At 69.2% G+C, this 43,124-nt stretch carries 34 protein-coding genes (1 of these 34 only partly in view); 17 read left to right on the forward strand and 17 right to left on the reverse strand.

What is annotated here, in order from left to right; genetic code table 11:
- Both VEW47_01525 and VEW47_01530 read right to left on the reverse strand, forming a co-directional pair.
- On the reverse strand, window positions 1–225 hold the 5' end (the start) of the coding sequence (locus tag VEW47_01525) for a M24 family metallopeptidase (GenBank protein HYS03847.1). 1,200 nt of this gene lie to the left of the window's left edge; only the first 225 of its 1,425 coding nucleotides appear in the window; the start codon lies at window positions 223–225; the stop codon falls past the left edge of the window.
- A 108-nt stretch (window positions 226–333) separates the two neighbouring features.
- Complete coding sequence (locus tag VEW47_01530; GenBank protein HYS03848.1) at window positions 334–1,569, reverse strand: P-loop NTPase; 1,236 nt, start codon at window positions 1,567–1,569, stop codon at window positions 334–336.
- A gap of 151 nt (window positions 1,570–1,720) precedes the next feature.
- On the opposite strand from VEW47_01530, the gene VEW47_01535 reads away from it, so the two are divergent.
- The 4 genes from VEW47_01535 to VEW47_01550 all read left to right on the forward strand — a co-directional run bounded on the left by VEW47_01535 (window position 1,721) and on the right by VEW47_01550 (window position 6,130).
- Window positions 1,721–2,539, forward strand: a complete 819-nt coding sequence (locus VEW47_01535; GenBank protein ID HYS03849.1) for a hypothetical protein — start codon at window positions 1,721–1,723, stop codon at window positions 2,537–2,539.
- A gap of 78 nt (window positions 2,540–2,617) precedes the next feature.
- Window positions 2,618–4,108 (forward strand): ATP-binding protein, encoded by a 1,491-nt coding sequence (locus tag VEW47_01540; GenBank protein HYS03850.1) that lies wholly within the window; start codon window positions 2,618–2,620, stop codon window positions 4,106–4,108.
- A 28-nt stretch (window positions 4,109–4,136) separates the two neighbouring features.
- On the forward strand, window positions 4,137–5,609 hold the full coding sequence (locus VEW47_01545; protein ID HYS03851.1) for a sigma-54 dependent transcriptional regulator: 1,473 nt from the start codon (window positions 4,137–4,139) through the stop codon (window positions 5,607–5,609).
- 152 nt (window positions 5,610–5,761) lie between these two features.
- Window positions 5,762–6,130 carry a hypothetical protein gene (locus VEW47_01550; GenBank protein ID HYS03852.1) on the forward strand — a complete coding sequence of 123 codons (369 nt, stop codon included), beginning with the start codon at window positions 5,762–5,764 and terminating at the stop codon, window positions 6,128–6,130.
- Between the two features lie 70 nt (window positions 6,131–6,200).
- Here the strand turns inward: VEW47_01550 and VEW47_01555 are convergent, their stop codons facing one another.
- Window positions 6,201–8,201, reverse strand: a complete 2,001-nt coding sequence (locus VEW47_01555; GenBank protein ID HYS03853.1) for a glycosyltransferase family 39 protein — start codon at window positions 8,199–8,201, stop codon at window positions 6,201–6,203.
- A gap of 36 nt (window positions 8,202–8,237) precedes the next feature.
- Here VEW47_01555 and mprF point away from each other — a divergent pair, with 36 nt between their 5' ends.
- Window positions 8,238–10,766 carry a bifunctional lysylphosphatidylglycerol flippase/synthetase MprF gene (gene mprF / locus VEW47_01560; GenBank protein ID HYS03854.1) on the forward strand — a complete coding sequence of 843 codons (2,529 nt, stop codon included), beginning with the start codon at window positions 8,238–8,240 and terminating at the stop codon, window positions 10,764–10,766.
- Window positions 10,763–12,265: an AcvB/VirJ family lysyl-phosphatidylglycerol hydrolase gene (locus VEW47_01565; protein HYS03855.1), complete on the forward strand. Its 1,503-nt coding sequence runs from the start codon at window positions 10,763–10,765 to the stop codon at window positions 12,263–12,265. The genes mprF and VEW47_01565 overlap by 4 nt, the downstream gene beginning before the upstream one ends.
- Here the strand turns inward: VEW47_01565 and VEW47_01570 are convergent.
- The 3 genes from VEW47_01570 to VEW47_01580 form a co-directional block, all read right to left on the reverse strand.
- On the reverse strand, window positions 12,255–14,813 hold the full coding sequence (locus VEW47_01570) for a CehA/McbA family metallohydrolase (protein HYS03856.1): 2,559 nt from the start codon (window positions 14,811–14,813) through the stop codon (window positions 12,255–12,257). The genes VEW47_01565 and VEW47_01570 overlap by 11 nt on opposite strands.
- Complete coding sequence (gene gap, locus VEW47_01575) at window positions 14,810–15,829, reverse strand: type I glyceraldehyde-3-phosphate dehydrogenase (protein ID HYS03857.1); 1,020 nt, start codon at window positions 15,827–15,829, stop codon at window positions 14,810–14,812. The genes VEW47_01570 and gap overlap by 4 nt, the downstream gene beginning before the upstream one ends.
- 78 nt (window positions 15,830–15,907) lie before the next feature.
- Window positions 15,908–17,704, reverse strand: coding sequence for a hypothetical protein (locus VEW47_01580; GenBank protein HYS03858.1), 1,797 nt, complete (start codon window positions 17,702–17,704; stop codon window positions 15,908–15,910).
- A 178-nt stretch (window positions 17,705–17,882) separates the two neighbouring features.
- Between VEW47_01580 and VEW47_01585 the strand changes: the two genes are divergently transcribed.
- Both VEW47_01585 and VEW47_01590 read left to right on the forward strand, forming a co-directional pair.
- Window positions 17,883–18,197: a ferredoxin family protein gene (locus tag VEW47_01585; protein ID HYS03859.1), complete on the forward strand. Its 315-nt coding sequence runs from the start codon at window positions 17,883–17,885 to the stop codon at window positions 18,195–18,197.
- Window positions 18,198–18,285: 88 nt separating this feature from the next.
- On the forward strand, window positions 18,286–19,092 hold the full coding sequence (locus tag VEW47_01590) for a 7-cyano-7-deazaguanine synthase (GenBank protein HYS03860.1): 807 nt from the start codon (window positions 18,286–18,288) through the stop codon (window positions 19,090–19,092).
- Here the strand turns inward: VEW47_01590 and VEW47_01595 are convergent.
- Genes VEW47_01595 through mutY form a run of 3 tightly spaced genes read right to left on the reverse strand, consistent with a single transcriptional unit; the run spans window position 18,975 to window position 21,352 of the window.
- The gene (locus VEW47_01595) at window positions 18,975–19,739 is read right to left on the reverse strand and encodes a hypothetical protein (GenBank protein ID HYS03861.1); all 765 of its coding nucleotides are present in this window, start codon (window positions 19,737–19,739) and stop codon (window positions 18,975–18,977) included. The genes VEW47_01590 and VEW47_01595 overlap by 118 nt on opposite strands.
- 19 nt (window positions 19,740–19,758) lie before the next feature.
- On the reverse strand, window positions 19,759–20,172 hold the full coding sequence (locus VEW47_01600) for a 6-carboxytetrahydropterin synthase (protein HYS03862.1): 414 nt from the start codon (window positions 20,170–20,172) through the stop codon (window positions 19,759–19,761).
- Window positions 20,173–20,185: 13 nt separating this feature from the next.
- Window positions 20,186–21,352: an A/G-specific adenine glycosylase gene (gene mutY, locus VEW47_01605; GenBank protein ID HYS03863.1), complete on the reverse strand. Its 1,167-nt coding sequence runs from the start codon at window positions 21,350–21,352 to the stop codon at window positions 20,186–20,188.
- A 21-nt stretch (window positions 21,353–21,373) separates the two neighbouring features.
- Between mutY and VEW47_01610 the strand changes: the two genes are divergently transcribed.
- Complete coding sequence (locus tag VEW47_01610) at window positions 21,374–22,249, forward strand: radical SAM protein (protein ID HYS03864.1); 876 nt, start codon at window positions 21,374–21,376, stop codon at window positions 22,247–22,249.
- A gap of 27 nt (window positions 22,250–22,276) precedes the next feature.
- Here VEW47_01610 and VEW47_01615 read toward each other — a convergent pair whose 3' ends face one another.
- Window positions 22,277–23,398 carry a metal-dependent hydrolase gene (locus VEW47_01615; protein HYS03865.1) on the reverse strand — a complete coding sequence of 374 codons (1,122 nt, stop codon included), beginning with the start codon at window positions 23,396–23,398 and terminating at the stop codon, window positions 22,277–22,279.
- A gap of 28 nt (window positions 23,399–23,426) precedes the next feature.
- Here VEW47_01615 and VEW47_01620 point away from each other — a divergent pair, with 28 nt between their 5' ends.
- Window positions 23,427–24,542 carry an alpha/beta hydrolase family protein gene (locus VEW47_01620; protein HYS03866.1) on the forward strand — a complete coding sequence of 372 codons (1,116 nt, stop codon included), beginning with the start codon at window positions 23,427–23,429 and terminating at the stop codon, window positions 24,540–24,542.
- Here VEW47_01620 and VEW47_01625 read toward each other — a convergent pair.
- Window positions 24,473–26,308 (reverse strand): carbon starvation protein A, encoded by a 1,836-nt coding sequence (locus VEW47_01625; GenBank protein HYS03867.1) that lies wholly within the window; start codon window positions 26,306–26,308, stop codon window positions 24,473–24,475. The two genes, VEW47_01620 and VEW47_01625, sit on opposite strands and share 70 nt — an antisense overlap.
- A gap of 204 nt (window positions 26,309–26,512) precedes the next feature.
- Between VEW47_01625 and boxC the strand changes: the two genes are divergently transcribed.
- The 3 genes from boxC to VEW47_01640 all read left to right on the forward strand — a co-directional run bounded on the left by boxC (window position 26,513) and on the right by VEW47_01640 (window position 32,115).
- Window positions 26,513–28,186, forward strand: coding sequence for a 2,3-epoxybenzoyl-CoA dihydrolase (gene boxC, locus VEW47_01630; protein ID HYS03868.1), 1,674 nt, complete (start codon window positions 26,513–26,515; stop codon window positions 28,184–28,186).
- Between the two features lies 1 nt (window position 28,187).
- On the forward strand, window positions 28,188–29,594 hold the full coding sequence (gene boxB, locus VEW47_01635; protein HYS03869.1) for a benzoyl-CoA 2,3-epoxidase subunit BoxB: 1,407 nt from the start codon (window positions 28,188–28,190) through the stop codon (window positions 29,592–29,594).
- Window positions 29,595–29,814: 220 nt separating this feature from the next.
- Complete coding sequence (locus VEW47_01640) at window positions 29,815–32,115, forward strand: TonB-dependent receptor (GenBank protein HYS03870.1); 2,301 nt, start codon at window positions 29,815–29,817, stop codon at window positions 32,113–32,115.
- Between the two features lie 12 nt (window positions 32,116–32,127).
- Here the strand turns inward: VEW47_01640 and VEW47_01645 are convergent, their stop codons facing one another.
- The 4 genes from VEW47_01645 to VEW47_01660 form a co-directional block, all read right to left on the reverse strand.
- A complete protein-coding gene (locus VEW47_01645; GenBank protein HYS03871.1) occupies window positions 32,128–33,228 on the reverse strand; it encodes a polymer-forming cytoskeletal protein in 1,101 nt (366 codons plus the stop codon).
- Window positions 33,225–33,755, reverse strand: coding sequence for a hypothetical protein (locus tag VEW47_01650; GenBank protein HYS03872.1), 531 nt, complete (start codon window positions 33,753–33,755; stop codon window positions 33,225–33,227). Before VEW47_01650 ends, VEW47_01645 begins: the two co-directional genes overlap by 4 nt.
- On the reverse strand, window positions 33,752–34,336 hold the full coding sequence (locus VEW47_01655; GenBank protein ID HYS03873.1) for a sigma-70 family RNA polymerase sigma factor: 585 nt from the start codon (window positions 34,334–34,336) through the stop codon (window positions 33,752–33,754). Before VEW47_01655 ends, VEW47_01650 begins: the two co-directional genes overlap by 4 nt.
- A gap of 170 nt (window positions 34,337–34,506) precedes the next feature.
- Window positions 34,507–35,934: an aldehyde dehydrogenase family protein gene (locus VEW47_01660; protein HYS03874.1), complete on the reverse strand. Its 1,428-nt coding sequence runs from the start codon at window positions 35,932–35,934 to the stop codon at window positions 34,507–34,509.
- A gap of 103 nt (window positions 35,935–36,037) precedes the next feature.
- Here VEW47_01660 and hpnC point away from each other — a divergent pair, with 103 nt between their 5' ends.
- The 4 genes from hpnC to VEW47_01680 are packed head-to-tail and all read left to right on the forward strand — an operon-like array spanning window position 36,038 to window position 39,729.
- The gene (gene hpnC / locus VEW47_01665; GenBank protein HYS03875.1) at window positions 36,038–36,943 is read left to right on the forward strand and encodes a squalene synthase HpnC; all 906 of its coding nucleotides are present in this window, start codon (window positions 36,038–36,040) and stop codon (window positions 36,941–36,943) included.
- Window positions 36,944–36,951: 8 nt separating this feature from the next.
- On the forward strand, window positions 36,952–37,830 hold the full coding sequence (gene hpnD / locus VEW47_01670; protein HYS03876.1) for a presqualene diphosphate synthase HpnD: 879 nt from the start codon (window positions 36,952–36,954) through the stop codon (window positions 37,828–37,830).
- Between the two features lie 7 nt (window positions 37,831–37,837).
- On the forward strand, window positions 37,838–39,235 hold the full coding sequence (gene hpnE, locus VEW47_01675; GenBank protein HYS03877.1) for a hydroxysqualene dehydroxylase HpnE: 1,398 nt from the start codon (window positions 37,838–37,840) through the stop codon (window positions 39,233–39,235).
- Window positions 39,232–39,729, forward strand: a complete 498-nt coding sequence (locus VEW47_01680; protein HYS03878.1) for a hypothetical protein — start codon at window positions 39,232–39,234, stop codon at window positions 39,727–39,729. Before hpnE ends, VEW47_01680 begins: the two co-directional genes overlap by 4 nt.
- 27 nt (window positions 39,730–39,756) lie before the next feature.
- Here VEW47_01680 and VEW47_01685 read toward each other — a convergent pair whose 3' ends face one another.
- Together VEW47_01685 and VEW47_01690 are read right to left on the reverse strand one after the other, a co-directional pair.
- Window positions 39,757–40,932: a M24 family metallopeptidase gene (locus VEW47_01685; protein HYS03879.1), complete on the reverse strand. Its 1,176-nt coding sequence runs from the start codon at window positions 40,930–40,932 to the stop codon at window positions 39,757–39,759.
- A 38-nt stretch (window positions 40,933–40,970) separates the two neighbouring features.
- Window positions 40,971–43,124 (reverse strand): putative metal-binding motif-containing protein (locus tag VEW47_01690; GenBank protein HYS03880.1); only part of this gene is annotated, 2,154 nt, incomplete at its 5' end.

The following is a 43,124-nucleotide window of genomic DNA, read 5'->3' on the forward strand; positions in this document are numbered from 1 at the left end:
ACGCCTGTGCCAGGTTTCGTCGAGGCGGTCGAAGGTGGCCGGCTGCGGGTGGTCGGGATCCGTCAGGATCAGGGCCGCCGATCCGGACATCGATGCCGGAGACGGCTTCTCCGGGCCGGTCGCGGGGGCGGCCGGCGGCGTCGCCGGCTTCACACCCGCTCCGACCATGCCGCCCGCGACCGCCGCCATGGATCCCACCACGAATTCCCGACGCGTCCTGCGCATGACCGCTCCCTGGCCCGATCGCATTCCGGGCGACACGTGCCTCGTTTTTCAGAAGTGAGGCGGATGATAGTCGAAGGGGCGGCGCGCTACAACGGGGAGGACGAACTCCTAGACGGTCGGGGAGACGCCGCCACGAAAACGGCGGATATGCGCGGGAAGATTCAGACCGCCCGGGCGCGGCGCCGTGGAGGACAGGTTGCGGGACAGCGTGCGGTAGGCGTTCTCGACTTCGGCCACGGTGGCGCGGCGTTCAGTCTCGCAATCGAGCGGGGCCAGCGCCGGCGAGTCGGAGCGCAGGGTGCGGCGCAACCGCATGTAGGAGCCGAGGATCTCGTCCTGCGGCGCGCCGGGACGGAGGTCGAGGGCACGGTAGGCCTCCGCCCCCGGGACCCAGGGGCCGGGGAAGGGGCGAACCGACGCCGCCCGACGGGCAAGGACCGACTCGGCGACGGCGCGCAGCATCTCGGCGGTGCGGGTACGCGGGTACTCCGCGAGGTACGCCTTCCGTCCCTTGACGCACTGCACCAGCGTCGTGTCGTACGGGATGGCGCCGGCGAAGCGCACCGGGATGCGGATGAACCTCTCCGACACCCACTCCATCGATTCCCCCAGGACCTCGTCCTCGTGGCTGCGCACCTGGTTCATCACGAGGTGCGGGACGAAGGCCTCGACGTGGCTCGAGAGGGCCTGAGCGGCCATCGAGTCCACGCGTGCGATCTCCTCGAGGATCTCGGACGGGCGGCCGTCGTCCGCCTGGTCCCGGTGCTCCAGGACCAGGTCGATGATCGACTGGTACCCCAGCGTGCGGCCGAGATGGTGGAGGCGCCTGAGGAACGCCGCCTTGAGGAAGCGATAGCAGTTTTCCACGGACGTCGGCTCGGGCAGGATGACGAGGAGACCTCGGTCGGCAAGGGAGAACAGGTCGAGCACGTTCAGCGACGTGCCGGCCCCCAGATCGAGCAGCACCACATCGGCGGGGAGGGACATCAGCACGCGCAGGAGACGGGTCTTCTGGAAGTGCTTCAGGCTCTCGATATCCAGGCTGTTGCGCGCGCCGCTGACGAGCGACAGGCGCGGCACGCCGGTCTCGGAGACGACCGTCTCGATCGACTCGAAGCGCCTCTTGACGAAGTCGCTCAGGGCCAGCGCGGGGGGGGCGAGGCCGAGCACGGTGTGCAGGTTCGGCGCCCCCAGGTCCCCGTCGACGAGGATCACCCGGCGTCCCATCTGGGACAGGTGGATGCCGAGGCTCGCCGCGACCAGGGACTTCCCCGTGCCGCCCTTGCCGCCGCCGACCGCCCAAATCTGGGGGCGGCGCTGATGTGTGCGCGAGAGAGTGTTCATTTTTCATTTCAAGTACGCCGAGTTCGGTCGTCGCGCAACTGACGGTATCGTGACGCTCCGTCAGGGGGGCGCCGCGAAGAGGGGCAGGGGCTTGCCAGGCATGCCCCGAGTGGGGTAGAAGCGCGTTTTCACCCGACCTCGGAGGCCCCGGATGCGCGATCACCGTTTCGTCATCATCCCCCTCCTTCTCCTCCTGCTGCCGATCGCCTCCGGGAGGGCGCTGGCCCAAGCCCCGCCCTACGCTGCGCCCGGCGCGCCGCCGAAGAGGGGCGTCGGCGACCGCAACGAGCGGCGGCTGTTCCAGCGCTTCGTGGAGGACGCGGCGGTCTCCACGGGCGGATGGGTCGAGATGCAGTACACCTACGACAACCTGGCCGACGGCAGCCGCCATTTCCTGGGACCCAACGTGGCCTTCAAGATCGTCAATGACGTCGAGGGGGGTGTGCGCTTCGGCTGGGTGGACGTCAATCCGGACACGGGGTCGAACCAGTCGGGTCTCTCCGACGTCGATCTCTACGCCAAGTACCGCTTCCCGGGCGGCCGGTCCCGGACGGCGGTGGGGGCGCTCGTGAAACTGCCATCGGCGGACGAGACCAAGGGGCTCGGCACGGGCCGGAAGGACGTCGAGATGTTCGCCGCCTGGCGGGCCGACCTGGAGGCCGTGTCGATCACCGCCAACGCCGGCATCCGCTTCAACGGAGATCCGCCGGCGCCGCTCCCGTCGACCGACAACTCCTTCCTGCTCGGCGGAGCGATCCTCCTGCCAGCCTCGCCCCGCCTGACCTTCGTGATCGAGGCCACCTTCGAGACCGAGAGGATCGAGGGGGCCTCCGACGACGCCCGCCTCACCCTGGGCTTCCAGGCGCGCAACCGCAAGGGGCACGGCGGTTTCCGCGGCGGGGTGGCCGTGCCCCTGTCCGACGGCGCCCCCGACTACCAGGTGATCGCCGGCGCCTTCCTGACATACTGAGACGGCCCGCCCGGCGGGCGGTCTGCGGCGAGCCCCTGTGCTAGGATCATGGGCCCGGCCGCGCTCCAGAGGACCGCCATGACCAACCCCCTGCAGAGACTGACGATCGGAACCAGGCTCCTCCTCATCGTCCTGGTGATGATGCTCCTGACCCTGACCAGCTCGTTCCTTCTCTACTCGCATTTCGAGGTGGCGCTCCTCGACGAGATCCAGGGGCAGACCGAGTCGCTCTCCAAGGCCCTGCAGATCAGCGTCCAGCAGCTCACGTCCAAGGGGATGAGCGACGACAAGCTGCTGAACGACTACGTGCAGCGCCTGTCGAGCAAGGGCGTCAAGGAGATCTCGATCCTGAGCAACGAGAAGCAGGTCGTGGCGTCGTCGAACCTGTCGAAGATCGGCAAGACTCTCGGTCCGGTGCGTCTCCCGCGCCACGGCGACAGCGTGATCATCACCGGCACGCTGGCGGACGACGATGCCGATTTCGAGGGGAAGAAACCGTATACCCTGGACATCCCGATCATCGTGGACAACGAGAAACGGGGGTACGTCCGCCTGCACCTCCTCCTGGACGACTTCCAGCAGATCATCCACGAGGCGCTCAGCCGGAGGCTGCTCGCGACGGCGCTGGTCTTCCTGCTCGGTCTGGCGGGGGTCGTGGCCCTGTCGTACGGCGTGACCCGCTCGCTCGACCAGCTGGCGAAGGCGGCGGGCCGCGTGGCGGAGGGAGACCTCTCGGGCCGCATCCAGTCGCGGCGGCAGGACGAGGTCGGGAGGCTGATCGCGACCTTCAACACGATGGTCGAGAAGCTCGGGGAGCAGCGCGCCCTCGAGGCGCGCCTGCGGCGCGCCGAGCGCGCCTCGGCCGTCGCCAAGCTGGCCGCCGCGGTGGCGCACGAGATCCGAAACCCGCTCAACCTCATCAGCCTGAGCGTCGACCACCTCGGGATCGAGTTCCCGCCGCCCGACCCGGGACGGGCGGAGGAGCACGCGCGGATCATCGCGTCGGTAAGGGACGAGCTCCTGCGCCTCAACCACATGGTCGGCGATTTCCTGAGCTACGGACGGCCGCCGCGGCTGGCGCTGCGCAGCTGCCGCGTCGACGAGACGCTGGACGAGGTGCTGTCGCTGGTGCAGGCGAAGGCGCGCGACCAGAGGATCGAAATCGTCAGGCGCGTCCCGGCCGACCTCCCCGCGCTGCAGGCGGACCCGGAGGGCCTGCGGACCTGCTTTCTCAACGTGGTGATCAACGCCCTGCAGGCGACCCCTCCGGGGGGGTGCCTGACGACCGAGGCGAAGGCCTCGCAGAACGGTTCGGGTGGGGGAATCGTCTCGATCGCGTTCAGCGACACAGGCTGCGGCATCACCCAGCCGGATCTCGAGCGCATCTTCGAGCCGTACTTCTCGACGCGCGAGGCCGGGGTGGGGCTGGGACTCGCGATCACCCAGAGGATCGTCCAGGACCACGGCGGCGAGATCCGGGTGGACAGCGCCCCGGGCAGGGGGACGACCTTCCGGATCGACCTGCCGTTGCGCGGACCCGACGAGGCGGCCTCATGGGATGCCGCCTGATGGCGGGCGAAGGCGTGAGGATCTCCCTGTGATCGACACGCGGCGGGTCCTCGTGGTCGACGACGAGCGCAAGCAGCTCGACATCCTGAAGGCGATTCTCGGCCGCGAGGGGTTCGATGTCGACACCGCGGCGACCGCGGAGGCCGCCGTGGCGATCCTGCACGACGCGCCCCCGGCGGTCATCCTCACCGATCTCAAGCTCCCCGGGATGGACGGCATCGGTCTGCTCGAGGAGACTCTGCGGATGTCTCCGCAGACCGTCGTCATCATCGTGACGGCGCACGGGACCATCGACACGGCCGTGCGGGCGATGAAGAACGGGGCCTTCGACTACCTGACGAAGCCATTGGCCAGGGACGCGGTGGTCCTGGCGGTGCGCCGGGCCCTGGAGAAGGCCCGCCTGCTCAGCGAGAACCTGGCGCTCGTCGAGCAGCTCGTCGATCGCTTCTCGCTCCCCAACATCATCGGCGACCACGGCAAGATGCAGGACGTCTTCCGCATGGTCCGGAAGGTGGCGCCGAGCGCGTCGACCGTGCTCATCTACGGAGAGTCGGGCACCGGCAAGGAGCTGATCGCCCGCGCCATTCACTACAACTCCCCGCGCGCGGCGCGCCCCTTTCTCGCGATCAACTGTGCCGCCATCCCGGAACCGCTCCTGGAGAGCGAGCTGTTCGGCCACGAACGGGGGGCGTTCACGGGGGCCGTCGCGCGCAAGATCGGTCTGTTCGAGGAGGCCTCGTCGAGCACGCTGTTCCTCGACGAGGTCGGCGATCTCGGCATGACCATGCAGGCCAAGATCCTGCGCGCCCTGCAGGAAAAGGAGATCCGGCGCGTGGGCGGCAATGCCTCCATCCCCGTCGACGTGCGCATCGTGGCGGCCACCAACAAGAACCTCACACGCATGCTGCAGGAGGGGAAGTTCCGGGAGGATCTCTACTACCGTCTCAATGTCCTGACCATCCTGTTGCCACCCTTGAGGGAGCGCACCACCGACATCCCGCGGCTGGTCGACCATTTCATCGCCCGTCACGCAGGCAGTGCCGCCAAGACGATCCGGGGGATCGACGACCAGGCCCTGAACGTCCTGATGCAGTACCACTGGCCGGGAAACGTAAGGCAGCTCGAGTCGGCGATCGAGAGGGCGGTGCTCCTCTGCGAGAGGCCGGCGATCGGTCCGGAGGACCTGCCCCAGGAGATCCGTCACAGGCGCGACGAGGGGTCGCTCGGGATCGAGATTCCCGACGCGGGAATCTCCTTCGAGGTCCTCGAGAAGGAGCTCCTGGAGCAGGCGCTGCGGAAGGGACGCAGCGTCTCGGCGGCGGCACGCCTTCTCGGTCTCACGCGGCGCACGCTGCAGTACAGGCTCAAGAAATTCGGTCTCGCCTTCGGGTCGGCGGGGGACGAGCGCGAGCCGGAAGACGACGAGTCCCCGCGGCCGGCGTCCCCGGACTCTCCAGGGGTGCCTGCACCAAATGGTGCAGCCGCCGCACCGGAACGTTAAGAAATCCGCCCGCTCTGCTTCACGAATCGCTCCCGGCGGCATCCCCCTCGATCGCCACAACTGCTTGAACGAGAGCGACTTGGGCAATCAGCACGGCCGTCAGGTCGATCGTGGCACCGAGGTTGCTTAGGACCTGTGAGGAGGTGTGACAAATGAAGAAACTGTTCGTACTGGCCCTGGCGGCGGTGTGCGTGCTCGGACTCGCGTCGCTGTCCATGGCGGCCGAGAAGGCGGTCTCGAAGAACGCGTCGCACAGGATGCTGGGCGAGGTCGTGAGCGTGGACGCGGCCGGCCATTCCTTCACGATCAAGGAAACTGTGAAGGGTGGTGAGGCGAAGGAGGTCACTTTCAACTTCGACGAGAAGGGGAAGGTGATGGTCGCGGGCAAGGCGGCCAAGCTGGAGGATCTGAAGGCCGGCGACTCGGTGACGGTCCGCTACACCGAGAAGGATGGCAACAAGATCGCCCAGGAGCTGCACGTCGCGAAGCCGGCGGCCGCGAAGACCTCGAAATCGAAGTAACGCCTCTCGAACAACCGACCCACCGAACGCGGCCTCCGGGCCGCGTTCTTTTTTTTTGGCCCGGGGTCGGCTATCCGCCTGCGGCGTCGCGGATCAGGCGCGGGACCAGGTCCGCATCCTCCGGGGGAGGGGCCAGCCTGAGAAGGTGATCCTCGCGGCCCGACTCCTCATCGGCCGGGTTGTCCTCGGAGACGGCGATCGGGCCCGGCCGGTCCATCGGGATGCCGATTTCGAAATGCGAGCCGCCGCGGGACGCGCGCACGGTGCAGGTCGGGGCCCCGCCGACGCGCTCGATCTCGATCATCTCCAGGGTCGCGCCCGGGACGCTCCGGGCGGCGCTCGCCAGGGCGGCGTCGAGATCGAAGCCGGTCCGATTCAGGAGCGCCGCGAGATCCCGCGAGCGCTCCGCGCCGAGTCTGTTGCTGACCAGGTCGTTGGACTGGGAGCGCGCCAGGATGTACAGCGGGCGCGCCGCGAGCTTCTGCAGAGCCTGGAGATCGTCGCGTCGCACGACGACGAACGTGCGGCGGTCGCCCGAGACCTCTCCCAGGAACGACGCCTCGTCCGGGAATGTGTCCGGGTCGTGGCCGTACAGCCGGCCGAACCTCAGATCGTCGCTGTGGGGCGAAATCAATCCCACCGTCCTGCGCAGGTAGAACGGCAGACCGCGCAGGTAGGTTTGGTAGGCGTAGATCGTCTCGCCCGGCCGCATCTCGCGGCGCGCGATCTCCGCGAAGTGTTTCGTCTCGTTGAGGTAGTTGACGCGACCCACGACGGTGAGCGCGGTCTCGCACGCGATCATCCAGAGCAGGGCCAGGACGCCGAGCCCGGCGAGCTGCCGGCCGGCGCGCGCCAGTCGGGAGCCCAGGAGAAGACCGCCCAGCGCGAGCCCCGTCACCACGATGCAGAGGGGGGCGGCGAGCCCGCCGACCACCAGGATTTCCCAGGACGCGTGTCGGTGCCGCAGGGCGGCGGCGGAGACGGCGATCACGACCAGCAGCAGGGACGGCCAGAAAAAAACCGCCCGGGATGACGCGGCGCCCCGTTCGCCGTCGAGCGCCGTCGCGACGAGGAGCGCCGCGGCGGGGAAGAGCGGCAGGATGTAGAGCGGCAGCTTCGACTGCGCGGCGCTGAAGAACAGCAGCCCCGGAATCGCCCACGACCACAGGAACGCCGGGGCTTCCTGCTTGAGCGTGCCCCAGGCGCCACCGGGAGGCCGGGCGCCGCGCCGCATGAGATGCAGGGGCAGGTAGAGGGTCCACGGCAGAAGGCCTGCGGCGGCGATCGCCAGGTAGTAGTACCAGGCCCCCTGGTGCCGGTGCACCGGCGTGGCGAAGCGCTGCAGGTGCTCGTGCACGAGGAAATAGGACAGGAAGCCCGGGTTGGCGATCGAGACCGCGGCGAACCACGGAATCACGATCGCGACAAACAGCAGGACGCCCGGCACCCAGGGCAGCTCCCGGGCGCGCCGCCACTCTTGTCTGAGAGTCAGGAAGGAGCCGATCGTCAGGGCGGGGAGGACGGCGCCAATCGGCCCCTTGACCAGGACACCGCCCGCCGCCGCGGCGAACATCCCGAGATAGGCGCGTCGCCCGCCCGTCCCGCCGCGATGGCCCTTGAGGTAGAAAAGGAGGGTCAGACAGACGAAGAAGGCCAGGCCGAGGTCGAGTGTGAGTACGTGGCTTGCGATGAAGAATCCGAGGGAGGATGCCAGGACCAGGAGCGCCAGGTTCGCGCGCCGTCGCTCGAACAGCAGGATTCCGATGCGCCGGGTCACCAGAAGGATCCCCGCGGCGAAAAGGATCTGTCCGCAGCGCGCGCCGGTCTCGTCGAGTCCCCAGACCGCCATGGAAGTCGCCGTGATCCAATAGACGAGCGGCGGCTTGTCGAGGAAGACCGCGCCATCGATGCGCGGCGTGATGAAATCGCGCCGGGCGAGCATCTCGCGTGCCACGTCGGCGTAGCGGCCTTCGTCCCTCTCCCACAGACCCCAGGGGGAAAAGCCGAGCAGCAGGAGAAGAGCGAGGGAGCCGGCGGGCGGCCAGAGACGCGACCGTTTCGTGCGAATCATCCTCCGGAATCTTAGTACGGTTTATACTCTCGCGCCATGAGTCAGCCGGCCGCGTCCTCCGAGCGTGGCAGGGTCTATGTGTTCGCCCTGAGAGTGCTGGGAAGCGCCGGCCGCTGGTGGCCGTTCCTCCTGGTCGGCGCCGTCGCCTTCCTGGGCTGGGAAGAGCTGCAGCGCATCGATCTGAACGAGGTCAGGCACGCCCTGCACTCGCTGTCGGGCCGGTGGCTTCTCGTCGCCGCGTCGCTGACCGTCCTGAACCTGGCTCTTCTCGGCTGCTACGACCTCGTGACCCTGGAAGGATCGCCGGTGCCGCGTCCGGCGCGCTGGGGGCTGGGGACGCTCGCCTTCGCCTGGAGCAACTTCCTGACGCTCGGCCCGATCGCCGGTCCGGCGATCCGTTTCTGGCTGTACCGTCCCTACGCCGTCGACGGCGCGGTCCTGCGCGGCGCCATCGTGGCCAACATCGTGGCGTTCGCGACATCCCTCGGCGTCTGCTTCGTCGGGTCCTGGACGCTGAACGTGAACCTCGCGCCGTTCGCCGTCGTGACGATCCTGGCGCTTCTGGCCGTGCTCCTCGGACGTCTGGGCCGCACCTCCAGGGCCCCTGCCTGGATGCGCCGCGGAACAGGTGCCTGGGCGGTGCTCCTGTCGATAGCGCTCCTCGACTGGGTCCTGGCCACGGGCGTGTTCGTCGCCATCGTGCGGGCCACCGGCCAGGAGTTCGACTGGCGCGAGATCGCGCGGCTGTTCTTCTCGGGACAGGTCATCGGGGTGATCTCGCTCCTCCCCGGCGGGCTCGGCAGCGCCGACGCCTTCTGGCTCATCCGTCTTCCCGTGGGGGCGGCCGCCGCTGGGGCGGCGCTCATCGCCTACCGGACGATCTACTACATGGTGCCGTGGGTTCTGGCCTGCCTGGTCCTCCTGGGTCGCGGGGCGCGCGCCGGGGCGCGCTGGCTCAAGCCGGTCCCGTCGATCCTGGCCCTGCTCATCGGCGGCGGGGCCGTGGTCCTTCTGGCGTCCACGGCCTCGCCCGCCCTGGCCCACCGCCTGAAGGTCCTGGAGCGCTGGGTGCCGGTGGGGGTGGTCGAACTGTCCCACCTGGTCGCCGCGCTGACCGGACTCGCGCTCCTCCTGCTGGCGCGCGGCGTGGCGCGCGGCTATCGCGAGGCGCACCGGCTGACCGTGACGCTCCTCCTGGTGGGCGGGGTCGGGGCTCTCCTGAAGGGACTCGATTACGAAGAGGCGATCATCCTGTTCGCCCTCGGAGGCGTGACGGCCTCCCAGGCCGCCCTGTTCAGGAAGGAGGGGAGGGCCCCGTGGTTCGGCTGGACGACCCTGGCCATCGCCGCGCTGGCCTTCGGGATTTTCGCCGTCGTCGGTTTCCGTTCCTATACCTCGATGGAGTACGACCCGTCCCTCTGGTGGACGTTCGGCTTCTTCGGCCATGGGGAGCAGGTGGCGCGCTTCCTGCGGTCGCTGGCCCTGATGGGCGTGTCCGCGGTCGCCTTCCTCCTGTACGTCGGCCTGCGCGTGCCGGCCCCCTTCCACCCCCCGACGCGCGACGAGATCGAGCGGGCCCTGAAGATCCACGAAGAGCGCGGCGCGGGGACCTCGGCCCTGATGGTGGCGGCGGGGGACAAGTCGATCTTCTTCTTCGGCGATCGCGCCTTCGCGGCGTACCGGGTCGTCGGATCGTACCTCGTCGTGTTCAGCGATCCGACCGTGGCCGAAGGAGAGGAGCGCGACTTCCTCGAGGGGCTGATGGCGCTGGCGCACGAGATGGACCGCCGCCTCGTGTTCTACCAGGTTGCGCCCTTCTGGCTGCCGCTCCTGCACGATCACGGCTTCTCGTTCTTCAAGCTCGGCGAGGAGGCGATCCTCGATCTGGAGGAGTTTTCCCCGGAAGGGTCCCGGTGGAAGCACTTCCGCCACGCCGTCAACCGGCTGGAGGGACGCGAGGGGTACAGCTTCACGGTGGCCCCCGCGGACGGCGTGGCCGCCCTCCTGCCCGAGCTGAAGCGCATCTCCGACGAATGGCTCATGACCAAGGAGGCGCGCGAGAAGCAGTTCTCGATCGGCTCCTTCAACGAGGCCTACCTGACGCGGTTTCCATGCGCCCTCGTGCTCGATCATCTTGGAAGGCCGATCGCCTTCGCGAACGTCCTGACTGGCCCGGGCCGGCAGGAGCTGTCGATCGACCTGATGCGTCACACCGCCGCAGCGCCCGAGGGCGTCATGGACTACCTGTTCGTCAAGCTCCTGCTCTGGGGCAAGACGGAGCAGTTCCGCGCGTTCAACTTCGGCATGGCGCCGCTCGCCTCCGTCGGAGAAGTGAGCGGCGCGAGACTGTGGGAACGGCTCGCCCACCTCCTGTTCCGTCACGGGGAGGGGCTGTACAATTTCCAGGGCCTGAGGGCCTACAAGGCCAAGTACCATCCCAGGTGGGTGCCGCGCTACATGGCGTACCCGGAGTTCTGGGAATGGCCGCTCGCCGCGGTGCAGGTGTCGGTGCTGATCGCGGGCGGCTGGCGCTCTTTCCTGCAGCCCAGACGGGGGACCTCGTGATTGTCTTCGCGCTCGCCATCGGTATGCTCCTGGGAGCGCAACCCCCCGCTCCGACGCCTGCGGCCACCCCCGGCCCTCCGTCGATCGAGGAGCGCAGGCTGCGCCTGCCGATCGTGGGCGAGGCGAGCGTGTATCTTCCGGCGGGGGCGCCGGAGAGGGCCATCCTCTTCGTGAGCGGCGACGATGGCTGGAGCAAGGGAGTCGTCGACATGGCACGGCGCTCGGCCGGCGGCGCGTCGGCGGTCGTCGCGGGGCTGTCGTATCCGACGCTGCGCAAGGCCGCTCTCCTGTCGAAGGGACCCTGCTGGTATCCGGCCGGGGAGCTGGAGGTGATCGGACAATCGCTGGAGAAGCAGCTGCGGTTTCCGGAATACTCGAGACCCATGCTCCTCGGTTATTCCAGCGGCGCAACGCTGGTCTACGCCGCTCTCGCGGCGTCGAGCGAGAGCTTTTCGGGAGGCATGAGCCTGGGGTTCTGCCCGGACCTCGAGGGGGTCCCCCCGCTGTGCGCGCACGACGCTTTCCGCCCCAGGTACGACGCATCGAAGAGGAGAGTGGATCTCCCGCCGGTCGACGAGATCGCCGGGCATTGGGAGGTCCTCCAGGGGGCGCTCGACAAGGCCTGCACCCCGGAGGCCACCCACGCCTTCGCGAGGAACATCCGCGGCGCCCACGTCACCCTCCTGGAAGGGGTCGGACACGGTTTCGGCAACCCGGCGAGATGGAGCGCCGCCTTCGACGAAGGACTCGCGGAGATCGTCCGCATCTCAAACCAGGAAGCCGCGGCCGCCAGGGCCCCCCGCGCGTCGGTCGATCCAAACCTGGCGCAGGACCTCGAGGCGCTCGACCTCCCCCTGGTGCTGCGCCTGGTCGAACGGCCGCGCGCCTTCCTGCTGTTCATCTCGGGAGACGGCGGCTGGTCGAGCCTGGACAAGACGCTCGTCGGCACTCTGGCGGATCACGGTGTCTCGACGGTCGCGATCAACACGCTGAAATACTTCTGGAGCGAGAAGACGCCCGAGCAGGTCGCCGCGGATCTCGAGCGACTCGTCAAAGTCTGCCGGCGTGACGGCCTGCCGCTGTTCGGCGGGGGGTACTCGTTCGGCGCCGAAGTGCTGCCGGTGGTCGTGGATCGTCCCGCATTCAAGGACGTCTTCCGCGGGCTCGTTCTCATCTCACCGGGACCGCACGCCTCCTTCGAGGTCAGCGTCCTGGACTGGCTGCGCAAGAAGGAGAAATCCACCCCCTACAACGTCCTGGAGCATGCGCGGGCCCTGGGTGCCCTGCCGATCTTCTGCAGCGCGGGTGAAAAGGACGAGGAGTCGATCTGCCCCGATCTGCGCGGGGAGGCGGAGCGCGTCGTCGCCCTGCTGCCCGGCGCGCACCACTACAGCGGGCAGTACGACAAGCTCGCGACCGAGGTCGCGTCGTTCCTGAACAGATTCCTCGCGGCCGCGGGAGACCCGGCCGCCGGTCCCGCGCCTCCCCCTACTGAGTGATCTGCTCCAGGAACACCGCGCGAGCCTTGGCGATGTCCGCGAGCACGGCCTCCTTTTCGGCGCCGGTATTCCAGCCGGTGTGCTCGCGGGCGGCCTTCTCGAGACGGTCGATCCAGGCGAGGAAATAGGCGGCGTCGTCGGTCGACCGCCTGGACGCGTCTCCCACCACGACATAGACCGGACTCGTGGTCCCGAACGGGTAGATGTCCAGGACCGGGTGCTCCGGCCGCTCGGAGTAGGCGCGCAGCAGGTACCAGCCGCTCTCCCGGACCGGGATGGCCCGGTCGACCGTGGCCGCGCGCCTGTCGCCCGTCAGAGGCAGATCCGCGACCACCTTGCCGTCGCCGATGATCTCCAGGTGGTCCATGGGGACGATCGAGGCGAGCGTCGCCCGCGCCCGCAGTGTCCCGCCACCGGCTGGCAGTCGGATCTCGCCGCCGGGACCCTTGCCCCCGAGCGTGAGCTGGACGAGCGGCCCGTTGGTCGCGAACGTCCGGCCGGCCCGAATCCCCTCCAGGAACCGGGCCTGATCGGGACGCGTGCCGGTCTGGACGTAGACGCGGTCCACCCCCACAGGACCGCGCAGCGAGGCATAGTCCGCCATGGCGTCGGTGCCGGCGCCGGCCGGCAGACGGAAGCCGCAGTTCAGGAGTCGGTACCAGACGCCGGAGGTCGCGAGGTGGTCGCTGAAACCGACGACCTCGAGGTAATCGACCTTGCCGAGCGCGACGCCGACCGGCAGGTCGTTCGTCAGCGGCTCCTCCATCCTGCCCGGGTCGGGCGCGGTGTCGAACGGATGCACGTAGCCCGTCACCGCCCCCTGGGCGTGCGCCATATCGAAGATGGACGGGTTGTTCGGGTACGGGCTCGAGGCGGGGGTGTTCACGTAGGCGGCGTACGCCGGCACCAGGAAATGGTCCTTGGGACCGAGGATGGCCGTGTGACCCCAGAAGCTCGTGTGGTACTCCTGACCGTGCGCGATGATGGCTCCGGATGTCCAGGAGGGGGCGGGGCCATCGCTGAAGTAGGCGATGTCCGGCACGCGCTGCTCCTTGTTCACCACCAGGTTCTCGATCACCGCGAGGTCCTCTGCCATGGCCTGCAGGGCCAGGTGCTTCGGTGTGTTACGGTAGGTCCCCGCGTAGTTCATGTGCACGTGCAGGTCCCCCCCGTAGAAGCCGCGCGAGGGGAGGTCGGCGATCCGATCGAGACCGATCCGCAGAGTGGCAGTGCCGCCCACCGGCACGTCGACCCGCGTGGAGAAGACACGGTACTCGAGCCCCTTCATCGCCTCGACCGTGACCGGACCGGCCGGGACCGTCACCTCGGACGACCCGGGGGTGTGGAAATACGAGTACTCGAACTTCCGCTCCTCGCGATCGAACGCCTCGTCGGCGTGCCGCCAGGCGTCGTCCGGCGCGAAGCTCCGCCCGTCAGGCCCCTGGACCGAGAGGCGGGCGGGGACGGCACGCGCGGTCCTGCGATCGACGACCGTGATCCTCAGCCTTCCGACCGGACCGAGATAGTGTTTCTCTCGGGCGTCGATCCGGGTGCGTTTCCCGCCCGGGATCTCGATCACCGACAGGGACGTATTGCCGTCCTGGTTCGAGATGTAGGCGATCCGCCGGCCGTCGCGCGACCAGCGCGGCGCCACGGCGTCGAACTCTCCGTACGTGAGCGGGAAGACGTCACCCCCCTCGGCCGTCATCAGCCAGATCTGGTGCCACTGGCCGCCCAGGTACGAGGCGTAGGCGATACGCCGGCCGTCGGGGGACCAGTCGGGACGCGCCTTCCAGGTGGTCTCCTCGTAGCGGATCTCGCGCATCTCGGAGCCGGGCTGCGCCTTCATCCTGAAGAAGCCCCCGCTGCCCCAGATGTGGCCCCGGTTCGACACGAAGACGATTTCCTTCCCGTCCGGGGACCAGCTGGGGGAGATGTAGTGGTCGAACGGGCTGTAGTAGTAACGCGGCAGGCCGCTCTCGTGGTCCTCGGTCAGGCGCTCGATTTCGCCCGGCGCGCCGCTCTCGTCCAGGAGGATGGTGTCGATGTGGAAGCGGCGGTTGTAGACGGTCGACACGAACGCCAGCCGCCGACCGTCGGGGGAGAAGCGGGGCTCGACATTGACAGCTCCGTTGTGTGTCAGGGGCCGGGTCCGTCCGCTGGCGGTGTCCAGGATCCACAGCTCGACGGCATCGTCCCGGTAGGAGGCGAAGGCGACGAACCGTCCGTCGGGTGACCAGTCGGGCTGATAGTCGTAACCCGGTCCGTCGGTGATCTGGCGCGCCACGCCGCTCCCCAGCCGCTGCCGCCAGAGCGATCCCTGCATGGAGTAGACGACTTCTTCGCCGTCGGGGGACCAGGCGACCGACCCCGGACCCGTGGTCGCCTGCGGCAGGTACATCTCGCGATAATAATAATGATGCGGAAGGAGGATCTGCTTCAGGACGATCTCGCGCACGGCCGAGTGCTGCCTGGCGAGGACCGCCGGAGAGGCGAGCACGAGCGCCACCGCCGCCACCCGGGCCATCCCCCGGAGACGGCGGCTCACAGGGCGTGCACCTTCGGGATCAGCTCGGCGATCCGCATCGCGTACGCCCATTCGTTGTCGTACCAGGCGACGACCTTCACGAGGCGATCGCCGAGGACCTGCGTCAACGGCGCATCGTAGATCGCGGAATGCGCGTCGCCGACGATGTCGGCCGACACGATCGGATCGGTGGAGACCTTGAGGATTCCTTTCATGCGCCCCTCCGCGGAGCGTCGCATCAGGCCGTGAATCTCCTGCACGTCGGCCTTCTTCTCGGTGTACACGGTGAGATCCACCACGGAACCGGAAGGGACCGGAACCCTGAAGGCCAGCCCTTCGACCTTGCCGGCGAGCGAAGGCACGACGAGGCCGAGCGCCCTGGCCGCCCCGGTCGAGGTCGGGACGACGTTCAGCGCCGCCATGCGCCCGCGCCGCATGTCCTTGTGCGGGTAGTCGAACAGGCGCTGGTCGTTGGTGTAGGCGTGCACGGTCGTCAGGAAACCCTTTCTGATGGTATAGGCCTCCTCGAGGACCTTCGCCACCGGGGCGGCGCAGTTCGTGGTGCAGGACGAGTTGCTGATGATGCGGTGCTCCTTGCGCAGCGTGTCGTCGTTGACGCCCAGTACGATCGTCGCGTCGAGAGGATCTTTCCCGGGGACGGTCAGGATGACCCTCCTCGCGCCCGCGTCCAGGTGACGCCGCAGCTCGTCGCGCTTCCTGAACAGCCCCGACGACTCGATCACCACGTCGATCCCCAGGTCGTGCCAGGGGAACGCGAACGGATCGCCCGACCGCTTGTCGCCCACCTTGAAGACGCGGATCTCGTCCCCGTCGACCACGAGGGTCGTGTCGTTCCATTCGACCGTTCCCGGATACCGGCCGTGGATCGAGTCGTAGCGCAGGACCATCCCGAGGGGCTCCAGATCGGCGACATCGTTGATGGCGACGAAGTCGACGTCGAGCCGGCGCTCCTTGACGGCGCGCATCACCATGCGGCCGATGCGGCCGAACCCGTTGATCGCGACGCGTGCGGACATGGCGGCGACCTCCTTCGAAGGGCCGAGTGTATATGAAAAATCGGATGGATCGGGTCGGCGTCGTGGAGTGAAGGGCGTCTACTCGTCCAGGAGCGAGACGGCCTCCGGGTCGATGCCGGGCGCGTGGTCGAGGGGAACCCCGAGGTTGGTCAGGAATCGCGCGAGCAGGCTCGAGGCGCGCGGTGCGGCGCAGTCGCCGGCATCGGGAAGGGACAGCGCGACGAGAGTGCCGGCGCCGACGCGGTACACCGCGATCCCCGGGGCGAAGAGCAGCGGCACGATGTACTGCCGCTCACCGGGAGCGCGCAGGCGGAATTCCACCTCACGGCCGCGCGCCAGCAACGGCAGGTCGTCGTGCGCAATCCCCTCGAAGAGCGCCGCGGCCGCGTCGGCCGGGGCGGTATCGTCACCCGGCGACTCGAAGCGGACCGGCACGCCGACGACGTCCCGCAGATACCCGAGCGCCAGCGGCTGCGGGTTGAGGAGCAGGATCGTCCCCCCCTCCCGCAGGTAGCGCGCGACATCGGCGAGCGCGGGAAGGCGCGAGGAGGCCGTCTGGCGCTGCGCGCGCCAGTCACCCGCCACCAGAAGGACGTCGACACCCGCGAAATCGGGCGGCACGCGGGTGACGGAGGGAGCCAGCCGCGCGAGACAGGCTGGAACGTCCTCGAGGGAATCGCCGTAGAGATAGGCCCTCTTGAGCCGGCGCCGTTCCCCCAGGAGGTAGGCCAGGGAGTTGGCCAGCACCAGGCGAGCCGAGGGCTTCGCGGCGAAATCGGCGCACAGCGGCGACTGCGCCGCCAGGACCGTGCCCGATCCGATCGGCAGCTCCAGCATCGTCACGCCCTCCTGCCACGCCGGCCCGGTGAGCGTGCGAACCTCGGAAATGATCCTGAAGTTGCCGCGCGTCGGCGGCAGGAGCGGGCGCGCCGACGTCCCGCCGGTCGAGGCGTACGCTCCGTCCGGCGCCGGCAGACCGCGCAGAACGGGATGCCGGAGCGAGAGCAGGGGTTCCGTCCCGCTCCTTCGGCTGAAGGACGGCCAGAGTCTCAGGTCCTCGCTGAGCGTGCCGGGGAGCGTGGGCTGCTCCAGGAGCAGGAGCCGCATTCCGGAGCGCGCCCGAGCGGCCAGGATCGGCCCGAGGGCCTCGCGCCCTCGGCTGAACCCGCCCGGGCCGATGACGATCAGGTCTCCTTTGAAGAGGGCCATTCCCTCGAAGTTTTCGAACTCCTCGGCACGAAGCCCCAGCGCGGCGAGAGGCGCCGCTGCGGCCCCCTCGGGGTCGTAGAGCGCGACGCGCGCGCGACCGAAGAGAGAGGCGAGCGTTTCTCCCGCCCCTCCGGGATAGACCAGAAACGGGAACGTCGCCGTCCCTTGGATGGCGCCCTCCTCGCTCACCTCCACCCTGAGATCGAGTCCGGCGGGGCGATCCAGGGCGGGCAGAGGGATCGACAGGGCCGCCCGCGCCGTCCCGCCGCGCGGCTGCAGGACCTCGCCGCCGCGCGCCGTGACTCCGCCCTCCACGAGCACTTCCCAGCCGAGCGTGACCGAGGAGGAGCCGCGCCGGATCCCCGCGAGGGCGACCGTGCGCTGCAGGCGCGAGCCGCCCGGCAGCAGGCCGCCCGGCTCTTCGAGCCGCAGCGACAGGGCCGCCGCGGGCGAGGAGGCGCGCCCGGACGCGCGGGCAGCGCGGGCGGGCACGGCCCCTTCGGCCGACGACGCGATGCGCGCCAGCACCACCACGGTCAGGATCACGAGAAAGATCAGGATGGCGTGGCGCACCGGGAACATGCCCGCCGGACGGAGCTGGGGCGCGGCGTCGGAGCGCGGACGCGCCCCGGGGTTACGATCCTGCAATTGGCCTGGACCGGTCACGGCCCACAATATAGGGAGCCGGCGTCACGGAGGCCAATGCCTCGAACGTCATGGACGGCGCGCCGTTCGAGGCGGCGGCTGAACGCAAAGGCGCCGGACCCGACTTTACAAAGCCGGGAACTTGTGTGATAACATCCGCCGCTGGTCTGCAGTCTCAATCAAAGAGGAGGCTTTCACCGTGTCCTACGTCATCACGGGCAAGTGTCTGGGCGAGCGCTACGCGACGTGCGTCGCCGTCTGTCCCGTTGACTGCATCCATCCCGGTGACTACCAGGGTCAGGAGTTCATGATCATCGATCCGGAGGAATGCATCGATTGCGGAGCCTGCCTGCCGGAATGCCCGATCGAGGCGATCGTCGAGACCGAAGAGGAGTCGCCCGAATGGGCCGTGATCAACAAGGATCTGACCCCTGCGTTCAAGGGCAAGCCTCAGCCCACGCCGAGACCGGCGAACGACCCTCCCCGGAAGCCGGAGAACAAACTGCGCGGCTAGGGATCGGTCCGGAGCGAGAACATGTGACGGGGGGCCCGGGCGGGCCCCCCTTTCCTTGTGCGCACGGTCACCTGTCGGGATCCGCCCGATGAGCCGCCACCGAGTTTCGCGCAAACACCGGTTCTCGCCGCGGTCGCGCCGAGGCACGGCCTGCGCGCTCGTCAGCGGCGGGCTTGATTCCGCCGTCATGCTGCGCGACCTGCTGCGCCGCGGTCTCTCCGTGCAGCCGCTCTACGTCCGCTCCGGGTTGCGCTGGGAGAAGGACGAGATCGCGATGCTCAGGAAGTTCCTGCGCGCCCTTCGGTCGAAGCGCCTCCGTTCCCTGGCCGTCATCGACGTCCCGATGGCCGATCTGTACGGGCGTCACTGGAGCACGGGCGGCCGGGGCACGCCGGGCTTCCGGGCAGGCGACGAGTCGGTGTACCTGCCGGGAAGGAACATCGCCCTCCTCTCGAAGGCCGCCACCTTCTGTGCGATGCGGGGCATACCGACCCTCGCGCTAGGCGTGCTCAACTTGAATCCTTTCCCCGACGGGACGCCGGAGTTCTTCCGCGTCCTCGGGAAAGCACTGGGCCTCGGTCTCGACGCATCCATCCGGATCGAGACTCCCTATCGCGCCCTGGCCAAGGACAAAGTGATCCTGCGGGGACGGGACCTGCCTCTCGACCTCACTCTGTCCTGCTCCCGGCCGGAAAACGGACGACACTGCGGCCTGTGCGCCAAGTGCGCCGAGAGACTGCACGCGTTCCTCCGGGCCGGGGTTCGTGACCGGACGCGCTATGCGGCGGGGCCCGGTGCCGTGGGGTCGGCCCCGGCCGCGACCTCGCGCGGATCGCCGGCGAAGCTGGCCAGGACGACACGCGTGGCGCCGAAGAAGGCGACCAGCGTCAGGTAGGCGCCCGCGAGCGAGACCAGTCCCTCCGCGTATCCGGGCGGCGCCTTCTCGCTGCCCGGTCCCAGGGCGAAGTGCAGCGTGCTCTCGATCGCCGTCACCGCCAGCGGGAGGAGCAGGAGCAGACCCGATTCGGACGGTCGGGCGCGGAACACCGCGAGACCCTGCCGGATCGCCGGCCGCCATGTGCGGCGCACGCGCGCCAGGATGCACACCGGCAGGCTGTAAAGGGCCAGGACCTGGGCCGTCAGGTCGAAGAACGGCAACCCCCAGTAGAGGATTCTCTGGAAGGACTCCGGCAGCGCGCCGCCGGTGAGAGCCTGGTGCACCGTCGACACCACGGCGATCAGCAGGGCCTGCAGGAGACCGATCTTGAACAGGAGCCAGAAGACCGGAAGGAACAGCCCGGCCATCCACTGCAGGAACGAGAGCGGTTCCTTCGGCCCCATCGCCGCCTGGAAGAGGACACCGAAGATCCCGCCGTCCGCGGCGACAGAGAGGAGCATGGCGCCGAGCATGAGGGGGAGACCGGACGGGTCGTCTCCGGTCCAGTGCCCGGCGAAGCGCACGAGCAGCGCCACCAGCGTGTAGATGCCGACCAGATGGAAGCGGGCGTTGACGGCGGAGAAACTCTCGCGCAGGAGGGTCACCGTGAGTGCCGGACCGCGCTCACCGTGCCGAGGAAGGGGTGTACGAGGCGACGGAGTCGGGGGTCTCCCAGAGACGCACCTGCGAGACTCTCAGCCCCTGCGACAGCGCATAGTCGCAGATCACCCGGGCGATCGCCTCCGCCGTCGGATCGCCGTCCATCAGGAAGAGCGGCTCGTCGTGTGTCCTGAGCACGGCCACCAGCGGGTCGTCCTTGTGCAGGAGCATCCTGTGATCGAGGTTCAGGTCGATCCAATCCTTGACGATCCGTCCGATGTCCGAGAAATCGGCGACCATCGACTGTGCGTCGAGCGAGGGGGCGGTCACCTCGATCTCGACACGGCCGTTGTGCCCGTGCAGGTGGGCGCACTTTCCCTTGTAGCGCAAGAGCCTGTGGCCGTAGCAGAAGTCGACGGTTTCGGTGGCCCTGTACATGAGAGACGTGACGCTAGCACAGACGCGCGGACCGGTCAAACCTGCGCGACGTGCCCGACGGGACGCGGGGGAGCGGGCCGCCTGGCCCGCTCCCCCGATCTGGAGGGGGACGCAAACCCGCGAGCGGTTCGCGGTATTCGTCCTTACTTCGGTGCTCTTCCAGAGCCGCGAGAACCTTTCTGACGATCGAAGACGTGGGCAGGAGGCTTAAATCGGCGGAACGGAGCCAGCGGTAGCGGCCGCGCGGCGGTTCGGACAGGAGGCGCGCCGGCCTGATGCTCAGCACGAGGCGCCGGTAGGTGATCGAGTGGCGGATGATGGCGACCGGCCTCTCGAGCTCGAGACTCAAGCCGTCGATGGCACCGCCCCGGGCCTGCGTCGGAAACTCCCATAACCCATGCATCAGATTTCGATCCGTGCGGCGGCGGAGAAGGAGCCGCCCGTCCCGTGAGACGACGGCCACATCGGCGCGGACCGTCACGGGAGACCGGGGCGGCGACTGGGGAAGGGGAACGCGGTCCTGCACCCCAGCCGCCCGCGCCAGGCAGCGCCGCCTCACGGGGCACGCCGGGCAGGACGGGCTCCGGGGCGTGCACAAGGTGGCCCCGAGCTCCATGAGCGCCTGGTTGAGATCGCCCGGAGAATCGGTGGCGTTCACGAGATCGTCCGCCCCGGCCCACAGCTCCCTCCCGCGGGCCGCCGTCCGGGGCCCGCGCAGGAGAAAGAGGCGGGACAGGACGCGGGCGACGTTGCCGTCGACGACCGGCAGGCGCTCGCCGTACGCGATGCTCAGGACCGCTCCCGCGGTGTAGCGCCCGACGCCGGGCAGCGCGAGCGCCTCCTCGAGGCGGCGCGGGAAGCGCCCGCCGTGTCGCCGGACGATCTGGCGCGCCGCCGCGTGCAGGTGACGGGCCCGCCGGTAGTAGCCGAGCCCGGACCAGGCGGCGAGAACGTCGGAGAGACGGGCCCCGGCCAGGGCGGCGAGGGTCGGGAACGCGCTCATGAACCGGGCATAGTAGGGAAGAACGGCCTGCACAGTCGTCTGCTGCAGCATGACCTCGGAGATCCAGACGCGGTAGGGTCCCGGTCGACGGCGCCACGGCAGATCGCGGCGATGCCGTCTGTACCAGGCGAGCAGCGCCGGGATCAGGTCGGGACGCGCGCTTCGTCGATCGGTCACGCCGCCGATTATAATGACGGAATGACGAACGAAGGGGAGGTCTCGGTCGCCCGCCATCCCAGGGCCTATCGCGAGAACCTCTATGTCTACCCGGTCCTGTCCCGCCGGGCCCGCGGCATTTCCATCGGCATCAACCTGAACCCCGACAAAGTCTGCAATTTCGACTGCATCTACTGCCAGGTGGATCGAACGACGCCGGCGGCCATCCGCCGGGTCGACGAAACCCGCCTCAAGGACGAGCTCCTCGCGATCCTCCAGGAGGCGAAAGAGGGAGCGCTGTACGAGCGGCCGGAGTTCAGGACCGTCCCCGAGGTGTTCCGTGTCGTGCGCGACATCACCTTCGCCGGCGACGGGGAGCCGCCGTCCTATGCCAATTTCAAGGGGGTGGTCGAGGACGTCCTGGCGATCAAGAAGGCGGCCGGGTTCCCCGGGCTCAAGGTCATCCTGCTGACCAACGCCACCCTCATCGACCGGGACAGGGTGAAGGAGGCCATGCGTCTTTTGGACGAGGACCACGGCGAGTTCTGGTTGAAGCTGGACGCCGGGACCGAGGAGTATTACCGGCTCGTCGATCGGACCTCGATCCCGTTCTCGAAGGTCATGGCGAACATCAGGGAGGCGGCCCGGCTGCGACCGATCGTCCTGCAGAGCCTGTTCATGAAGGTCAGGGGGGAAGGGCCGTCTCCCGCCGAGATCGCCGCATTCTGCGATCGCGTGCGCGAGATCCTGTCGGACGGCACAGTCTCGCTCATCCAGGTCTACACCGTGGCCCGCCGGCCCGCCGAGCCGTACGTCGCGCCGTTGCCGGACGTCGACCTCGACCTGATCGCGGCCGAGGTCCGAAGACGCGTTCCCTCGGTCCCGGTCGAGACCTTCTACAGCGACCGGATGAGCTGACGCGGCCCCGCCCCGGGGCCACGTCCTTCAGGGGCACTCCCTCCGATCGACGATCGGCTCGCCGCTCCTGTCCAGGACGGCCGCGTAGGCGGCGAAGCCTCGTCCCTTCCGGGTGTAACGCGCGTCCCGCACCACGACGACCCGGCCGCCGCCCGGATCCTCCTCGAGGGTGGCGAACGGAAAACGGAAGAACTCGCGGATGACCTCGCCGGCGCAGCTCGTCAGCAGGCGAGCGGCGGCGGGGTCGTCCAGGCCGCGGGGCAGGGTCGCCATCGTGGCGGTCCCGTCCACGAACGGCAGCGCGGCGACGGTCCCGTGGCGGAGAGTCGATGCGTCGGCGATGATCCCTTCCCAGCGGAAGGGATCGGCGGGGCGCGGCAGCGCCGCCACCGTCGGCGCACGCCCTCCTGCGCGTTCGGCGCCCCTCTGTCCGAGCCGCCCGAGCGCCGCGTGGTGCGAGACGGCGCACAGGGCGGCGTACAGCACGACCAGAACCAGTCCGGCGCGCGCCGCCCGCGATCCATCTCCGTGTCTTCCGGCGGCGCCGCGGCAGACGGCGAGGGCCGTCAGGAGAGCCGCGGCCCAGGCGATCCGGCAGGCCGCGGGGACGACCGGCGTGAAGAGAACCACGCAGGCCGCGACGGCGGCTCCCATGAGCCAGACCCTGTCCCGACGACGCCCGCCCGAGCCGGAGAGGTAGACCGCTCCGCCGAGGAACAGCCACAGCCACGGGTCGACGATGACCCAGAGGTCGCCATAGACCCAGCGGTCGCTCCAGGGAAGGAACGGACGGATGCCGTACGAATTCGCGGCGTCCATCAGAAGATGGCTTGCCACGCCGATCGCCGCCGCGATCAGGAGCGGGAGCGGCTTCGCCTTGTCCTCGAGCGGCCGGGCCGGGAGCCGGCGGTCGATGAGGAGGAGGATGATCCACCAGGAGAGCGCCAGGACGGCGAAACCGGCAATCGAGTGCGTGAAGCCCCGGTGCTCGTGGTAGTAGACCAGGACACTCCTGAAGCTGCTCCACGCCAGGTCCACGTCGGGCAGGTTGGCGCCGATCACGAGGGCCGTCGTGGCCAGGGGCGTGGTCTTCCCCAGACCCGCGCGAGCCAGCGCGAGACCCGTGAGCGTGTGGCAGACGTTTTCCATCGGGCCGGCGTGCTAAGATTTTTTTCGCATGAACAGGTTAAGCGTCCGATCCCCCCGCCGCGCTGGAGCGCGCCTCTGGAAGGCGCTCAACGTCCAGTTCGACGACTTCCGCGTATGGTACAAGATCACCTATCGGCGCGGGCGTATCCTGGCGACCGAAGGGGACGCCTGGCAGGGTCTGGACGCGCCTGCCCACTTCGAGAACCCCGCCCTGTTCTATCACGGCGACGGCACCGTCCCGCGCGTCGCGACGCACACGGTGGGGCGCATCCCCGGCGCCGACGTCCTCCGCTTCACCTTCCCTACGCTTCACCCCATGAAGTTCAAGGAGACCAACGTCGCCGTGGGGCGCTTCTACCGCAGCCGGCGGCCGCGCGCCCCGGTCGTGATCATCAGCCACGGCTGGGCGCACAAGACGCTGCGGACGGTCGAGCACCTGTACGTCCGGCCGTTCGTCCGGGCCGGGTTCTCGGTGGCGTTCGTCGCGCACCCGTTGCATTTCGAGCGGACCCCGCCCGGCACCTACAGCGGCGAGCTCGTGGTGTCGGCCGACGTGGTCCTGACGGTCGAGGCGTTCCGGCAGGGGGTGATCGACATGCTGGCGACCGCGAACTGGCTGCGGGCCGAGGGGCACGGCGCTGTCGGGGTGTTCGGGTACTCCCTGGGCGGCTACCTCGCGGGGATCATGACGGCGGTGCGGGACGACTGGGCGTTCGCGGTCCTCGGCGGCGCGGGCGACTCACCGGTCTCCCCGATCCTGGACACGCGTCTGGGGCGGAACATCCGGGAGGATCTCGCCGCCTGCGGCATGCTCGATCGCGCCAGGCTGCAGCGGGCCTGGAAGGTGATCTCTCCCGGGGCGTTCCGCCCTCGCCTGCCGAAGGAACGCATCCTGCTCATCGCGGGTCGCTACGACCGGATCATGCTCCCCGCCTCTGTCCGGCGCCTCTGGCGCGCCTGGGGCCGCCCGCGGATCCAGTGGATGAACCGCGGACACTACGCGCTCCTGGCGACCAACCGGGGGCTGATGTCGCACGCCATCCCGTTCATGAAGACGATGACCGACCCCGGCGCTCAGGCCGCGGCGTCGACCGCGGGACCGGCGGGTGCGGGTCGCGTGGTGAGCAGCTCGAACCATTTGTAGACGCAGTTCCCGATGGTCACGATGATGCAAGCCATCATGACGACCGTCAGCGTGGCGTTCAGGTAATTCTGGAAGCGCAGCGCGGCGGTGGCGGCGGCGCGCGCCGTCGGAAGGAAGATGTCGGTGATCGACAGCCAGCCGGCCGTGAGGGTCGTGGTCGCGACGAACGCCAGCGGGACGAGGGTCACCCAGGCGTAGCGCGCCTTGCCCGATCGGATGATCACCGTGGTGCCGATCGACAGCGCCATCGCCGCGAGCAGCTGATTGGCGATCCCGAACATCGGCCAGATGGTGCCGATGGTTCCGGTGTGGATGAAATAACCCCAGGCGCCGACGATGAGGAACGAGGAGAGGACGGCCCCCGGCAGCCAGTCGGTCCTCTCCATCGGGCGGTAGAACCTTCCGAGAAACTCCTGCAGCAGAAAGCGGGCGACACGCGTGCCCGCGTCGATCGTGGTCAGGATGAACAACGCCTCGAACATGATGGCGAAGTGGTACCAGTACGCCATCAGCCCGCGGAGCCCCGGGATATTGGCGAAGACGTGGGCCATCCCGACCGCCAGGGACACCGCGCCGCCCGTGCGGCCCGCGACCTCCTCGCCGACGGCGCGCGACAGGTCGGGCAGCTCGCTCACCTGCATCCCCAGGGCCGCGAAGCGTTCCGGAGGAACGTTGATGGCAAAGTAGTCGGCCGGGGCCAGCGACAGCACGGCGATGAAGGCCATGACACCCACGAACCCCTCGCAGAGCATCGCCCCGTAGGCGACCGGCCGGGCGTCCGTCTCCTTGTCCAGCATCTTCGGCGTGGTGCCGGAGCTCACCAGGGCATGGAACCCCGAGATGGCGCCGCAGGCGATGGTGATGAAGCAGAACGGGAAGACCTTGCCGGGAATGATCGGGCCGCCGCCGGCGACGAACTGAGTGAACGCAGGCATCTGGATGCGCGGAGCGACCAGGAAGACACCCAGGGCCAGGGCAGCGACGGTGCCGATCTTCATGTAGGACGACAGGTAATCGCGCGGGCAGAGGAGCATCCAGACAGGCAGGACCGACGCGACGAAACCGTAGGCCGCGAGGAGAAGAGTCAGCTGGCCGCGCGTGAACGTGAACCAGGGCGCGAGGAAGGAGCCCGGGATGAAGCGGCCGACGATGACCGCCAGGACGAGGCCGATGACCCCGATGATCGTCCCGCTCGTCTGCGCGCCGGGCTTCCAGCGGAACATGTAGAATCCCATGAACAGCGCCAGAGGGATCGTGACGGCGATGGTGAAGGTCCCCCAGGCCGAGCGCTCCAGGGCGTTGACCACCGCCAGACCCAGCCCGGCCAGGGCGATCACCACGATGAACAGGATCGCCAGCATGGCCGTGAAGCCGGCGAGGGAGTTCACCTCGGTCCGCGCGATTTCGGCGAGCGACTTGCCGTCCCGGCGCACCGAGGCGGTCAGGATCACGAAGTCGTGCACCGCCCCGCCGAGCACCACGCCGACGACCAGCCAGAGGAGGCCGGGGGCCCATCCGAACTGCGCCGCCAGAACCGGACCGATGAGCGGCCCCGCCCCGGCGATGGCGGCGAAGTGGTGGCCGAACAGGAGCCAGCGGTTCATCGGCTGGTAGTTCTGGCCGTCGTAGAGGCGGTGCGCGGGGGTCGTCCGCGCGTCGTCGAGGGCCAGGACTCTTGCCGCCACGAACGCGGAGTAGTAGCGGTAACCGATGACCATGCTGCAGATGGCGAAGATCAGGATCGGCAGGGCGTTCATCCGTCTCATGCTACCACGGACCCCCGCGTACCCTCGCGGCGGCGCGGCCTGCGCCCGCCGGGCACGGGTCCGCGTCGCTGCGCGACGCTCCCCTCGCCTCGCTCCGCCCGCCGCGCGAAGGCGCGCGCGGCGGGGCCCCGTCGCTCGGTCTCGCACGGCCCGGCGGGCGCAGGCCGCGCCGCCGCGAGGGTCGGACGGGTATAATGCCGTGCGATGGAACAGACACAAGTCACGACACCCGCGGTCACGTTCGAAAGATCACCCGCTTCCTACCGTCACTGGAAGCTGGAGATCCAGGGGGACGTCGCGCGGCTCGTTCTCGATGTGAAGGACAACGAGCCGCTCCGGCCGGGTTACGTCCTGAAGCTGAACTCTTACGACCTGGGCGTGGATATCGAGCTCGCCGATGCCGTGCAGCGGCTCCGGTTCGAGCACCCCGAGGTCCGGGCCGTGGCGATCGTGTCGGGAAAGGACCGGGTGTTTTCGGCGGGGGCGAACATCCACATGCTGGCGGCCTCGTCGCACGCCTTCAAGGTGAACTTCTGCAAGTTCACCAATGAAACGCGTCTCGCGATCGAAGAGGCCTGCGCCCGCTCGGGACAGGTGTACCTTGCCGCCTGCAGCGGCGTCACAGCCGGGGGCGGCTACGAGCTGGCGCTCGCCTGCGACGAGATCCTCCTGGTCGACGACGGCAACTCGGCCGTGAGCCTTCCCGAGGTGCCGCTGCTCGGCGTCCTGCCGGGCACGGGCGGTCTGACACGGCTGGTGGACAAGAGAAGGGTCCGCCGCGATCACGCCGACATATTCTGCACGACGGCGGAGGGGATCAAGGGGCAGCGCGCCGTCGACTGGCATCTGGTCGACGGCATCGCTCCGAAGAGCCGGTTCGAGGAGCTGGTGCAGGGGCGCCTGTCGCGTCTCGCGTCGGGCTCGCCGCGAAGGGACGGGCCCGGAGTCGCGCTGGCGCCGCTGGTCTGCCGGCCCGCGGCGGATGGGATCGCCTACACGCACCTGCAGGTCTCGATCGACCGGAAGGAACGCACGGCATCGTTCCGCCTGCGGGGGCCGGATGGGCCGCCCCCCGCCGACGCCGGGGAGCTCCGCCGGCAGGGGAGCGACGCCTGGATGCTGCGCCTGTTCCGCGAGCTGGACGACGCCGTCTGCAGGATGCGCTTCAACGAGGAAGAGATCGGACTGTGGCTGTTCTCGTCGGAAGGAGATGCGGACCGCGTGACGGCCCACGACACGACGCTGGCGCGCCTCGCCGGCTCGGACTGGTTCGCGCGCGAGATCCTCCTGCACGCGGGACGGACGCTGCGGCGTCTCGACGTGACCGCCCGGAGCCTGTTCGCGCTCGTCGAGCCGGGGTCCTGCTTCGTGGGGTCCGTCCTCGAGATTCTCCTGGCGTCCGACCGGTCCTATGCCCTCGACGACGCGACGAAACCTGTCACCCTCGGCCTGTCGCCGCTCAACTTCGGCGCGCTGCCGATGGGGCACGGCCCGACGCGGCTCGAGACGCGCCTGCCGCACCGAGCCGAGGCGCTGCGTCAGTTCCTGGACGCCACCGAGTCGGGCGCGCCCCCGCGGTTCGATGCGCGCGCCGCCGCCGAGACGGGGATCGTGACCGTCGCCGCCGACGACATCGACTATCCCGACGAGGTGCGCGTGGCGATCGAGGAGCGCACGTCGCTGTCCCCCGATGCCCTGACCGGGATGGAAGCGTCGCTGCGCTTCCCCGGCATGGAGGCGATGCCCACCAAGATCTTCGGCCGTCTCTCCGCCTGGCAGAACTGGATCTTCCAGCGACCGAACGCCACCGGCGATCACGGCGCCCTGAAGTGCTACGGGAAGCCTTCGCGCCCCGTCTTCGACTGGAGGAGGACGTAGCGTGCAGCTCCACGAGACGATCCCGAACAATGTCGATCTGGCGGACGACAAGAAGCTGCTGCGGGCGCTGGAGCACTGGCAGCCGTCGTTCCTCGAGTGGTGGAGACAGATGGGCCCCGAGAGCTTCCAGGCCGCCGACGTCTACCTCCGGACCGCCATCTCGGTCGACTCGGCCGGCTGGGCCAACTTCGACTTCGTCAGGATGCCGGAGTACCGCTGGGGGATCTTCCTGGCCGCGCCCGAGCCCGACAGAAGGATCGGTTTCGGGGATCTCATGGGGCAGCCGGTCTGGCAGGAGGTCCCCGGGGAGTATCGCAACCTGCTGCGCCGTCTGATCGTGACGCAGGGGGACACGGAGCCCGCCTCGGTCGAGCAGCAGCGCCGGCTGGGGGCGACCGCCCCGAGCCTGTACGACCTGCGCAACCTGTTCCAGGTGAACGTCGAGGAGGGGAGACACCTCTGGGCGATGGTGTACCTCCTGCACCGCTACTTCGGCCGCGACGGCCGGGAGGAGGCGGAGGCGCTCCTGGCGCGCCGCTCGGGCGATCCGGATCGTCCCCGCATCCTCGGCGCCTTCAACGCTCCGATCGACGACTGGCTCTCCTTCTACATGTTCACGATGTTCACCGACCGCGACGGGAAGTACCAGCTCCTGGCCCTGGCGGAGAGCGGTCTCGACCCCCTGGCCCGCACCACGCGCTTCATGCTGACCGAGGAAGCGCACCACATGTTCGTCGGCGAGACCGGCATCCGGCGGATCGTGCAGCGCTCGTGCGAGCTGACCAGGGCGGCCCGGGACGGCGACGCCCGCCGGGAGGGCGGGATCGACCTCCCGACGCTGCAGAAGTACATCAACTCCTGGTATTCCGTGTCGCTGGATCTGTTCGGCGGCGAGATCTCCTCGAACGCGGCGGAGTACTTCGCCTGCGGTCTCAAGGGTCGGGCCAACGAGAAGAAGCACGAAGACCACGTGGCGCTCGAAGGGACGTACCCCATGGCGGTCCCCGAGAACGGCCGCCTGCGGGACAACGACGTCCCGCTGCGCAACGCCATGAACGAGATCCTGCGCGACGCCTACATCGACGACAATCAGCGCGGCCTCGACATGTGGAACAAGACGATCGCCGAGCACGGCATCGACCTCAGGCTGGCGCTGCCGTCCCGCCGCTTCAACCGGCGCATCGGGATCTACGCCGATCTGTGCTTCTCGCCCGAGGGGGAGCCGGTCACGCGGCAGGAGTTCGAGCGCCGGCAGGACGACTGGCTCCCCTCCGAGGCGGACAGGACGTACGTGAAGAGCCTGATGCAGACGGTCCACGAGCCGGGCCGCATGGCCAACTGGATCGCCGCACCGACCAAGGGGATCGACGGCAAGCCGCTCACATTCGAGTACGTCCGGCTCGTCTGATTCGCGCAGGCGCACCCGCGCCCGTCTCTCCACCGTCCGCTCCCTCGATCACGGGATCGTGATCCCGTTCCCTGCCCGGTCGTAATCGTGGCGCGCATGCCGTCGTCGCCTTCGCGCCCACGTCCGTGGAACGGGTGAACGGCTCCCGCGCGAGACCTATATTCGGGTCGTCTCCCGCACCGCGTCCGGCGCGGGTCCGGGAGCGGGGAGGGGACCCGGGGTGGCCGCTGCAGGCCGACGCGCGCAGTCCGCGAGGACATGGGTCGGTGCGAGAGGAATCGCCGGCCTGCTCCTCGTCCTGCTCCAGCCCTTGACGGCGCGCGCCCTCGCCGACGAGTCGCGCGGCACCCTGGGCGGGAGGGTCCGCGAGCGGACCGGTCACGCGCCGATCGCCGCCGCGCGCGTCCGGCTCGAACCGGAGAGCGGACGCCCCTGGCCCACCGCCCTGCCGGCGTCGCTGTCGGCTGCACCGGACAGCGCAGGATCGAACCCGCAACCCGCCCGAACGACTCAGACGGACTCGTCCGGCACCTACCGGTTCGAGGACGTTCCGGCCGGTGTCTACCTGCTGGGCTTCGAGGGGGAGGCGTACGAGGGACGGGTCGTCACGGGAGTCCGGGTCGTCGCCGGCCCCGAGGTGCGGGTCGATGTCGATCTGGAGGCCTCCCTGTCGGAGCGGATCACGGTGCGAGGCTCGACGGTCGAGGAAGGCCCCGGGCTGTCGCGGCGGGTCTTCGGACGCGACGCCCTCGGCCTCCGGCCCGCGGCGCTCGGGGATCCATTCCGGGCCCTGGCGGGGACGGCCGGGATCACCCCCGGGAACGACTTCCAGTCCGAGATGCGGGTGCGCGGCGGCGAGGCGGCGGAGACCACCGTCCTCCTCGACGGCCAGCCGCTGCCTTACGCCTACCACTTCGGCGGCGGCGCCGGCAGCGCCGGGACGATAAACGGCGACCTGGTCGACTCGCTCACGGTGACGACCGGCGGCTTCTCGGCGGAATACGGCGACGCGCTGGCCGGCATCATCGACGTGTCGACGCGCGTGACGCCGCCCGGGAGAACGACCGGAACGGCCGGGGTGGGATCGATGCTGGCGCACGCGGCGTTCCTCGGGCCGGCGGGGGAGGGCTCGTACGCCGTTTCGGGACGCTACAGCAACCTCGGCCTGTACGACGGACACGTGGCGGGGGACGCCACGGACGGAGTCCGCTTCCACGATCTGTTCGGGCTCCTCCGCCTGCCGCTCGCCGCGGGCGCGCGGCTCGAGATGGCGCTCCTGGAGGCGGGCAACACCTACGAGGCGGACCTGGGATACTCCGCCCGCGCGGCCATGTCGAGCGAAAACCGGGGACTGCGCGCCAGGCTCGATCTGCCGCTCGATCCGGCGACACTGCTGCGGCTCCAGGCGTCGGATTCCGGCCTCGCGGTCACCTCGGGGGTGACGGGCGGAATGTCCTTCGACCAGGACCAGCGGCGGCAGGATCTGCGTGTCTCTATGCTGCGCGACCTGGACGGCCGGCACAGGCTGAACGGCGGGCTGGCTCTGGAGCGGATCGCGGGCGGAATGGCCGGCACGGTGTCGGACGGCGACACTCTGCTGCCGAGCGATCTCGCCGCCCGCGGCGAGGTCGTCTCGGCCTTCATCGAAGACACCTGGCGTCCCGCCGATACCCTGACGCTCCGCTACGGAGGGCGCGTCGACCGATCGTCCCCGACCGGCGAGACCGCACTGAGCCCGCGCTTCAGCCTGGAGATCCGCCCCTCGACCGGATTCACGGCGCGCTGCGCGGCCGGGCGCTTCGAGCAGTATCCGCGCCAGGAGCAGATGTTCCTGGCGGCCGGCGAGCCGCTGCGCATGCAGACCGCGGATCACGTCATCGCCGGGTTCGAGGTCGCCACGAGAGCGGGCACGCGGATCGTCGTCGAAGGATATCGCAAGAACCTGTCCCGTCCCATCGGAGAAGCGCTGAACCGTTACATCGAGCTGCAGGAGCGAGTGGCGCAGTTCGACCGTGGCACGGTCCGCGGAGCCGAGATCACCGTCCAGCATCAGGTCGCGCCGGCCTGGAGCTGGGAGGCGAGCTACGCCTGGCTCAGGGCCACACAGACGAAAGACGGGATCGAGTCTCCGCGGAATACCGACCAGAGACACAACCTGGGGCTGTCCTTCAGCAGGCGACTCGGGAAAGGCTGGGAGGCGGGGGCGATCGCCCGGTACGCCAGCGGCCTGCCGTACACCCCGCAGCGAGCGTGGACCAACGGCATCGACTTCGGGACTCTCCTGGGGGACCTGAACGGTGCGCGTCTGCCGGCCTACGGCCGGCTGGACCTTCGCCTGGGACGCGCAATCCAGGCGGCGTGGGGGCTGCTCGACGTCCGCCTCGATCTCCTGAACGTTTCCAACCGCGCCAACGTCCGGAGCGTCGACCTGACGTACGACCCGTCCACGGGGCAGTTCTATCGGACGACCTACTACCAGAGTCCGTTCCTGCCGGTGTTCAGCCTTTCCGCGGAGTTCTGAGCCGGCGGCCCGTCAGGCCCCGGCCCCCGGCGCCGGGGTGTAGACCGGCGGCGCGCCGGCAGGCGAAGCCGGCGGCGGGGCAACACCGGGCGCCGGCAGGGCGCCGGGCTTCTTCCAGCCTTCCTCCGAACCGAAGCGCGTCAGGAGGGCGATGCCGAGCGCCAGGACGCTCATGACCATGGCGAACACCCCGCCGAAGAACGGCACCAGAGAAATGACCGCGTACACGGCGAATCCACCGAGCACGGCCGCCAGGTGCGACAACTCGCGCTTCAGGACATTGCGGCCGAGCGTGTGGCCGATCAGGAACAGGATCGAGGCGAGACCGATCCACTTGACCACCTTCGCGGCGAACCACAGGGCGATGGCGAGCGGAATGCCGATGAGCGTGACCGCCAGGATGACGCACAGGACCATCGTGGCGCAGTAGGCGATCAGACCGGTCAGGATGGACATCCCCCAGCGGTCCGGGAACGACGCCGCAATGATCGAGATTCGGCGTGGCACCAGCGCCGTGACCAGGAGGAGCATCAGGAACAGTCCAGCCAGCTTCGCGAGCTTGAGGAGAAAGAGGAGCTTCCACAGACCGGCCCAGCCGCCCCGCAGGAACGGCACGAAATCGAGGAAGTTGAGCTTGACCTCCTGTCCGCCCACGCTGCTGGACGGGGACCGATCGAGCGGGCCGCCGATGCTCACGAGATCCCCCTCGATCACGGCGTTCTCATGGATGTGCGTCGGGGACATGACCGCGATGACATCTCCGCGCACGCTGCCGCTGATCTCGACGCTCCCCAGGATCACCACGACGTCGCCGGTGACTTCCCCCTCGACGCGCACCTTCCCCAGCAGGCAGACGATGTCGTCGTGATGGACCTCTCCCTTCGGCACGTACGCTTCGTCGGAGATGGTGACGGTCGGCGATCCCTCGCCGACCCGCACGTGGTGCCGTCGCAACAGGTGCCCGCCGTCCCGCTCGGCGGGCGTGGCGGTTGCGCCGGGCTCCACGGCGCTCTCGGAGTCTCGCGCCTGCCCCGCGGCCACCGGAGCGATACCGAGGCACAGGACCGCCGCGATGAGGGGCACGAGGACGCGTGGCAGGACGCGCTGGTTCATCGGATTCCTCCCTGGAGGTCCACTCGAGGCGCCGTCTTGCGGGCGCTGGCGAAGACGTAGGTGCTGAACAGGATCGAAAAGACGCCGCCGGCGGCCGCCAGCAGACCGGCTCCGCGAAGAAGCGGGGCGGCGACCTCGAGAAGGGCCCGGCCGGCGCGCAGGATCGGCAGGACAAGGGCCAGGGCCCTCGCCCCGAGATCGGCTGCCACGCGACCGAACACCATGAGGACGTGCCAGCCCGAAAGCCCGAGACCGACGATCTCGCGCACCCCTTCGTCGCCACCCCGGACCAGCACGAAGAGCGTCGATCCCAGGAAGGCGAGCGCGGCGCAGGCGAGCAGGAGCGACGAGGCCCAGGCGAGACGGGAGACGCGCGGCGACGCCGTGAGGGGCCGCAGCCTGTCCATCTCGGCGGCGATCCTGGCCATGACCCGGGGCGCGACGTCGCACTCCACCGTCTGCCGGCCCAGGGGCCGGAGCACCTCCGCGGTCCAGAGGCCGCCCGGATCGCCGCCCGCGCGCTTCATGTCGCGCTCTCCATGGCTCCGGGCGGGGCGAGCATCGGGTAGTGGCGTCGGATGATGTCCTTCAGCATGGCGCGCGCCCGGAACAGTCTTGACTTGACGGTTCCCTCCGGGAGATCGAGGACGCGGGCGATCTCCTCGAGGGGCATCCCCTCGAGGTGGGCCAGGACGAGCGGGGAGCGATAGTGGCCAGGAATCCTCTCGAGCGCCTCCTGCAGCAGTCGGGAGCGCTCCAGGTCGGTCGCCTGGCTTTCCAGGGAGGGACGGCCGTCCGCAAGCGAAGGGGACAGCTCCTCCATGCGGCTCTCGTGGCGCGTGCTCCTCTTCCTGTCGAGCGCGGCGTTGATCGCGATCCGGTACAGCCAGGTGGACAGGGCGTGCTCCGGACGGTAGCGGCCCAGGCTCTTGTACACCTTGTAGAACACCTCGCTGGTCACGTCTTCGACCTCGTCTCGGGGAGTGCCCATCCGCAGGGCGGCGGTCGCCACCAGACGCTGGTAGCGGCGAACCAGGACTTCGAACCGTTCGACCCGGCCCGCCAGGACATCACGGATGAGATCGACGTCCGTGGGCTCCTCGGCCATCCATCCTCCGCCGATCCCGAACGATTCTACTGACGTCCCTCACCGGAGGTTCCCGGCAAAAAGCGGGCCCGGGGGGGCCCGGCCCGCTGGGAGACCTGTGACGATCGTGTAAGCGGTGCGGGGAACGCCTATCCTGCGCCGTGTTGCGGCGAGGTTGCCGATAGGCGCCCTCAGTGCTCGAGGTTGAACATCACGAGACGCGGCTCGGACATCTCCTGCATGGCGTAGCGCGGGCCCTCTCTGCCGATGCCCGAGTCGCGCGTCCCGCCGTAGGGCATGTTGTCCACGCGCATGGTCGGCACCTCGTTCACCATGATGCCGCCCACGTGCAGCCCCCGCACGGCCAGGCGGACGAGCCTGAGATCGTGCGTGAAGATTCCGGCCTGCAGGCCGTAGCTGGAGTCGTCGGCCGCCGCCACCGCCTCCTCGAAGTCGCGGTAACGCGCCAGCGTCACCAGGGGACCGAACACCTCCTGGCAGGAGATCTTGAGAGCCTTCTCCGCGTCGGCGACGACCGTCGGTGCGACCACGTTTCCCTGCTTGCCGCCGCCGTGCAGGACGCGCGCGCCGGCCGCCTTGGCCTCCGAGATCCAGGACAGGATTCGATCGGCGCTGGCGGCGTCGATGACGGGCCCGACCACAGTGGCCGGATCCTTCGGGTCGCCGACCTTCATCTTCGCGACGCCGTCCAGGAACTTCTTCTCGAAGGCTGCGTAGACCGGCTCGTGCACGAGGACCCGCTGCACAGAAATGCACGACTGGCCCGACTGGGCAAAGCCGCCGGAGAGGCACTTCGAGACCGCGTAATCGAGGTCCGCGTCTGAGTGCACGATGCAGGCGGCGTTGCCGCCGAGCTCCAGCGTCACCCTCTTCTTCCACGCCTTCTGCTTCAGGCGCCAGCCGACGCCGACGCTGCCGGTGAACGTCAGGAAGGGAAAGCGATCGTCCGTCGCCAGGCGCTCGCCCACCGCCGGCTCGCAGTTCACGACGTTGAAACTTCCCGGCGGGGCGCCCGACTCGTGGACGATCTCAGCCAGCGTCAGCGCCTCGAGCGGAGTCTGTCGGGCCGGCTTGAGGACCATGCTGCTGCCCACGGCAAGGCAGGGGGCGAGCTTGTGGGCCACCAGGTTCAGAGGAAAGTTGAACGGCGAGATCGCCGCGATCGGGCCCACGGGCACCATGACCGTCATGGCGAAATATCCCTTTGTGTGGGCCTCGATGTCGACGGGAACCATCTCGCCCGTCCAGCGCTTCGCCTCCTCGGCGGCGAGGGTGAAGGTGGTGACGCAGCGGGCCACTTCAGCGCGGGCATACTGGATCGGCTTGCCCATCTCCTCGGTCATGGTCGAGGCGATCTCGTCCCTGCGCTTCGCCACGCCCTCGGCGATCTTGCGCAGGATGTCGGACCTGTCGCCCCGCGACAGGGTGCTCGTCTGCCTGAACGCCCGGACTGCCGCCTGGGTGGCGTCCTCCATGTCCTGTTCGCCGCCGAGATGGACCCTCGCGACTTCGTGACCGTCGTAGGGACTCGCGACGGGCTGGGTCCTGCCGGTGCCGCGCCATTGGCCGTCGATGAAGAGCTTCCGTTCCAAGGACATGACATCACCTCGCGCGTGGAGAGCCAAGAGTATAGACCAATCGGCGGGCCCGGTCGCGGGCCGCGTCGTGCTCCCCCGCAACGGTGATATCATCCGCCCCCCCATGCCCCGCTTGTCGGCCGGGACCGAGGCGTTCACCGGGCCGGATGCGCTCAGCACCGCGCACGACCTGCGCGCCGCGAATCTGTTCTGCGCCCGGCTGGCGCGCGCTCACTACGAGAATTTTCCGGTCGCCTCGCGGATCGTGCCGGCGCGTCTGCGCCCCGCCGTTCAGGCGATCTACGCTTTCGCGCGCATCGCGGACGATTTCGCGGACGAGGAGGCGCACGAAGGACGCAGGCTCGAACGTCTCGACGAATGGCGCAGGATGCTCGATGACTGTTTCCGCGGCGAGGCGATCCATCCGGTGTTCGTCGCCCTGCGTCAGGCGGTCTCGACCCACGACCTCCCGCGCCAGCCCTTTGTCGATCTCCTCGCCGCCTTCCGGATGGACGTGACGCAGACACGGTACACCGACGAGACGGCGCTCCTGGACTATTGCCGCCTGTCGGCGAACCCCGTGGGCCGACTGCTTCTTCGTCTGTTCGGTTACACGCAGGAGACGCTGACGCCGCAGTCCGACGCCCTCTGCACCGCGCTGCAGCTCGCCAATCACTGGCAGGACGTGACGATCGATCTGCGGCGGGGCCGGGTCTACCTGCCCGAGGACGCGCTGAGGCGGTTCGGGGTCACCGAATCCGATCTGCAGTCCGGCCGGGCCACAGAAGCGTTCCGCGCCCTCATGCGCGACAGGGTGGCGCGCACGCGCGCGCTGTTCGCCGCCGGACGTTCCCTGTGCGACGCCGTGCGCGGTCGGTTCCGCTGGGAGCTCCGGCTGATCTGGCTGGGCGGCCAGCGGATCCTGGATCGTATCGAGGCGTCCGGCCACGACGTGCTGTCCGCCCGGCCGAGGCTCGGTCCGGCGGACGCTCTCGTCATCCTGGGGAGGGCCCTGACGTGGAGTCGATGAGACGCGGGATGCCGGCGAGCCGCGGCGGGACGCGGCCTGGCCCTCCGCTGCGACCCGCGGGCCGTGGCCGCGCCTCCTCCGGGTCGTCCTTCCGTTACTCCTTCGGCCTCCTCCCCAGGGAGAAGAAGCGCGGCATCGAGGCGGTCTATGCCTTCTGCCGGGCGATCGACGACCTGACGGACGAGGGGCCGCTCGATGCGGACGGCGCGGAACAAGGGCTCGAGATGTACCGCGAGGAGGTCTCCCGCTGCTACGGCGGCTCGCCGATGCTCGCGGTGACGCGGGACCTCCAGGCGGCGATCCGACGCTTCGGAATCCCCAGGGAGCCGCTTCAGGACCTCCTCGAAGGTGTGGCGATGGACCTCAGGAAGACACGCTACCGGGACTTCGAGGAGCTGCGGGTCTATTGCCTCCGGGTGGCCTCGGCCGTGGGTCTGGTCTGCCTGCCGATCTTCGGCTGCGGCGACGGCCGGAGCCGGGCCTACGCCATCGATCTCGGGATCGCCCTGCAGCTCACGAACATCCTCCGGGACCTCAAGACCGACGCCGCGCGCGGTCGCATCTACCTGCCCTTGGACGAAATCACCGGATGCGGTTACAGCGAGGCGGAGCTTCTGCGCGGGGAGCGCACTCCGGGCTATCTCGATCTCATGCGGCGCCAGGCGGAAAGGGCCCACCGCCACTTTGACAGCGCGGCCCGCCTCCTGCCGGAGCCCGATCGCCCCCGTCTCGTCGCCGCGGAGGTGATGCGGGCCATCTACCTGAAGCTCCTCAGACGTATCGAGAGTCGGGATTTCCGGGTGTTCGAGCGGCGCATCACCGTGCCGCGCCTACAGCAACTCGGTGTCGCCCTGCGCGCCTGGGCGCTGGGCGAAGTCGGAAGTTAATCCGGTCATGCAAGCCGGTCTCGGGAGGATTCCCGACGCGATCGTGGTCGGGGGCGGGTTCGCGGGTCTGGCCGCGGCCACGCTCCTGGCCGACGAGGGTGCCCGGGTCCTTGTCCTCGAAGCCCGACCGCACCTCGGGGGGCGGGCCCGATCCTTCGTCGACCCGGAGACCGGCAGCGTGGTCGACAACGGCCAGCACCTGTTCATGGGGTGCTACCGCGAGACCCTCCGCTTCCTGGGTCGCCTGGGTTCTCTCGACCGTCTCTACCTGCAGCCGCGGCTACACGTTCCGTTCCTCGACCCCGGAGGGCGCGCGTCGGCCTTCTCTCTGCCGGCCCTGCCGGTCTTCTCCTGGAGCGTCCTGTGGGGGCTGCTGCGATACCCCGGTCTCCCGTTTCGGGGAAGATGGGGACTCCTGCGGGTGGCGCGGGAGGTGCGCCGCCGGACGCGCGCCGAGGGGCGCGCCTCCGCGGACGCGCTCGACGATCGGAGTGTCACGTCCTGGCTGGCCTCGCTCGGGCAGGGGACCGCCGCCGGCGAGCGTCTCTGGCGACCCCTGGCGATCGCCGCGCTGAACGAGGACCCCGACCGCGCCTCGGCCGCCATGCTCCTGCCCGTCCTGCGGGAGATGTTCATGGGTGGGGCGGCGGGCTCGCGGCTCGGTGTGCCCCGCGTCGGCCTGAGCGATCTCTATACCGAGCCCGCGGCTCATTTCCTGCGCGCCCGCGGCTCGGAGATCCGACTGCGCGCCCAGGTCAGGCAGGTGCTGTTCGAGGGCGGCCGCGCGAGCGGAGTTCTGCTGGCCGACGGCGGACGAGTCGCCGGAGCCCAGGTGATCGCGGCCGTGCCGCCGGACGACCTGCTGGAGATGCTGCCCTCCGAGATCGCCTCCGACCCGTTCTTCGCGGGCTGCTCCCGCCTCGAGACCTCGCCGATCGTCTCCGTCTACCTGTGGTTCGGGAGCGAGATCACCGATCTGCCGTTCGCCGGTCTCATCGGAGGGGAGTGGCAGTGGCTGTTCAATCGCCGCGCTTTCGCCGGCCGGAGCCCGGCAGGGCACGGAGTCACGATGGTGTGCAGCGCGGCCCGCTCGTTCGTCGAAGCGTCGCGCGAGACTCTGGTGCGGAAGGCGCTCCAGGACCTGCATCGCTTCGTGCCCGCCTCGCGCCGGGCGGTCCTGCGCCATTCGCTCGTGCTCAAGGAGAAGCGGGCGGCGATGGCGCCTCTGCGCGGCGGCCTCGCCCTGCGCCCCCCCTGGCGCACTCCCGTCGCCGGATTCCACCTGGCCGGCGACTGGACCGCGACCGGCCTCCCCGCGACCATCGAGGGGGCGGTGATCTCGGGACACGCCTGCGCCCGGCAGGTCTTGGGCGAGGCGCAGCCCCGTGCTAGCCTGCCGCGGTGAGTCTCGTTCCCGGCTTCACGCTGCTCCTTTCCGGCCTCTTCGCCATGCTCGCCGCGGCGCACTTCAGGAGGTTGCGTTATTTCGACCGCCCTGCCCTCGCGCGGAACTCCCTGTTCGATCCGATCCTCGATGGACTCAAGTGGATCCTCCTGCTGTCGGGTCTGGTCCTGATCCTGCGTGCCTCGCGCGCCGTCTTCCTTGCGACTGCGGCGGCGCTCCTGGCCCTGTGGTCCTACCGGCGCATGATCAGGAGCGACTTCTTTCAGGAGAGGCTCCTCAGGCGCGACTTTGTCATCCTGCGCAGGAGCCGGCCCGAGATGTCGGACGGCGAGATCCTGTTCGAGCTGACGTACCGCAAGCACCCGCGCTGGGGCCCCGAGCTGATCGAGCAGATGGTGCACGACTACCCAAGCATCGAGTCGTTCGCGCGCATGCTGTCGCGGATGGAGCAGGGGTACCGAGGGTTCAAGGGACGCGGCCCTTCGTCGCGCTAGCCGGATCGTGAGCCGCCAAACGCGGGATCAGGCGAGAAGTGGAATGATTCGATCCTGCACGGCGGTGGTGACCTCGACGCCGCGCTCGTCCATGTAGACATCGATCTCGCTGCGCACACCGAAGTCCTCGAGATAGATACCCGGCTCGATCGAGAAGCCGGTGCGCGGTATGAGCTGGCGATCGTCGATCGTCTCCAAGCCGTCGATGTTGCAGCCGTTGCCGTGCACCTCCAGCCCGATGCTGTGGCCGGTGCGGTGGATGAAGCGCTCGGCGTAGCCGCGCTCACGCACGTGGTTTCGCGCCACCTCGTCCACGTCCGCGCCGCGGATCCTCTTCCCGAGGGACGCCCCTTCCTTGAGGAATGAGACGGCGGCGTCGCGCGCGCCGGCCACGATGTCCCAGATCTCACGGTAGCGGGGCGGCACCTCCTTGCCGAGGTAGGCCATCCAGGTGATGTCCGCCCAGATCGAGCCGTGCGGCTCCTCCCGGCACCAGAGGTCGAGAAGCAGCAGGTCGTTCTTCTTGATGGGCGCGCTCCCCTCCGCCCGCGGCTCGTAATGCGGGTTGCCGCTGTGCGAGTTGACCGCAACGATGGGCGGATCGTAGACCAGCCGGCGGGCCCGGAACTGCTCGCCCATGAACCGCTGCACCGAGTATTCGGTGATGGACTCTTTCGACCGCACCGCGCGCGTCACGTGATCGAACGTGGTCTGCAGGACTTCCTTGAGACCATGCGCCGCACGGCGGTGCGACTCGAGCGCCTCTCCCGACCAGCGCGCCTCGAAGACCTGAACCAGGTCGGCGCTGCTCACGACCTGGGCGCCCGCGGCGCGCACCATCTCCACGGTTCCGGCGTCGACCCGTGAAACATAGGGAATGGCGCCCCCGGGAACGTACTCCATGGCGACGCGCCGCACGCCGCGCAGCGCCTCGCGCAGCTTCTCCTGGAGCTCGCGGTAGCCGACGAACGGCACCCTGCGGCCCGGCAAGTCGGCAAACAGGTGCGCCTCGATGGCGTGGTGCAGGAAGACCGGATCGCCGGAGGCGGGGACGAGGCCGAACCAGCGGCGGGTCGCGAAGCGGTCGTCCCCCAGGCCAATCACCCGCCGCGCGATCGGGTTGAGCCCATGGAAGTCGTACAGAAGCCAGGCGTCGAGTTCGAGCGACTTGAGCGTCGATTGGATGCCGACCACGTCGAGCATAAAAGATAACTTATCACAGGTGTCGGGCCGGGCCGCTTCTACGGCCCGCAGGCGTCGCCTGTGCCGTTGCCGTCGGTGTCTTCCTGGCCGGGGTTGGGGGCGTCGGGGCAGTTGTCGCAGGCGTCGCCGCGGCCGTCGTGGTCGCGGTCGGCCTGGCCCGGGTTGGCGAGGCGCGGGCAGTTGTCGTCGATGTCATGGACCGTGTCGCCGTCGGTGTCGGCGTTCTGCGGCAGGCACGGTGACGGCAGGGGGATCACCTGTCCGGAGGAGCCGGTCCCGGCGATCCCCTCGCCGCAGTGGTTGGTCCCGGTGACCAGGTAGTAGAAGATCGAGTTGAGCGGGGGATTGGCGGCGTCGGTGAAGGTCGCGGCGGTCACCTCGGGACTCTGGCACAGAGGTCCGCTGCCGAACGAGAAATGGATGCTCGTGGTGCCACGGTAGAGGTTGTGGACGTTGGCCTGGACGATGGGGGTGAAGCGGAACGCTCCGGGCGCCCCTCCCAGGATCTGCGTCAGCGTCGGGCCGACCTCCCCCGGAATGGCGCTGACGCTGTTGACCAGGGGCGCGCAGTCGGAGACGTCCGGCACCAGGTCGTTGTCGTCGTCGGGGTCGATGCAGTTGGCCAGCCCGTCGCCGTCGGTGTCGGGGAAGCCGTTGTCGACCAGGCCGTCGCAGTTGTCGTCGATGCCGTTGCAGGTCTCGGTCGTGGGAGTCCCCGGGGTGCAGGTCCCGGGGGAGCCGTTGACGCAGGCCGGGGCGCTGCGCTGGCAGGCGCCGACGCCGCACGTGATGGTGCCGAGGTTGTTGTCGATCGTGCCGTCGCAGTTGTCGTCGATGTTGTTGCAGACCTCGGCCGTGGGGGAGCCGGGGGTGCAGGTCTGGGGGACGCCGGCGACGCAGTTGTTGACGGTGCGCTGGCAGGCGCCGACACCGCACGTGGTGGTGCCGAGGTTGTTGTCGACCGTGCCGTCGCAGTTGTCGTCGATGTTGTTGCAGACCTCGGCCGTCGGAGTGCCGGGGGTGCAGGTCTGGGGGACGCCGGCGACGCAGTTGTTGACGGTGCGCTGGCAGGCGCCGACGCCGCACGTGGTGGTGCCGAGGTTTTCGTCGACCAGGGTGTTGCAGTCGTCGTCGACGCCGTTGCACACCTCGACTGCTCCCGGGTGGATCGACGGGTTCTGGTCGTTGCAGTCGTTGAAGAACGGGTAGCCATCATGATCGCTGTCCTGGCACAGGTCACCAACGCCGTCGGCGTTGGCGTCGGCCTGGTCGGGGTTGGCGAAGGACGGGCAGTTGTCACAGGCGTCGCCGACGCCGTCGCGGTCCTGGTCGGCCTGGGAGAGATTGGCCACGAGCGGGCAGTTGTCGTTGACGTTCAAGACCGTATCGCCGTCACTGTCGAGCGGGACGATGGCGCAGGGACTGGTGTTCGGAACTTCACAGGCACCGGGCGGCGCCGTCGAGCCGAGACATCCCTCGGCGCACGAGTTGACACCATCCACCAGGTAGTAATAGGCCGAGCCGCGCGGCGGATTGTCCTGATCCGGCGAGGAGCGGTCGGTGGATCCGCTCTCGAAGCAGGTGTGGTTCCAGACGAAGGGCACGCTCCCCAGCGTCCCGCGGTACACATTGAAGACGTTCGCCTGCATGATCTTCCCCCAGGTGATGGACGCCGGGCCCGTGCCCGTGATCCTGAGCGTCGGCCCGACCGGTCCCGGCGGGGTCTGAATCGAGAAGACGAACGGGGCGCAATCCAGGGAGTTGGGCACTCCGTCGCCATCCGAATCGGGCACCATGAACTCGTAGGCGCCGAGGTCGACCGTGGCGGTGCCGTCGCTGTTGCCGTCCTGCACGCGCGGCTGGCCATCGAGGTCGAGGGCGGAGAGCGTCACCCCGGGCGCCGGGGTGTTGGTGCCGGCGTCGATGAGGGGGGAGACGGTGGTCAGGCGGAAGTCTTCGGTGGTGTTCGTGGAGGTTCCCCAGTTCGCCAGGATCTTGAACGCCTGCGAGGCGGCCGGCAGGGCCGGAGTGAAGGTCAGGACGTTGGTGCTGGTGTTGATGGCGGTGAGGGTGCGGGGCACGCCGTCGTTGTTGTACTCCAGCACCTGGTTGGTCAGGTAGCGCGATGCCATGAGCACGGCGACCGTGGTGGTGGTGCCGGTGGCGACGCTGACGTCGGAGAACAGGGGGGC

The sequence above is a fragment of the Candidatus Dormiibacterota bacterium genome (assembly GCA_035635555.1).
GTDB lineage: Bacteria > Acidobacteriota > Polarisedimenticolia > Gp22-AA2 > Gp22-AA2 > Gp22-AA3.

Bases quoted from the DNA above. Each gene is read 5' to 3' on its own strand.
- VEW47_01530 (HYS03848.1), bottom strand. From the start codon at position 1,569: ATGAACACTCTCTCGCGCACACATCAGCGCCGCCCCCAGATTTGGGCG.
- VEW47_01535 (HYS03849.1), top strand. From the start codon at position 1,721: ATGCGCGATCACCGTTTCGTCATCATCCCCCTCCTTCTCCTCCTGCTG.
- VEW47_01540 (HYS03850.1), top strand. From the start codon at position 2,618: ATGACCAACCCCCTGCAGAGACTGACGATCGGAACCAGGCTCCTCCTC.
- VEW47_01550 (HYS03852.1), top strand. From the start codon at position 5,762: ATGAAGAAACTGTTCGTACTGGCCCTGGCGGCGGTGTGCGTGCTCGGA.
- VEW47_01555 (HYS03853.1), bottom strand. From the start codon at position 8,201: ATGATTCGCACGAAACGGTCGCGTCTCTGGCCGCCCGCCGGCTCCCTC.
- mprF (HYS03854.1), top strand. From the start codon at position 8,238: ATGAGTCAGCCGGCCGCGTCCTCCGAGCGTGGCAGGGTCTATGTGTTC.
- gap (HYS03857.1), bottom strand. From the start codon at position 15,829: ATGTCCGCACGCGTCGCGATCAACGGGTTCGGCCGCATCGGCCGCATG.
- VEW47_01590 (HYS03860.1), top strand. From the start codon at position 18,286: ATGAGCCGCCACCGAGTTTCGCGCAAACACCGGTTCTCGCCGCGGTCG.
- VEW47_01600 (HYS03862.1), bottom strand. From the start codon at position 20,172: ATGTACAGGGCCACCGAAACCGTCGACTTCTGCTACGGCCACAGGCTC.
- VEW47_01610 (HYS03864.1), top strand. From the start codon at position 21,374: ATGACGAACGAAGGGGAGGTCTCGGTCGCCCGCCATCCCAGGGCCTAT.
- VEW47_01615 (HYS03865.1), bottom strand. From the start codon at position 23,398: ATGGAAAACGTCTGCCACACGCTCACGGGTCTCGCGCTGGCTCGCGCG.
- VEW47_01620 (HYS03866.1), top strand. From the start codon at position 23,427: ATGAACAGGTTAAGCGTCCGATCCCCCCGCCGCGCTGGAGCGCGCCTC.
- VEW47_01625 (HYS03867.1), bottom strand. From the start codon at position 26,308: ATGAGACGGATGAACGCCCTGCCGATCCTGATCTTCGCCATCTGCAGC.
- boxC (HYS03868.1), top strand. From the start codon at position 26,513: ATGGAACAGACACAAGTCACGACACCCGCGGTCACGTTCGAAAGATCA.
- VEW47_01645 (HYS03871.1), bottom strand. From the start codon at position 33,228: ATGAACCAGCGCGTCCTGCCACGCGTCCTCGTGCCCCTCATCGCGGCG.
- VEW47_01650 (HYS03872.1), bottom strand. From the start codon at position 33,755: ATGAAGCGCGCGGGCGGCGATCCGGGCGGCCTCTGGACCGCGGAGGTG.
- VEW47_01655 (HYS03873.1), bottom strand. From the start codon at position 34,336: ATGGCCGAGGAGCCCACGGACGTCGATCTCATCCGTGATGTCCTGGCG.
- VEW47_01660 (HYS03874.1), bottom strand. From the start codon at position 35,934: ATGTCCTTGGAACGGAAGCTCTTCATCGACGGCCAATGGCGCGGCACC.
- hpnC (HYS03875.1), top strand. From the start codon at position 36,038: ATGCCCCGCTTGTCGGCCGGGACCGAGGCGTTCACCGGGCCGGATGCG.
- hpnD (HYS03876.1), top strand. From the start codon at position 36,952: ATGCCGGCGAGCCGCGGCGGGACGCGGCCTGGCCCTCCGCTGCGACCC.
- hpnE (HYS03877.1), top strand. From the start codon at position 37,838: ATGCAAGCCGGTCTCGGGAGGATTCCCGACGCGATCGTGGTCGGGGGC.
- VEW47_01685 (HYS03879.1), bottom strand. From the start codon at position 40,932: ATGCTCGACGTGGTCGGCATCCAATCGACGCTCAAGTCGCTCGAACTC.